Source organism: Pseudomonas sp. MYb541 (assembly GCF_037479595.1).
Classification (GTDB): Bacteria; Pseudomonadota; Gammaproteobacteria; order Pseudomonadales; family Pseudomonadaceae; genus Aquipseudomonas; species Aquipseudomonas canadensis.
In genome coordinates this window covers 57,079-114,623 of the sequence record NZ_JBBGYS010000013.1, presented here as the reverse complement: position 1 = coordinate 114,623, position 57,545 = coordinate 57,079, and the positions used below count along the sequence as shown (strand labels likewise).

General features: G+C 59.4%; 50 protein-coding genes and 3 pseudogenes (2 of these 53 only partly in view). 18 read left to right on the top strand and 35 right to left on the bottom strand.

Features of this window, described 5'->3' with window-relative positions; genetic code table 11:
* From tauD to WH299_RS10565, 7 genes are all read right to left on the bottom strand, one after another.
* Positions 1-70 carry the beginning of a taurine dioxygenase gene (gene tauD / locus WH299_RS10595; protein WP_323623259.1) on the bottom strand. The gene continues 767 nt to the left of window position 1, outside the view, so the window shows 70 of its 837 coding nt (coding positions 1-70); the start codon lies at positions 68-70; the stop codon falls past the left edge of the window.
* An 11-nt stretch (positions 71-81) separates the two neighbouring features.
* The gene (gene tauC / locus WH299_RS10590) at positions 82-918 is read right to left on the bottom strand and encodes a taurine ABC transporter permease TauC (protein WP_126569754.1); all 837 of its coding nucleotides are present in this window, start codon (positions 916-918) and stop codon (positions 82-84) included.
* Positions 915-1,694, bottom strand: coding sequence for a taurine ABC transporter ATP-binding subunit (gene tauB, locus WH299_RS10585; RefSeq protein ID WP_017254560.1), 780 nt, complete (start codon positions 1,692-1,694; stop codon positions 915-917). The genes tauC and tauB overlap by 4 nt, the downstream gene beginning before the upstream one ends.
* Before the next feature lie 16 nt (positions 1,695-1,710).
* A complete protein-coding gene (gene tauA, locus WH299_RS10580) occupies positions 1,711-2,688 on the bottom strand; it encodes a taurine ABC transporter substrate-binding protein (protein ID WP_339550236.1) in 978 nt (325 codons plus the stop codon).
* A gap of 243 nt (positions 2,689-2,931) precedes the next feature.
* Positions 2,932-4,515, bottom strand: coding sequence for a glutamate--cysteine ligase (gene gshA, locus WH299_RS10575; protein ID WP_339496625.1), 1,584 nt, complete (start codon positions 4,513-4,515; stop codon positions 2,932-2,934).
* 214 nt (positions 4,516-4,729) lie between these two features.
* On the bottom strand, positions 4,730-5,113 hold the full coding sequence (locus tag WH299_RS10570) for a PaaI family thioesterase (RefSeq protein ID WP_016979039.1): 384 nt from the start codon (positions 5,111-5,113) through the stop codon (positions 4,730-4,732).
* Entirely contained in the window at positions 5,113-7,437 is a 2,325-nt protein-coding gene (locus WH299_RS10565) for a Tex family protein (RefSeq protein WP_323623255.1), read from the bottom strand. The genes WH299_RS10570 and WH299_RS10565 overlap by 1 nt, the downstream gene beginning before the upstream one ends.
* A gap of 356 nt (positions 7,438-7,793) precedes the next feature.
* Between WH299_RS10565 and ompR the strand changes: the two genes are divergently transcribed.
* Both ompR and WH299_RS10555 read left to right on the top strand, forming a co-directional pair.
* Complete coding sequence (gene ompR, locus WH299_RS10560) at positions 7,794-8,534, top strand: osmolarity response regulator transcription factor OmpR (RefSeq protein ID WP_016979041.1); 741 nt, start codon at positions 7,794-7,796, stop codon at positions 8,532-8,534.
* A gap of 117 nt (positions 8,535-8,651) precedes the next feature.
* A complete protein-coding gene (locus WH299_RS10555) occupies positions 8,652-9,965 on the top strand; it encodes an ATP-binding protein (RefSeq protein ID WP_339496624.1) in 1,314 nt (437 codons plus the stop codon).
* 48 nt (positions 9,966-10,013) lie between these two features.
* On the opposite strand, the gene rimK is transcribed toward WH299_RS10555, so the two are convergent.
* The 3 genes from rimK to rimA are packed head-to-tail and all read right to left on the bottom strand — an operon-like array spanning position 10,014 to position 12,191.
* On the bottom strand, positions 10,014-10,919 hold the full coding sequence (rimK, locus tag WH299_RS10550) for a 30S ribosomal protein S6--L-glutamate ligase (RefSeq protein ID WP_010214091.1): 906 nt from the start codon (positions 10,917-10,919) through the stop codon (positions 10,014-10,016).
* Complete coding sequence (gene rimB, locus WH299_RS10545) at positions 10,916-11,398, bottom strand: retropepsin-like aspartic endopeptidase RimB (RefSeq protein WP_016979043.1); 483 nt, start codon at positions 11,396-11,398, stop codon at positions 10,916-10,918. Before rimB ends, rimK begins: the two co-directional genes overlap by 4 nt.
* Before the next feature lie 13 nt (positions 11,399-11,411).
* Complete coding sequence (gene rimA, locus WH299_RS10540; RefSeq protein ID WP_339550235.1) at positions 11,412-12,191, bottom strand: S6 modification regulatory phosphodiesterase RimA; 780 nt, start codon at positions 12,189-12,191, stop codon at positions 11,412-11,414.
* A gap of 116 nt (positions 12,192-12,307) precedes the next feature.
* Between rimA and WH299_RS10535 the strand changes: the two genes are divergently transcribed.
* Positions 12,308-12,715 (top strand): RNA-binding S4 domain-containing protein, encoded by a 408-nt coding sequence (locus tag WH299_RS10535; protein WP_339550234.1) that lies wholly within the window; start codon positions 12,308-12,310, stop codon positions 12,713-12,715.
* 116 nt (positions 12,716-12,831) lie between these two features.
* Here WH299_RS10535 and WH299_RS10530 read toward each other — a convergent pair whose 3' ends face one another.
* Complete coding sequence (locus WH299_RS10530) at positions 12,832-13,635, bottom strand: phosphatase PAP2 family protein (RefSeq protein ID WP_122730324.1); 804 nt, start codon at positions 13,633-13,635, stop codon at positions 12,832-12,834.
* A gap of 104 nt (positions 13,636-13,739) precedes the next feature.
* Here WH299_RS10530 and hslO point away from each other — a divergent pair, with 104 nt between their 5' ends.
* Both hslO and WH299_RS10520 read left to right on the top strand, forming a co-directional pair.
* Positions 13,740-14,642 (top strand): Hsp33 family molecular chaperone HslO, encoded by a 903-nt coding sequence (gene hslO, locus WH299_RS10525; protein ID WP_016979046.1) that lies wholly within the window; start codon positions 13,740-13,742, stop codon positions 14,640-14,642.
* Between the two features lie 179 nt (positions 14,643-14,821).
* The gene (locus tag WH299_RS10520; protein WP_016979047.1) at positions 14,822-16,363 is read left to right on the top strand and encodes a phosphoenolpyruvate carboxykinase; all 1,542 of its coding nucleotides are present in this window, start codon (positions 14,822-14,824) and stop codon (positions 16,361-16,363) included.
* Between the two features lie 57 nt (positions 16,364-16,420).
* On the opposite strand, the gene WH299_RS10515 is transcribed toward WH299_RS10520, so the two are convergent.
* The 4 genes from WH299_RS10515 to WH299_RS10500 all read right to left on the bottom strand — a co-directional run bounded on the left by WH299_RS10515 (position 16,421) and on the right by WH299_RS10500 (position 19,050).
* Positions 16,421-17,284 (bottom strand): DMT family transporter, encoded by an 864-nt coding sequence (locus tag WH299_RS10515; protein ID WP_339550232.1) that lies wholly within the window; start codon positions 17,282-17,284, stop codon positions 16,421-16,423.
* Positions 17,285-17,381: 97 nt separating this feature from the next.
* The gene (locus WH299_RS10510; protein WP_122730733.1) at positions 17,382-17,738 is read right to left on the bottom strand and encodes a DUF1493 family protein; all 357 of its coding nucleotides are present in this window, start codon (positions 17,736-17,738) and stop codon (positions 17,382-17,384) included.
* A 542-nt stretch (positions 17,739-18,280) separates the two neighbouring features.
* On the bottom strand, positions 18,281-18,880 hold the full coding sequence (locus WH299_RS10505; protein WP_339550231.1) for a putative adenosine monophosphate-protein transferase Fic: 600 nt from the start codon (positions 18,878-18,880) through the stop codon (positions 18,281-18,283).
* Positions 18,880-19,050: a YhfG family protein gene (locus WH299_RS10500; RefSeq protein WP_016979054.1), complete on the bottom strand. Its 171-nt coding sequence runs from the start codon at positions 19,048-19,050 to the stop codon at positions 18,880-18,882. Before WH299_RS10500 ends, WH299_RS10505 begins: the two co-directional genes overlap by 1 nt.
* A 175-nt stretch (positions 19,051-19,225) precedes the next feature.
* Here WH299_RS10500 and WH299_RS10495 point away from each other — a divergent pair, with 175 nt between their 5' ends.
* Entirely contained in the window at positions 19,226-20,401 is a 1,176-nt protein-coding gene (locus WH299_RS10495) for a tetratricopeptide repeat protein (RefSeq protein WP_028615311.1), read from the top strand.
* A gap of 63 nt (positions 20,402-20,464) precedes the next feature.
* Here WH299_RS10495 and WH299_RS10490 read toward each other — a convergent pair whose 3' ends face one another.
* Positions 20,465-21,475 carry a S8 family peptidase gene (locus tag WH299_RS10490; RefSeq protein ID WP_445262704.1) on the bottom strand — a complete coding sequence of 337 codons (1,011 nt, stop codon included), beginning with the start codon at positions 21,473-21,475 and terminating at the stop codon, positions 20,465-20,467.
* Between the two features lie 203 nt (positions 21,476-21,678).
* Between WH299_RS10490 and WH299_RS10485 the strand changes: the two genes are divergently transcribed.
* Complete coding sequence (locus tag WH299_RS10485; RefSeq protein WP_339550229.1) at positions 21,679-23,616, top strand: RecQ family ATP-dependent DNA helicase; 1,938 nt, start codon at positions 21,679-21,681, stop codon at positions 23,614-23,616.
* Between the two features lie 22 nt (positions 23,617-23,638).
* Positions 23,639-24,070, top strand: coding sequence for an acyl-CoA thioesterase (locus WH299_RS10480; RefSeq protein ID WP_028615313.1), 432 nt, complete (start codon positions 23,639-23,641; stop codon positions 24,068-24,070).
* Between the two features lie 25 nt (positions 24,071-24,095).
* Here the strand turns inward: WH299_RS10480 and WH299_RS10475 are convergent, their stop codons facing one another.
* The 4 genes from WH299_RS10475 to WH299_RS10460 form a co-directional block, all read right to left on the bottom strand.
* On the bottom strand, positions 24,096-24,575 hold the full coding sequence (locus WH299_RS10475) for a glycine zipper domain-containing protein (protein WP_028615314.1): 480 nt from the start codon (positions 24,573-24,575) through the stop codon (positions 24,096-24,098).
* Positions 24,576-24,777: 202 nt separating this feature from the next.
* On the bottom strand, positions 24,778-27,126 hold the full coding sequence (locus tag WH299_RS10470; RefSeq protein ID WP_028615315.1) for an FdhF/YdeP family oxidoreductase: 2,349 nt from the start codon (positions 27,124-27,126) through the stop codon (positions 24,778-24,780).
* On the bottom strand, positions 27,123-27,962 hold the full coding sequence (gene fdhD, locus WH299_RS10465) for a formate dehydrogenase accessory sulfurtransferase FdhD (protein ID WP_339550228.1): 840 nt from the start codon (positions 27,960-27,962) through the stop codon (positions 27,123-27,125). The genes WH299_RS10470 and fdhD overlap by 4 nt, the downstream gene beginning before the upstream one ends.
* 97 nt (positions 27,963-28,059) lie before the next feature.
* Entirely contained in the window at positions 28,060-28,947 is an 888-nt protein-coding gene (locus WH299_RS10460) for a LysR family transcriptional regulator (protein WP_323623247.1), read from the bottom strand.
* Positions 28,948-29,079: 132 nt separating this feature from the next.
* On the opposite strand from WH299_RS10460, the gene lysM reads away from it, so the two are divergent.
* Positions 29,080-29,520 carry a peptidoglycan-binding protein LysM gene (gene lysM / locus WH299_RS10455; protein ID WP_122730335.1) on the top strand — a complete coding sequence of 147 codons (441 nt, stop codon included), beginning with the start codon at positions 29,080-29,082 and terminating at the stop codon, positions 29,518-29,520.
* A 108-nt stretch (positions 29,521-29,628) separates the two neighbouring features.
* Here lysM and yrfG read toward each other — a convergent pair whose 3' ends face one another.
* A complete protein-coding gene (gene yrfG, locus WH299_RS10450; RefSeq protein ID WP_126569735.1) occupies positions 29,629-30,291 on the bottom strand; it encodes a GMP/IMP nucleotidase in 663 nt (220 codons plus the stop codon).
* An 87-nt stretch (positions 30,292-30,378) separates the two neighbouring features.
* Here yrfG and nudE point away from each other — a divergent pair, with 87 nt between their 5' ends.
* Entirely contained in the window at positions 30,379-30,945 is a 567-nt protein-coding gene (gene nudE / locus WH299_RS10445; protein WP_016979064.1) for an ADP compounds hydrolase NudE, read from the top strand.
* Complete coding sequence (gene cysQ / locus WH299_RS10440; protein ID WP_339550227.1) at positions 30,942-31,778, top strand: 3'(2'),5'-bisphosphate nucleotidase CysQ; 837 nt, start codon at positions 30,942-30,944, stop codon at positions 31,776-31,778. The genes nudE and cysQ overlap by 4 nt, the downstream gene beginning before the upstream one ends.
* 126 nt (positions 31,779-31,904) lie before the next feature.
* Here cysQ and WH299_RS10435 read toward each other — a convergent pair whose 3' ends face one another.
* The 7 genes from WH299_RS10435 to rfbB are packed head-to-tail and all read right to left on the bottom strand — an operon-like array spanning position 31,905 to position 38,967.
* Positions 31,905-32,360: a YiiD C-terminal domain-containing protein gene (locus tag WH299_RS10435; RefSeq protein ID WP_122730341.1), complete on the bottom strand. Its 456-nt coding sequence runs from the start codon at positions 32,358-32,360 to the stop codon at positions 31,905-31,907.
* Positions 32,361-32,386: 26 nt separating this feature from the next.
* Positions 32,387-33,763, bottom strand: coding sequence for a sigma-54-dependent transcriptional regulator (locus WH299_RS10430; RefSeq protein ID WP_126569729.1), 1,377 nt, complete (start codon positions 33,761-33,763; stop codon positions 32,387-32,389).
* Positions 33,760-35,568, bottom strand: coding sequence for a sensor histidine kinase (locus WH299_RS10425; protein ID WP_033898706.1), 1,809 nt, complete (start codon positions 35,566-35,568; stop codon positions 33,760-33,762). Before WH299_RS10425 ends, WH299_RS10430 begins: the two co-directional genes overlap by 4 nt.
* Before the next feature lie 36 nt (positions 35,569-35,604).
* On the bottom strand, positions 35,605-36,474 hold the full coding sequence (gene rfbD / locus WH299_RS10420) for a dTDP-4-dehydrorhamnose reductase (RefSeq protein ID WP_339550225.1): 870 nt from the start codon (positions 36,472-36,474) through the stop codon (positions 35,605-35,607).
* Complete coding sequence (gene rfbC / locus WH299_RS10415; protein ID WP_122730345.1) at positions 36,471-37,016, bottom strand: dTDP-4-dehydrorhamnose 3,5-epimerase; 546 nt, start codon at positions 37,014-37,016, stop codon at positions 36,471-36,473. The genes rfbD and rfbC overlap by 4 nt, the downstream gene beginning before the upstream one ends.
* Positions 37,013-37,888: a glucose-1-phosphate thymidylyltransferase RfbA gene (gene rfbA, locus WH299_RS10410; protein WP_339550224.1), complete on the bottom strand. Its 876-nt coding sequence runs from the start codon at positions 37,886-37,888 to the stop codon at positions 37,013-37,015. The genes rfbC and rfbA overlap by 4 nt, the downstream gene beginning before the upstream one ends.
* Complete coding sequence (rfbB, locus tag WH299_RS10405; RefSeq protein ID WP_339550222.1) at positions 37,885-38,967, bottom strand: dTDP-glucose 4,6-dehydratase; 1,083 nt, start codon at positions 38,965-38,967, stop codon at positions 37,885-37,887. Before rfbB ends, rfbA begins: the two co-directional genes overlap by 4 nt.
* Positions 38,968-39,118: 151 nt before the next feature.
* Between rfbB and WH299_RS10400 the strand changes: the two genes are divergently transcribed.
* The 3 genes from WH299_RS10400 (at position 39,119) to WH299_RS10390 (ending at position 43,698) form a co-directional block, all read left to right on the top strand.
* On the top strand, positions 39,119-42,019 hold the full coding sequence (locus WH299_RS10400; RefSeq protein WP_339550221.1) for an aminotransferase: 2,901 nt from the start codon (positions 39,119-39,121) through the stop codon (positions 42,017-42,019).
* A 122-nt stretch (positions 42,020-42,141) separates the two neighbouring features.
* The gene (gene aguA, locus WH299_RS10395) at positions 42,142-43,248 is read left to right on the top strand and encodes an agmatine deiminase (protein ID WP_339550220.1); all 1,107 of its coding nucleotides are present in this window, start codon (positions 42,142-42,144) and stop codon (positions 43,246-43,248) included.
* A gap of 234 nt (positions 43,249-43,482) precedes the next feature.
* On the top strand, positions 43,483-43,698 hold the full coding sequence (locus WH299_RS10390; RefSeq protein ID WP_123475301.1) for a hypothetical protein: 216 nt from the start codon (positions 43,483-43,485) through the stop codon (positions 43,696-43,698).
* A 126-nt stretch (positions 43,699-43,824) separates the two neighbouring features.
* On the opposite strand, the gene WH299_RS10385 is transcribed toward WH299_RS10390, so the two are convergent.
* Positions 43,825-45,912 carry a TonB-dependent receptor gene (locus WH299_RS10385; protein ID WP_339550217.1) on the bottom strand — a complete coding sequence of 696 codons (2,088 nt, stop codon included), beginning with the start codon at positions 45,910-45,912 and terminating at the stop codon, positions 43,825-43,827.
* Positions 45,913-46,324: 412 nt separating this feature from the next.
* On the opposite strand from WH299_RS10385, the gene WH299_RS10380 reads away from it, so the two are divergent.
* From WH299_RS10380 to WH299_RS10370, 3 genes are all read left to right on the top strand, one after another.
* On the top strand, positions 46,325-47,641 hold the full coding sequence (locus WH299_RS10380; protein ID WP_010214034.1) for an OprD family porin: 1,317 nt from the start codon (positions 46,325-46,327) through the stop codon (positions 47,639-47,641).
* A gap of 204 nt (positions 47,642-47,845) precedes the next feature.
* Positions 47,846-48,049, top strand: a complete 204-nt coding sequence (locus tag WH299_RS10375; RefSeq protein ID WP_016979078.1) for a tautomerase family protein — start codon at positions 47,846-47,848, stop codon at positions 48,047-48,049.
* 20 nt (positions 48,050-48,069) lie between these two features.
* Entirely contained in the window at positions 48,070-48,771 is a 702-nt protein-coding gene (locus WH299_RS10370) for an SDR family NAD(P)-dependent oxidoreductase (protein ID WP_339550216.1), read from the top strand.
* Between the two features lie 15 nt (positions 48,772-48,786).
* Here the strand turns inward: WH299_RS10370 and WH299_RS10365 are convergent.
* Positions 48,787-48,933, bottom strand: a pseudogene (locus WH299_RS10365) (helix-turn-helix domain-containing protein); the annotation flags it as partial.
* Positions 48,934-50,011: 1,078 nt separating this feature from the next.
* Between WH299_RS10365 and WH299_RS10360 the strand changes: the two are divergent.
* Entirely contained in the window at positions 50,012-52,057 is a 2,046-nt protein-coding gene (locus WH299_RS10360; RefSeq protein WP_339550215.1) for a nuclease-related domain-containing DEAD/DEAH box helicase, read from the top strand.
* Positions 52,058-52,252: 195 nt separating this feature from the next.
* Here WH299_RS10360 and WH299_RS10355 read toward each other — a convergent pair whose 3' ends face one another.
* The 5 genes and pseudogenes from WH299_RS10355 to WH299_RS10335 form a co-directional block, all read right to left on the bottom strand.
* Positions 52,253-53,032, bottom strand: a complete 780-nt coding sequence (locus tag WH299_RS10355; protein WP_339484054.1) for a hypothetical protein — start codon at positions 53,030-53,032, stop codon at positions 52,253-52,255.
* 590 nt (positions 53,033-53,622) lie between these two features.
* A complete protein-coding gene (locus WH299_RS10350; protein ID WP_339484055.1) occupies positions 53,623-54,438 on the bottom strand; it encodes a hypothetical protein in 816 nt (271 codons plus the stop codon).
* Positions 54,439-54,698: 260 nt separating this feature from the next.
* Positions 54,699-54,974 carry a hypothetical protein gene (locus WH299_RS10345; protein ID WP_339550214.1) on the bottom strand — a complete coding sequence of 92 codons (276 nt, stop codon included), beginning with the start codon at positions 54,972-54,974 and terminating at the stop codon, positions 54,699-54,701.
* Positions 54,971-55,950 (bottom strand): annotated as a pseudogene (locus WH299_RS10340) (integrase domain-containing protein). The gene WH299_RS10345 and the pseudogene WH299_RS10340 overlap by 4 nt, the downstream one beginning before the upstream one ends.
* A 904-nt stretch (positions 55,951-56,854) precedes the next feature.
* Positions 56,855-57,545 (bottom strand): annotated as a pseudogene (locus WH299_RS10335) (tyrosine-type recombinase/integrase); it runs 639 nt beyond the window's last position.

Genomic DNA, 57,545 nt, shown 5'->3' with positions numbered 1-57,545 from the left:
GAGTGATATCGACGCCACTGATCAGGGCGCCCAATGCGGTGCTGATGGGGGTAACGGTCAGGCTGCTCATGCGGTTCTCACTCAATGTGCCTGGCCATGCCAGGGCACCCATTTACGCTGCAGGGCACGCAGGCCCATTTCCATGGCAAAGGCGATCAGGGCGATGACGAGGATGCCCAGCACCACCACGTCAGTGACCAGGAACTGCGCCGCCGACTGCACCATGAACCCCAGGCCGCTGGTGGCCGCGATCAGCTCGGCGGCGACCAATGTCGACCAGCCCACGCCCAGGCCGATGCGCACGCCGGTGAGGATGTCGGGCAGGGCGCTCGGCAGGATCACATGCCGGATCAGCTGTGCGCGGGTAGCGCCCAACGACTGCGCCGCGCGCAGCTTGGCCGGGTCGACCGTGCGCACGCCAGTCGCGGTGGCGATGGCAATCGGCGCAAAAATCGCCAGGTAAATCAGCAGCACCTTGGACAGCTCGCCAATGCCGCACCAGATCACGATCAGCGGCAAGTAAGCCAGGGGAGGAATCGGGCGGTAGAACTCGATCAGCGGGTCGAGAATGCCACGGGCGATACGGTTGGAGCCGATGGCGATCCCTACCGGCACGGCGGTCAGCACCGCAAAACCCAGGCCCAGGCCGATACGGCTGAGGCTCGCGCCCAGGTGTTGCCACAGGGTGGAATCCATGTAGCCCGTGGTCGCCAGCAGCCAGCCTTTTTGCAGTACGGCGGACGGCGGTGGCAGGAACAGCGGTTCAATCAAACCGGTGGCGGTCACGGCCCACCAAATGACCAGCAAGGCGACCAGGGTCAGCAGGCTGATCCAGCGGGTGCTCAAGCTGCGTCGCAACGGGACAACTGCGTGCGCCACCGGCTTGGTGGCCGTGACGGGAAATTCGTAGCTGCTCATGCGGACACCTGCCGTTGGGAGAACACTTTGCCCAGCACGTGTTCGCGGGTTTCGATAAAGCGCGGGTCGGACTTGATCGCCCGCGCCGACTCACCGGCGGCGTAGCGTTGGCCGAAGTCCAGGCTCAGGCGTTCGACGATCTGGCCAGGGTTGGGCGCCAGCAGGATCAGGTCAGTGGCCAGGAAGACCGCTTCTTCGATGTCGTGGGTAATCAGGAACACCGGCTTGGCCGTGCGCCGCCAGACTTGCAGCAGCAGCTCCTGCATCTGTTCGCGGGTGAAGGCATCGAGGGCGCCGAAGGGTTCATCCATCAGCAACACGCGAGGGTCGGCCGCCAGCGCGCGGGCCAGGCCTACGCGTTGCTTCTGCCCACCGGAAAGTTGCCAGATACGGCGGCTGTCGAAACCGGCCAGGTCCACCAGCGCGAGCATTTCCCGAGCGCGCACTTCGCGTTGCGCCTTGGGCACACCGGCCAGCTCCAGGCCGAAGCCCACGTTGGCCAGCACATCCTGCCAGGGCAGCAAGGCGTCGTCCTGGAACACCACGCCGCGCTCGGCGCTCGGACCTTTGACCGGCACGCCGTCGAGGGTAATGCGCCCGGCGGACGGTTCGACAAAGCCGGCAATCAGGTTCAACAGCGAAGTCTTGCCACTGCCGGACGGGCCGAGGGCCACCAGCAATTGCTGGGGCCCCAGGTCGATTGAAATGTCTGACAGTACCGGTTCTGTGGCGCCTGGGTACTGTGCGCTGATGCGCTCCAGTTGTAGCAAGGCCATCGCAATGAACTCCTGATCAGTTAGTAATGAACTTGGCGCTGACGTAAGGGGTGTAGTCCGGCAGCACGGCGTCGACCTTGCCTTGCTCCTTGAGGAACGCGGCGGTATCGGTCACGGCCTTGGTGGTCGGCGCGCCCAGCAGGGTCACCTGGTCAGCGGCCAGCGGGTAGACGTTGCCTTGCAGCAGCAGGGGGATGTCGCTGGCCTTGGCGCCGGAGAGCTTCACCAGCTTGTCGACGTTGCCTTTGTCAGCGAGCCAGGCTTGTGGGTCTTTGCGGTAGGCGGCGTAGGCATCCAGCGTCACTTTGGCGAACGCCGTGACGATTTCCGGGTGCTTCTCGGCAAAATCCTTACGCACGATCCAGGCATCGAAGGTTGGCGCGCCGAACTTGGCCAGTTCGCCGGAGGTGATCAGCACCTTGCCGTTTTCCTTGGCCACGCCCAGGGCGGGGTCCCATACGTAGGTGGCGTCGATATCACCGCGCTTCCAGGCGGCGATGATGGCGGGTGGTGCGAGGTTGAGGATGGTTACTTTGGACGGGTCGATGTTCCAGTGTTTCAACGCGGCCAACAGGCTGTAATGGCCGGTGGACACGAATGGCACGGCGATTTTTTTGCCGATCAGGTCCTGCGGGCCGTTAATCCCCGCGCCGTTGCGCGCCACCAGCGCTTCGGCACCGCCGATCTGAGTGGCGACGAGGAAGGTTTCCACCGGCACTTTGCGGGTGATCGCGGCGGTCAGCGGGCTCGAACCGAGGTAGCCGATCTGCACATCGCCGGACGCGATGGCGGCGATGATGTCGGCGCCATTGTCGAATTTGCGCCAGTTGATCTTGGCGTTGGTGGCTTTTTCATAGGCGCCGTCGGCCTGGGCGACTTTGGCCGGGTCCACGGTGGTCTGGTAAGCGATGGTCACATCCGCCGCCTGGGCAAACAGGCTGGCACCGGCCAGGGACAATGCGGCCAAGAGGCGCAGAGGGGTAAGCAGTTTCAAGGGGAAGCTCCTCAATCAGGCGGCCGAGGGTCGGCGTGTGAGGAGACTAAATGATCTAAGAATCCGAAAATAAATAACATTTTCGAATTAGCTTATGAGAAGAAAAGTGGAATTCGTTCCTCAGGCTGAGGAGAGCAACTGTGGGAGCTGGCTTGCCTGCGATGCAGGCAACTCGGTATTCCAGATAGACCGAGTTGATGCTATCGCAGGCAAGCCAGCTCTCACAGGGGACCGCGTAAGGCTTTAGTTGCTGATGGCGAGGATGCTGGCCTGGTACGACCCGACAAACACATCAAAATCGCCCACTTCGTTCTGTTCCAACTCAGCTTGCTGCGCCAGCGAGGTCCGTGCCAGCTCCTCAAAGCGCGCCTGCTCTTCAGCCGGCAACGGCTCCTTACGGAAATGCTCGGCGTGCAACTGGCTCTGGTGCAGGGAGAATTGCGCAAAACTTTCCTTACGCTCGGCCATCGCCGCCAACACCTGGGCTGACGGGGTCAGGGACGAATCCTTGACCTTCGCCAGCTGAGCGTCCAGCGCCTGGCTGTGCTCGGTGATGCCGTGGCTCTCATCCAGCAAGGCGGCCAGTGGCGCAATCTGCTCCAGCAGTTCGGCAGCCCATTCCTTCATGTCCACAGGCTGGCCCTGACGCTGCAATTGCAGGCCGGGACGACGACCTTCCTTGACCACGCTGAGGAAGTTGGAGGTGGCGTTACCGCACTCGTTGTCGGCGAACAGCGGGCTGTCGTTCAACGCGCAGTACAGCAGGAAGGCGTCGAGGAAACGCGACTCCGGCAGGTCGATACCCATCGGCAGGAACGGGTTGATGTCCAGGCAGCGCACTTCGATGTACTGGATGCCACGGGCCATCAGCGCCTGGATCGGCCGTTCGCCGGTGTAAGTCACACGCTTGGGGCGGATGTTGGAGTAGTACTCGTTTTCGATCTGCAGGATGTTGGTGTTGAGCTGCACCCACTCACCGTCCTGATGCGTGCCGATTTCGACGTACGGCGCGTAGGGCGTTGCCACCGCTTCGCGCAGGCTGTCGGTGTAGCTGGCCAGGTCGTTGTAGCACGGCGTGAGGCCGGCCTGGGCGTTGCTCTGATAACCCAGGTCGCTCATGCGCAGGCTGGTGGCGTAAGGCAGGTACAGCGTGTCGGCGTCGAGCACTTCCAGTTGGTGCGAACGACCGCGCAGGAAACCGGCGTCCAGCGCTGGGGAGGCACCAAACAGGTACATCAACAGCCAGCTGTAGCGACGGAAATTACGGATCAACGCGATATAGGCGGTGGACTGGTAATCGCGGTCGGTGCCGACAAACCCTTCCGTCTCTTTGAGCAACGGCCACAGCGCTTCCGGCAACGAGAAGTTGTAGTGGATGCCAGCGATGCACTGCATGGTCTTGCCGTAACGCAGGGCCAGACCCTTGCGATACACGTACTTGAGCTGTCCGATATTGGACGTGCCGTAGTAGGCAATCGGAATATCTTCCTCGGCCGGCAACGGGCACGGCATCGAGGGGCTCCACAGGTATTCGCTGCCCAGCTTGGTGTAGGCAAAGCGATGGATCTTGTCCAGGCTGCTCAGGGTATCGGCTGGGTTGGGCAGGGCCGGAGTGATGAACTCCAGCAGCGATTCCGAGTAGTCGGTGGTGATCTGTTCGTGGGTCAACGCGGCGCCCAGGGCTTCAGGGTGCGGCGTTTGCGCCAGTCGACCCTCACCGGTGACACGCAGGCATTCGCGCTCGATGCCGTGCAAGCACTGCTCTAGCAGGGAGAGGTGTTCGCGCTTGCCGAGCAGGGCCAGGCGGCGGTTGAGAAGTTCGCTCAAGTTGGATTCCTTCACGCGTCAGTCGCCCCAATATGGGGGTGGGCAGGACGGTCTACAAGGGTGAAGTTAAAACTGGCGTGATCGCCTGGTTTAGAGTCGATTTAACCCGCTCTGAAAATGCCGACTTCACTCCATGAATTTGGCTACAGCGCAGCGAGAAAATTCCGACGCCGTGATTGCAGCGCCGAAATTAACTCAAATCGGGGGTGGGGAGCTATAGGACAGCGAAGGTGCCCTGCGCTTTTGCGACAAGTCTTTCGTCTTGATACACGTCTGCCTCGACCACCAACGTGCGGCGACCGGCATGAATCACCCGGCTGGTGCACAGCACGTCACCGTCAGACACGGCGCGGATATAGTTGATCTTGCACTCGATGGTCGCGCTCTGCTGGTCGAAACCATGGGAGCTGGAACACGCCAGCCCCATCGTAATGTCCACCAGGCTGAAAATCGCCCCGCCATGGAGCTTACCCGCGCGATTGCGCAGTTGCGGCTCCAGGGTCAGGGCCACCTCGGCAACGCCCTCTTCAAGGCGTTGCAGGCGGCAGCCGATCAGTTCGCTGAACGCGCTCTGGGTCAAACCGGCCGGGATTTCCATCAGCGTTTCTTCAACTGTTTGGCGTTGGCGAACAGCGAGGCCATGGCGTTGTTGCTTGGCGCTGCGGTGGCGGTTTCCTTGCGCGGTGCGTTGTTCTGCGACTGGCGCGGCGCCGAGCCCGGACGCGCGCCACGGGCACCGTCGATTTTCTCGCCGGGGGTGTCGCTCATGCGCATCGACAGGCCAACGCGTTTGCGCGGGATGTCGACTTCCATGACCTTGACCTTGACCACGTCACCGGCTTTCACCGCTTCACGCGGGTCCTTGATGAATTTCTCCGAAAGCGCGGAGATATGCACCAAACCGTCCTGATGCACGCCGATGTCCACAAAGGCGCCGAAGTTGGTCACGTTGGTGACCACGCCTTCGAGGATCATACCCAGCTCCAGATCCTTGAGGTCTTCGACGCCGTCCTGGAACTCGGCAGTCTTGAACTCGGGACGCGGGTCGCGGCCCGGTTTTTCCAACTCTTGCAGAATGTCGGTGATGGTCGGAACACCGAAGGTTTCGTCGGTGTACTTCTTTGGATCCAGGCGCTTGAGGAACGCGGCGTCGCCGATCAGCGAGCGGATATCGCGGTCGGTCTCGGCGGCGATGCGTTGCACCAACGGGTAGGCTTCCGGGTGGACTGCGGAGGAGTCCAGAGGATTGTCGCCGTTCATTACGCGTAGGAAGCCGGCGGCTTGTTCGAAGGTTTTCTCGCCCAGGCGTGCGACCTTTTTCAGCGCTGCACGGGTTTTGAACGCGCCGTTTTCGTCACGGTGGGTCACGATATTCTGTGCCAGGGTGGCGTTGAGGCCGGAAATACGTGCCAGCAATGCAACAGAGGCGGTATTCACGTCCACGCCCACGGCGTTTACGCAGTCTTCAACCACCGCGTCCAGGCCGCGCGCCAGTTTCAGCTGCGACACATCGTGCTGGTACTGGCCGACGCCGATGGATTTAGGGTCGATCTTCACCAGTTCGGCCAGTGGATCCTGCAGGCGACGGGCGATGGACACCGCGCCACGGATCGACACGTCGAGGTCCGGGAATTCCTTGGAAGCCAGTTCCGACGCCGAGTACACCGAAGCGCCGGCCTCGGAGACCATGACCTTAGTCATCTTCATGGCGGGATACTTTTTGATCAGTTCGGCGGCCAGCTTGTCGGTTTCACGGCTGGCGGTGCCGTTGCCGATGGCGATCAGGTCCACCGCGTGCTTGGCGCACAGGGCGGCCAGGATCGCGAGGGTCTGGTCCCATTTGTTGTGCGGCACATGCGGATACACCGTGGCGTGGTCCAACAGCTTGCCGGTGGAGTCGACCACGGCCACCTTGCAGCCAGTGCGCAGGCCCGGGTCAAGGCCCAGAGTGGCGCGCGGGCCGGCCGGGGCGGCCAGCAGCAGGTCGTGCAGGTTGTGGGCGAACACGTTGATCGCCTCGGTCTCGGCGCCGTCGCGCAGCTCGCCGAGCAGGTCGGTTTCCAGGTGGGTGTAGAGCTTGACCTTCCAGGTCCAGCGCACCACCTCACCAAGCCACTTGTCCGCAGGACGGTTCTGATTCTGGATGCCGAATTGTTGACCGATCATGCCTTCGCAGGGGTGCATGGTGCCCGGCAACTCGTCGCCGACCTTCAGCGCAGAGCTGAGAATGCCTTCGTTGCGACCACGGAAAATGGCGAGCGCACGGTGGGACGGCATGCTTTTCAGCGGTTCGTCGTGTTCGAAGTAATCGCGGAACTTGGCGCCTTCCTCCTCTTTGCCGGCGATGACGCGGGCACTGAGAATCGCTTCCTGCTTCAGGTAAGTACGCAGTTTTTCCAGCAGGCTGGCGTCTTCGGCGAAGCGCTCCATGAGGATGTACTTGGCGCCTTCGAGGGCGGCCTTGACGTCGGCAACGCCTTTTTCGGCATCGATGAAGCGGGCGGCTTCGGTGTCCGGAGTCAGCGATGGGTCGTTGAAGAGGGCGTCGGCCAGCTCGCCCAGGCCGGCTTCCAGGGCGATCTGGCCCTTGGTGCGGCGCTTCTGCTTGTACGGCAGGTAGAGGTCTTCGAGGCGGGTCTTGGTGTCGGCGAGCTTGATGTCGCGCTCAAGCTGTGGGGTCAGCTTGCCCTGTTCCTCGATGCTGGCGAGGATGCTGATGCGCCGTTCGTCGAGTTCTCGCAGGTAGCGCAGACGCTCTTCCAGGTGACGCAACTGGGTGTCGTCGAGGCTGCCGGTCACTTCTTTACGGTAACGGGCGATGAAAGGCACTGTGGAGCCTTCATCCAGTAGAGCGACGGCCGCTTCGACCTGTTGTGGGCGTACACCGAGTTCCTCGGCGATGCGGCTGTTGATGCTGTCCATAAAACCACCTGAAATTCTGAAAAGCAGCTCGCAGGCCCGGAAAACAAGGCCCTGGGAGGCTGGTTGAGCGGCCCGACTGGCGCCGCTGCCTGGGTCAAGAGGCAGCCTATTGACCCTCGAAATCGAAAAAATCACACAAGCGGGTAAAAAAAGCCTCGGCATCAAACGGTAACGATCGGACGTTGCCCTGCACGACGGCGCCGCATTATAACCAGCGTTCTGCCCTAGGGGGGGATTGCGCCAACGGTTGTACGGCGCGGGTTCGCTGGCAGTAGAGGAAAAATCTGCTAACAATGCACACGGTGCGTATAACGGCAGCTAGGCCATAATGCGCGCCGAGATAAGAGGAGCATCTAATGAGCAGCACTGCACAAACTGCTGAAGGCGAAAAAATTCTCATCGTTGATGACGATCCGGGGCTGAGTAGCCTGCTGGAGCGTTTTTTCAACTCCAAGGGCTACCGTGCCCGCGCGGTGCCGAACACCGAGCAGATGGACCGCCTGTTGGGGCGTGAGGTGTTCAACCTGGTCGTACTCGACCTGATGCTGCCCGGCGAAGACGGCCTGACCGCCTGCAAACGCCTGCGCGGCGCAAACAACCAGATTCCAATCATCATGCTCACCGCCAAGGGCGATGAGCTGAGCCGCATCAAGGGCCTTGAACTGGGCGCCGATGACTACCTGGCCAAGCCGTTCAACCCTGACGAACTGATGGCTCGGGTCAAAGCCGTACTGCGTCGCCAGGCACCGCCGGTTCCAGGTGCCCCAGGTAGCGAAGACGAGAGTGTCACCTTTGGCGACTACGAACTGTCGCTGGCGACCCGTGAGCTCAAGCGTGGCGATGAAGTACACATGCTCACTACCGGTGAATTCGCCGTGCTCAAGGCTCTGGTGATGAACGCTCGCCAGCCGCTGACCCGCGACAAGCTGATGAACCTGGCCCGTGGCCGGGAATGGGATGCGCTGGAGCGCTCCATCGACGTGCAGATCTCCCGTCTGCGTCGGATGATCGAGCCGGACCCGTCCAAGCCGCGGTATATCCAGACGGTGTGGGGCGTGGGTTATGTGTTTGTGCCGGACGGCAATAAAACCAGTTGATCGGTGATTTGCAGGGGCGGGCATCCTGGCGTTTGACTCCATAAGAGTCGGCGGGGTGTCCGGCGTCTGCAATTCTGCGAGCGCCGCTCGTTTCTGCAAGGTATCTAGCAGTCTTCTATGAAAACCCCGCTGTGGTTCCCCCAAAGTTTCTTCTCCCGCACCCTTTGGCTGGTGCTGATCGTCGTTCTGTTTTCCAAGGCACTCACGCTGGTTTATCTGTTGATGAACGAGGACGTGCTGGTGGACCGGCAATACAGCCACGGTGTCGCCCTGACGCTGCGCGCCTATTGGGCGGCAGACCCAGAGAACCGCGAGAAGATCGCCAAGGCCGCGACCCTGGTGCGCGTCGCCGGTGCAGGTGTGCCGGAGGGCGAGCAGCATTGGCCCTACAGTGAGATCTACCAGCGCCAGATGCAGGCCGAACTGGGTGAAGACACTGAGGTGCGGCTGCGCATGCACGTGTCGCCTGCGTTGTGGGTGCGTGCGCCAAGCCTGGGCGAGGATTGGCTGAAAGTGCCGCTGTACCCGCATCCGCTGCGGGGGCAGAAGATCTGGAACGTGTTGGGCTGGTTCCTGGCGATCGGTTTGCTTTCAACGGCGTCGGCGTGGATTTTCGTGCGCCAGCTTAATCAGCCTCTAAAACGCCTTGTGTTTGCCGCCCGTCAATTGGGCCAGGGGCGCAGCGTTCGCCTGCCGGTCAGCGACACGCCCAGTGAGATGACCGAGGTGTACGGCGCGTTCAACCAGATGGCTGAAGACGTCGAACAGGCCGGCCGCGAGCGCGAGCTGATGCTGGCGGGGGTGTCCCACGACTTGCGTACCCCGTTGACGCGACTGCGTTTGTCGCTGGAGTTGATGGGCAACCGTACCGACCTCACTGACGACATGGTCCGCGACATCGAAGACATGGACGCGATTCTCGACCAGTTCCTGGCGTTTATCCGCGATGGCCGCGATGAAGTGGTGGAAGAAGTCGACCTGACCGACCTGGTGCGAGAGGTGGTGGCGCCCTATAACCAGAACGGTGAACAGGTGCGCATGCGCCTGGAGCCGATCCAGCCGTTTGCGTTGCGTCGGGTATCGATGAAGCGCCTGTTGAACAACCTGATCGGCAACGCCCTGCACCACGCCGGTTCCGATGTGGAAGTGGCGGCGTATGTGTCTGGCGACAGCGCTGCGCCGTATGTGGTGCTGAGCGTGATGGACCGTGGCGCGGGCATCGACCCGGATGAGCTGGAAGGCATCTTCAACCCCTTTACCCGTGGCGACCGTGCCCGAGGTGGCAAGGGGACAGGCCTGGGGTTGGCGATTGTGCGGCGTATAGCCTCGATGCATGGGGGCAACGTTGAGCTACGCAACCGCGAAGAAGGTGGCCTGGAGGCGCGCGTGCGTTTGCCGCTTGGGCTGATGTTGCCCCGCGACGCGGTCTGACCTTGTGTAGGAGCCGGCAAGCCGGCTCCTTCAGGTATTACGGTGGTGTCAGCCCTTGCCCTTGGTCCTGGTCATATTCGGCCCACCATTCTTCTCCAGATGCTGAATGATGATCCCCGCCACGTCCTTGCCCGTGGTGGTTTCAATGCCTTCCAAGCCCGGTGACGAATTCACCTCCATCACCAGCGGCCCGTGATTGGAGCGCAGGATATCCACACCCGCCACACTCAACCCCATCACCTTGGCGGCCCGCAGTGCGGTCATGCGTTCTTCCGGGGTGATCTTGATCAGGCTGGCGCTGCCGCCACGGTGCAGGTTGGAGCGGAACTCCCCTGGCTTCGCCTGGCGCTTCATCGCTGCAATCACCTTGTCGCCCACCACGAAGCAGCGGATATCCGCGCCGCCGGCTTCCTTGATGTATTCCTGCACCATGATGTTCTGCTTGAGGCCCATGAACGCCTCGATCACGGATTCGGCCGCTGTCGCGGTTTCACACAGCACCACGCCGATACCTTGGGTGCCTTCCAGCACCTTGATCACCAGCGGTGCGCCGTTGACCATGTCGATCAGGTCGGGGATGTCGTCGGGAGAGTGGGCAAAGCCCGTCACTGGCAGGCCGATACCCCGGCGCGACAGCAACTGCAGCGAGCGCAACTTGTCCCGTGAACGGGCAATGGCGACCGACTCATTGAGGGGGAACACCCCCATCATTTCAAACTGGCGCAACACTGCGCAGCCATAGAACGTCACCGAAGCGCCGATGCGTGGGATCACCGCATCAAACCCCTCCAGCGGCTTGCCCCGGTAGTGGATCTGCGGCTTGTGGCTGGCAATGTTCATATAGGCCCGCAACGTGTCGATCACCACCATTTCGTGGCCACGTTCGGTGCCGGCCTCAACCAGGCGGCGGGTGGAATACAGACGCGGGTTTCGCGACAGCACAGCAATCTTCATGCAGCACCTGGGACAGAAAGAGTAGAGACCGGAAACACCGGCTTGTCTTGAACGTACTTGATGCCGGGGTTGACCACCAGTTGGCCGTCAATCAAGGCTTTGGAACCCAGCAACAGCCGGTAACGCATGGCTTTGCGGCAGGCCAGGGTGAACTCCACCCGCCATACCCGATCACCCAGCGCCAGGGTGGTGCTGATGACATAGCGCACCTGCGCATGCCCGTTGGAGCTCTTGATGGTTTTCATCGTCACCAGGGGCGCTTCGCAGCGGCGGTGACGCAGTTGCACAACGCTGCCCAGGTGCGCGGTAAAACGCACCCACTTCTCACCGTCGCGCTCAAACGGCTCGATATCGGTAGCGTGCAGGCTTGAGGTGCTGGCACCGGTGTCGATCTTTGCGCGCAGGCCTGCCACTCCCAAGTCGGGAAGTGCCACCCACTCACGCAGACCCACAACGGTCAAATGGTCAAATGTCTTCAATATGGGTAACCGATCAATTCGCCCAGGCCTGAGGGGAAACCTCGGCCAGGGCCTTGAATGCAGGCTTGGCGAACCAATAGCCCTGCATCAGAAAAATTCCGCAGTCGGACAGGAAGTCACGCTCGCCGGCACTTTCGATGCCTTCGGCGATGACAGTAACCCCCAACTGCTCACAGATTGTGACAATCCCCTGAACGATGACCTGACGAACACGATCCTGATCGACATCGCGAATCAGCGCCATGTCGAGTTTGATCAAGTCAGGTTGGAAATCGGCCAGCAGGTTCAGCCCCGAATAGCCCGCGCCGAAATCGTCGATGGCGGTCTTGAAGCCGAATTCGCGGTATTCACGCAGAATATTCGTCAAATGGCGATAGTTATCTACGTGCTCGCTTTCGAGGGTCTCGAAAATCAGCTGGTTCAACGGAAAATTATGCGCGCGAGCCGCCTCCAGGGTGCTACGGATGCACAGTTCCGGACGGTACACGGCGTTGGGCATGAAGTTGATCGAAAGGTGGGTTTGCATGCCAAGGGCCGCTGCCCCGGCAATTGCCTGGGTTCGACAGCGTTGGTCGAAGCGGTAGCGGTTGCTTTCGTTGACCTGGTCGAGCACCGACAGAGCCCCTTCGCCGTAGGGGCCACGCACCAGGGCCTCGTGGGCAAAGATCGAATGATCCCGCAGGTCTACGATAGGCTGGTAAGCGAATGCAAAATCGAACCCGAGGGGCTCGCTTTGCTGGCAACCCACGCAGCGCTGGTTGGGCGAGGTGAGTGAAAGGGGGAATTCGGTCACAGCATATCCTCGCGAAAACAGGGTGCTACCTGGCGTATCTTAGGTGAGCCTTGGGGTTTATGCGTCGAAGGGTTTCAACGGTAAAGTTGCGACATTTTTCAGAGCGAGGAATTCAAGTGGCTCAAAAGCAGGAAGAGGAAGAAAAGGTCCGTCTGGACAAGTGGCTATGGGCGGCGCGTTTCTATAAAACCCGTGCCCTGGCGAAGGCCGCTATCGAGAGCGGCAAGGTGCATCATCGTGGCGAACGCTGCAAGCCGGGCAAGGAACCGCGTGTCGGCGACGAGTTCCAGATTCGTGTTGGATTTGATGAAAAGACGGTCGTGGTTCAGGCGCTTTCCATCGTGCGCCGTGGTGCGCCTGAAGCACAGGCGTTGTACACAGAGACCGAGGCCAGTATCGCCAAGCGCGAAAACGCGGCGGCCATGCGCAAGGCGGGCGCCACCGGTATGACCACCGATGGCAAGCCGAGCAAGAAACAGCGCCGCGATCTGTTCAAGTTTCGCGACAGCGGCAATGACGACTAGCCTGAGTCGAATGGGCCTTTATGGTGAGCGGGCTTGCCCCGCGCTGGAGTGCGCAGCGCTCCCGCTTTTTTGAGGCCGCTCCGCAGCCTAGCGCGAGCAAGCTCGCTCACCACAAATTATTGCGCAGTTCTAACGACGCTCATTCGCCCGACGATTGGTAGGCGTGCAGCCAGCCCGAACACCGGCGCCGTGAGCCGCAGCAACCCAGCCGACACCTTCGCTGCGAACGGCGTGTAATACCCCCACCCCAGCGCCAACAGCGCCAACAACACACCGCCGATGTAGTCGTCCTGCCCCCAATGCGCACCGGCCACCAGGCGCGGCATCATGAACAGCAGCGCCAGGCCCCAGATCACGAGCAACTGGCCGATGCGCTTGGCGAACACCGTCATGAACATCCCCCAGATCAACAGCACCGATGCGTGATCCCCTGGAAAACTCTGGCTCGAGCGATCCTTCAATTCCCAGGTCTTCTCCAGCCCCGGGAAGTAGTCGCTCATCTGGATCGCTCCGCTGATCACCATCGATGGGCTGCTGTGTTGCCAGCCCATGTGCGCCGCGAATTTGGAAAACAGCATGCGGATAAACAGCAACAGCAGCAGAATGCCGACAAAACCGAACAGTGCCTGGCGCACCTGCACGGCCTTGAACACCCAGTCGCCGCGAATCAACAGCGCCAGCAGGATGACCCCGACCACCGCATCGAACGGCCGCAGACTGGCTACCGCCCATACGTGCAGCCAGGTCGAGTTGCTGGCCAGCGGGTCATTGAGCAGATGAAACAGCCACTCGTCGAAAAGCACACACAGCATCTGGCCCGTGGGCCACAGCCAGAAACACAGCAGCCCGATAGCCAGTAGATTGCAGAAGGCCCATCGCCCGAGGTTCCACTTGGCTTGGAACAAACCCGGATTGTTCATAAACTGTCCCTCACGGCTCTAGAAAACCGCACCAAAACGGTGCTAAAGCGTTTAATTCTATAAACCTTGTAATCAATTTGTCATCAATTCAGATACCCAGACCTATGACTGATCTACCGGATACCGACTTCACCCAACGCTTCATCTTTGACGAGAGCGACGCCCGCGGCGAGCTGGTCTCGTTGGAGCGCAGCTATGCCGAAGTCCTTGCCAAGCACCCCTATCCGGAGCCGGTCGCGCAACTGCTCGGGGAGCTGATGGCGGCGGCGGCGCTCCTGGTGGGCACCATGAAATTCGACGGGTTGTTGATCCTGCAGGCACGCTCCGAAGGGCCGGTGCCGATGCTGATGATCGAATGCTCCAGCGAGCGCGAAATCCGTGGTTTGGCCCGTTATGAAGCCGACCAGATTGCCCCGGACGCCACGTTGTCCGACCTGATGGCCAACGGCGTGCTGGCGATCACCGTCGATCCGACTGAGGGCCAGCGCTACCAAGGTATCGTCGACCTGGACGGCGAAACCCTGTCGGACTGCTTCACCAACTATTTTGTGATGTCCCAGCAGGTCGGCACCAAGTTCTGGCTCAACGCCGACGGCAAACGCGCACGCGGGATGCTGTTGCAGCAATTGCCACCAGATCGCATCAAGGACGAAGACGAGCGCACCGACAGCTGGCGCAAGCTGACGGCGCTGGCCGGCACCCTCACCGCTGAAGAGCAACTGGGCCTGGACAACGAAACCATCCTGCATCGCCTGTACCACGAAGAAGCCGTGCGACTGTTTGACGCACAAGGCCTGCACTTCAATTGCAGCTGCTCGCGCGAGCGTTCGGCCAATGCCTTGGTCAGCCTCGGCCTGGAAGATGCGCAAAACCTGGTGGTGGAGCACGGCGGCCATATCGAGATCGACTGCCAGTTCTGCAACGAGCGCTACCTGTTCGACGCGGCTGATGTTGCCCAATTGTTCGCCGGCGCAGGTATCGACACCCCTTCCGACACCCGCCACTAAAACGTTTAAGCACAGGTAAATCACCTGACAAACGCCGGATTAGCGCAGTTCTGACGGGAGGGCCCTACTCTTTTTGGGCTTTTCTGGCATAATCCGGCCCACTTTTTTCGCGGTAGTAGTGCGCAACTTTCTACTACAAAACGTTTGGAGCACTCGGCCATAGGCCGACGGGGAACCTCATGACGCAAGCCAACAACGCCGTATACACCGATCTGAGTGTTGACGATCTGGTTAAAGAAGCCCTGCAGCGTGGTGAAGGCGTGCTCGCCGATACTGGCGCGCTGGTCGTCGAAACCGGTCACCGTACTGGCCGTTCGCCGGTCGACCGTTTCATCGTTGAAGAGCCTTCCACCCAGGCTTCCATCGCCTGGGGCCCGATCAACCGCAAGTTCCCTGCCGACAAGTTCGATGCCCTGTGGGCTCGCGTCGAGGCATTCAACAACGCGCAAGAGCATTTCGTTTCCCACGTCCACGTAGGGGCGGCTGAAGACCACTACCTGGCCGTGAAAATGACCACCCAGACTGCCTGGCAGAACCTGTTCGGTCGTTGCCTGTTCATCAACCCGGCCCAGTACAACCCGGCCGGTCGTGAAGAATGGCAAGTGCTCAACGTGGCCAACTTCGAGTGCGTGCCAGAACGTGATGGCACCAACTCCGACGGTTGCGTGATCCTCAACTTCGCCCAGAAGAAAGTGCTGATCGCCGGCATGCGTTACGCCGGTGAGATGAAGAAAGCCATGTTCTCGGTGCAGAACTTCCTGCTGCCGGCTTCCGACGTGCTGCCGATGCACTGCGCTGCCAACATCGGCGAAGCAGGCGACGTGACCCTGTTCTTCGGTCTGTCGGGCACCGGTAAAACCACCCTGTCCGCCGACGAAAGCCGTTACCTGATCGGTGACGACGAACACGGCTGGGGTGAAGGCGTGGTGTTCAACATCGAAGGCGGTTGCTATGCCAAGTGCATCGACCTGTCCGAGAAGAACGAGCCGGTCATCTGGAAAGCCATCAAGCACGGCGCCGTGCTGGAAAACGTGGTGATCGACGAGGCCAAGCACGCCGACTACACCAACGTCAGCCTGACCCAGAACAGCCGCGCCGCCTACCCGCTGGAGCACGTTGCCAAGCGTTCCGAGAAGAACCTGGGCGGCGAGCCAAACGCGGTGATCTTCCTGACCTGCGACCTGACCGGCGTACTGCCGCCTGTGTCGATCCTCAGCGAAGAACAAGCGGCCTACCACTTCCTGTCCGGTTACACCGCACTGGTGGGCTCGACCGAAATGGGTTCAGGGGGCGGCATCAAGTCGACCTTCTCCACCTGCTTCGGCGCACCGTTCTTCCCGCGCCCGGCTGGCGAATACGCTGAGCTGCTGATCAAGCGCATCCGCGGCTTCGGCTCCAAGGTCTACCTGGTCAACACCGGCTGGACCGGCGGCGGCTACGGCGTCGGCAACCGCTTCAACATCCCGACCACTCGCGGCGTGATCGCAGCGATCCAGAGCGGCGCGTTGATCGGTGCAGAAACCGAACACCTCGACACGATCAACCTCGACGTGCCACTGGCCGTACCGGGCGTTGAAACCGGCCTGTTGAACCCACGTAACACCTGGGCTGACAAGGCTGCCTACGACGAAGCGGCGAAGGCACTGGCGGGTCTGTTCATCGAGAACTTCAAGAAGTTTGAAGTGAGCGATGCGATCAAGGCTGCGGGTCCTAAGTTGTAAGATTCGAGCGTTGTGAAAAAGCCGCCTCTTGCAGGCGGCTTTTTTGTGCGCGAACGCTTAGTCGGCGATGTGCAGAACCACCGCGCCGACCAGTACCAGCACGACGCCCACTACCTGCACCACCGACAACCGCTCCTTGAAAAACACAAACCCCAAAATCGCCGCAATACCGCCTGACAACGTACTGATCACCGTCACCACCGACACCGACCCCGCCATCGCCCCCCAGGAAAACGCCGAGAACCCACCCAGGTTCATCAAGCTCGCACCGGTCAGCGCCGCGCAGTTTTTCAGCGGTGGGATTTTCAGGCCGTCCTTGATTTTCAGCACCATCACCACCAATACGCACAGCCCCACCAGGTAACCGAGCCAGAGCATGGTGATCGGGCCCAGCGCGGGCAGTGTGTAGCGGCCTTGCAGCCAGAAACTGGTGCCATACAGCAAGGCGGCGAGCATGGCGTAGGCGATGGACCGGCGTGGATTGTTGTGGGGGACGCCGTTGTCCTTATGGATGCTGGAGAGGATCACGCCGATCACGCACACGGCGATGCAGCCCAGCTGCGTCAGGCTGATGTGCTCGCCGCTGGCCCAGGACAGCAGTGTGGTCACCACGCCGTAGGACGTCACCAGCGGCGCGACGATGGCGGCTTTGCCAAGGGCGAAGGCCTTGGACAGCGCAAGGGCGCCGGAGACGGTGAGCAGGGCGGCGGCGACGCCCAGGAGCCAGACGCTCAGCGGGGCGTCGAGGGATTTGAACAGCAAGCTTGGGAGGATGACCAACAGCAGGGTCATGATCAGGAAGCCGAGGGCTTGGCCAAAATACACCGCGCGTTTAACGCCCACGGCTCGGGCGTTGAGGCCCACGAGAAAATCCGTACCACCCCAGAGCAGGGCGGCCAGCAGGCCCATCATTACGTCCATGTAAGGTCCTTCTCGAAGGTTCAATTTCCTGTAGGAGCCCGGCTCGCCGGCGATGAGGCCCTCAGGACCGCCATCGCCGGCAATCCGGCTCCTACAGTTAGCTCAGGTTTTCCAGTGTCTGCGTGTCCCAGTTGTGGGTCTTGATGGCCAGGTAGAGCATGCCCAGGGTCAGCGGCACTTTTTCGCCGCGGCCCTTGGCGCGGCGTTTGAGAAACACATCGAACGTCGGCGGATTGAAGTAACGATAAGTGTCGAAGTCGCCCAGGTCGAGCGCAAATTCCTGCTCCAGTGCTTCCATCAGTTGCTTGGCCTCACTGCCGTCGCAGCCGAGGTCGAAGTTGATAGAGGTTTGCAGGCGGATCGTCTTGTGTCTTGGCAGGCCGATTTCCTCGTGCAGCAGTTGCAGGAGTTGCTGCATGACGGGGTCTTCGGGGAAGTTGGGGGCGAGGTTCATGGTGGGGGCACGCAGGAGTGGGTGATTGGCTTTTACTTTGCAATAGATATTCTGGGTGCTCAACAACCCGATGCCTGTCACAAAGACAACTATCGGCAAACTTTCAAGCTGTGCCCCTCTGATCCATGAGGTGGCATAGAACAGAAGTACTGGGCCGGTTACCAAGAGGCAGAGTCCAACCCATCTTCTGAGTACTGGCAACTTTATTATCCTGTCGATTATGGTGGCCAGTGCGAGGAGGAGGAGCAGATAGATCCACTGGGTGTATTCGCTCATCGTCTTGGCCACTCCGGAGCTGTAGATCCATGGCCGATATGTTGAGTCCTTTCGATGTTCAAAGGTGTTTGCCGGGATCTGTTGAAAGGGTGCTAGTTTCGGTCAGAGAAAGGTGGGTTTTGTAGAGGGGCGGGCAGGAGTTTCAAGTAGTTTCGGAAGGGGATGTCGAGGCGTATGGAGGTTTCTTACAGGGCTTTCCGGGATTTGCGGCTTCCAGTGACTTAACAGCAAAACAGGTGAGTGGTGTGGGTCGAGCTGGCGTGTGATCAGTTGCCGACAGGCCGACTCACACACCGCGCAAAAATCGCCTCCAGCCCCCGGTAATCACACGCCACTGCATCAATATTTGCCGGTATCCACGCCGCGTGTTTCACCAGCCACCAATTCACCGAAAACCCGGCGTTGACAATGATCTGCTCGAACAAGATCCGTTGCGCCCGGCCGTTGCCTTCGCGGAAGGGGTGGATGACGTTGAGGTCGCCGTAGGCCTCGGCAATCTGCGTGATCAGCTCAGCCTGACTCACACCGACATACCAGTTGGACGCTTGCATACGCCGGATGATCTTTGCCGCTTCCGGCGGGATGCGTTCCGGGGTGCAGAACAGGGTGTCGCCTTTCTGGATATTGACGCTGCGCAATTCGCCAGCCCAGTCGTAGAGGTCGCTGAACAGGGTGCGGTGGATGTGTTGCAAGCAGTCGAGGTCGTAGGGTGGCGGGAAGAGGGGGAGGTTGCCTACGGCGATTTCAGATAATTCCCGCTCGGCCTGGTGCAAGCGGGCTTCGTCGTGCAAATCGAGGCGGTTGCGCAGCACGCTGCTACCGGGATAGCAGTACGGATCCTGGCCCACCCCGTATTTGTCGAGCATCAGCGTGGGGTGTTGCGGTACTTGGCGAGGACGGCTTCGCGGGTCGGCAGAGGTTTGTCGACGTCGGCGGGCTGGGTGTCGAACCCTTCCAGGCGCAGGCTGGCCAGGTAATTGGAACGGCGGATCTTGTGGTAGTGATCCTGTTTTTGCTCAAACGTCGGTTCGCTCATGGCAGCGTACTCCTGGGTAGCAAGGCTTGATTGTAGCGCAATGCTTCAGTGGGTAGGCGTGATAAAAACCACGTCACATTTTGTACAAAAATTCCGCCAGCGGCCGGATTTCAGCGTATGTTTCACCGCAAAATCTTGTAGGGCGATTCCGTCCACTACTTAAAGGGAGTTAAGCATGGGTTTGCTGCGTGTCGCCTCGGCGATGTCTTTGTGTGCGGTGGCGTTTTCGGTCCAGGCCGAGCAATTGCCGATTGAAGTGCTCAGTGCGGTGGTCAAGGACCAGAAAATCGCCGACGCCGAAGTGCTGCTGCAGCGCAACGGCGCACAAAACGTGGTGGGCCGCACCAACGCCCAGGGCCAGGTCACGCTGACCAGCGAAGCTGCCGACGACGCCACCAGCCTGTTGATTATCAAGAAACCCGGCTACTCCAACCTGGTGGTGAAGTGCCCGTGCAAAGGCATGACCTACGCCATCAGCCCCGTCATGGAAAACCTCGACGGGCTGCGCGTGGTGCTGACCTGGGGCAAGACTCCGGAAGACCTCGACTCCCACATGATCTTCCCTGGCAACAACATCTACTTCGAGAACAAGACCGGCACCGACGCCGAACTGGATGTGGACGACGTCGACAGTTACGGCCCGGAAACCATCACTCTGCAGAAAAAGCACTACGGCGAAAGCTACGTGTATGCCGTGCATGACTTCACCAACGGCGGCAATCCAAGCTCGCGCCAACTGTCCAACAGCGAAGCCAAGGTGTTCGTGTACATGGGCCAATCCCTGGTACGCACCTACTACGTGCCGAAAAACCGCAGCGGTAACCTGTGGACCGTGTTCCGCATGACTGGCAGCGGCGACTTCCAGGACATCAACACCTTCAGCGGCGTGACTGTGAATGCCGCGAATGTGCTGAACGAAGTCAAACCGCTGCTGGATGACAGCGTGGCCGTGACCGCTGTTGCGGTCAGCTCTTCCGCACAAACCGATGCGAAACGTCTGAACGTCCAAGGTGAAGCGGCCTACCAGGCGGGTAACCTCGACCAGGCCATCGACCTGTTCCGTCAGGCGATCGAGTTGGACAATGGTTTCGGCAAGGCCTACGGCAACCTGGGCTTGGCGTATCAGAAGGCTGGCAACACGGCCGAGTCGATCTGGGCCAATCGCAAGGCCATCGCCCTGGCAACCGGTGCGAATGCTGCGACGGTGCGTGCTGGCGCCTATTACAACATTGCGCGGATCTATGAAGCGGCGGGGCAGTTTGCCGATGCGTTGCGTCACTACCAGTTGGCCAAGGAGCAAAAGGCCAACCCGGTGTACGACACGGCGATTGAGCGGGTGCAGAACCGCTGATCGATAGCCAACACGTTTACCGACAACGCGCCCCAGTGGCGCGTTGTTTGTTTGGGGGGATAGCTACAGTCGCGAGGCTGCGTCGAGGTCCATCAATCCCCGTCCATAGGCTTCGCTGTTGGCATAGATTCCGGTTCGATTCGCCGTACTGAGCAGGCGCTCACGCACTTGTTGCGGTGTCATTTCGGGAAAGCGACTCTGCAATGCCGCCAAGGCGCCACTGACCAACGCAGCGGCCGGCGATGTGCCGGCGGTGGGTCCGTAGCTGCCATCCTTGTTGGTGGTCAACAACCCAGCACCACCATCGCCTCCTGGCACCGCGATGCACCAGCGTGCCGCGAGGCCGCAATAATTGGATTTGAGATTGATGGCCGTGCCGTCGTTCTTGAGGGCCATGACGGCTATCCAGCCTTTCTCCAGTTCCGGCACAAGCGCGGGCAGGCCGGGTTCTGCGAGCGGCTCACGCTTGACCTCGTTACCCGTTGAGAAAACGAATACGGCCCCTTCCGCCACCCGTTTTTTTGCCACGCCCAACGAGTCACCCATCAGGCGCTCGTAGATGGGAACCTCGTTGGTGTTGGCTTCAATGGGGTTCGCCCATGAGTTACTGAAAATGCGTGCCCCTTTGGTATAGGCGAGCTCCCAGGCCTGGGCGATTTCACTGTCGAAGTAGAACGGCTCCTTGTCATCACCAAAGCGCATGGGGATCAACTGGGCGTTGAAGGCGATGCCGTGGATGCCCTGGTCATTCTTGTTGGCGGCGAGAATACCGGCCATCTGGGTGCCGTGGCCCTTTATGTCGAGGGTGCCTGGCTGTTGTGTCACAAAGTCATAGCCCGGATCGGCCACGCGCCCATGAAACTCAGGTAGTGCCTGGTTGAGCCCTGAGTCGATCAGCGCGACTTTAACGCCCTGGCCGGTGCCGCCCCGCGCGTAGAGGGAGGACGCTTTCACAATGGGCAGGGCTTTTTGCTCGAAGTATTCGGGCGTTTCAAAACGCTGTGTGTCCAGTTCGGTAGGCATTGGGGCGGGGGCGGCGACACAGCCAAGCAGCAACAGCGGCAGCGTGAACATGGCGAGGTGTTGCGGTGAAAACAGTGCGCTTCGAGACATCCACGACTCCTTGTCGGGGGTAGGTGATCTGGCGTGTTACTGTCTGCGTTTTTGCGCGGGCTTGCTGGTTTTCTCTGTATCAGTTTGTAGCGTTTATCCCCGACCTTTTCTTGATCCCTGATCTATGTTTTTGATTCCTTCAGCGGTCAACGGAGTGACAGCCTATGCACGACACCCTCCAGCAGGTTTTTGGTTATCCACAGTTTCGTCTGGGCCAGGAAGAGACAGTCAGTACCGTACTGGCCGGCCGTTCGGCAGCGGCTATTTTCCCAACGGGTTCGGGCAAGTCCCTGTGCTACCAATTGTCGGCGGTGTTGCTGCCGCACCTGACGCTGGTGGTGTCGCCGCTGTTGGCGCTGATGCAGGACCAGTTGGGTTTCCTGCAGCGCCACGGCATTTCGGCGGGCAGTATCGATTCGGCCCAGAGCCGCGAGGACGCCAATGAGGTGATGGCCCGCGCGCGTTCGGGCGAGTTGAAGATCCTGATGATTTCCGTTGAGCGCCTGAAGAACGAGCGCTTTCGTAACTTCCTGCAAGGCGTGCGGATCTCGCTGTTGGTGGTGGACGAGGCGCACTGTATTTCCGAGTGGGGCCACAACTTCCGTCCGGACTATTTGAAGCTGCCGGACTACCAGCGTCAGTTCAATATCCCACAAGCGCTGCTGTTGACGGCTACAGCGACGCCCAAGGTGATTGCCGACATGCAGGCCAAGTTCGCCATTGCGCCGGACGATGTGGTCACCACGGGCTTCTACCGGCCCAATCTCAACCTGTTGGTGGAGCCGGTCAGCGGCGCGGACAAGCGTCGTCGGTTGGTGCAGTGGATGAGCGAGCGTGCCGATCAGCCGAGTATCGTCTACGTCACCCTGCAGAAAACCGCCGAGCAGATTGCCGATCATTTGAACCGCAACGGCATCCAGGCCGAGGCGTATCACGCCGGTTTGCCTCACGATAAACGCGACGGTATCCAGCAGCGTTTCATGGGCGGGCGCTCCAATTGCATCGTCGCGACCATCGCGTTTGGCATGGGCATCGACAAAAGTGATATCCGCAATGTGGTGCACTTCGACCTGCCCAAGTCCATCGAGAACTACAGCCAGGAAATCGGCCGCGCGGGGCGTGATGGGCAACCGTCCGATTGCTTGGTGTTGGCCAACCGCGACAGCCTCAATGTGCTGGAAAACTTCGTGTACGGCGATACGCCGGAGCAGGAGGGCATTCGGCGGGTGCTTGAAGAGTTGCAGGTCGCGCGAGGCGATGGGCAGTGGGAGTTTTTGCTCAGGTCCTTGTCGGACCACAGCAACATCCGCGAGCTGCCGTTGAAGACGCTACTGGTGCAGTTGGAGCTCAAGGGCGTGATTGCGCCGCGCTATGCGTTTTATGCAGAGTACCGTTTCAAGTACCTGATCGAACCTGAGGCTTTGCTCGCGCGCTTCTCTGGTGAGCGGCAGCAGTTCGTCGCGGCGATCATCCAGGTGTGCAAGCGGGCCAAGACCTGGGCGACGGTGGATTTTGACGCGCTTTATCAACAGCACAATGCCGAACGCAGCAGGGTGGTCAAGGCGCTGGATTACTTCCAGGAGCAAGGCCTAATCGAGCTTGAGAGCAAGCAGATGACGGAGGTCTATAGCTTGCTTGATACCGCGTTTGACCCTGATGTATTGAGCAAAGAGTTATACACAGGCTTCAAGCAGCATGAGGTGGGCGAAGTCGCACGGATTCACGCCATGCTCGATCTGTTCGCCACCGAACACTGCCTGGGTCAACGCCTGGCGCAGTATTTCGGCGATGAGAACGCGCCCCAGCGCTGTGGGCACTGCTCGGTGTGCCACGGCAACGTGGCGCACCTTCCACCGCCGCCAGGTTTGCCGCCGCTTGTGGATAAAAACTTCATGGGGCTTTGCGGTGATTTTATCCACAGGCATCATGAACACACCGGCCACTTGCCGGGAGCGGAACGCCTGACGCGTTTCCTCGGCGGCATCAGTGTGCCGTTATTCACCAAGTTGAAGGCGCGGGGCATTCCGGGCTTTGCTGCGTTGGAAGATTATCCGTACGCCGAGGTACGCGAGTGGGCCCAGGCCCATTTGAATGACCTGTAACTCACTTTAACGAGATGACCCGATGCCTGACTCAGTGCCTCAACGCAGCGATTACCCGCACTTCCAACCGATCATCACGCGCTGGCACGACAATGATGTGTATGGCCATGTGAACAACGTGACCTACTACAGCTTTTTCGACACGGCGGTGAATACCTACCTGATCGAGCAAGGTGGGCTGGATATTCATGACGGTGAAGTGGTGGGGTTTGTGGTGAGTTCGGCGTGTGATTATTTTGCGTCGATCGCCTTTCCCGAGCGCATCGAAATCGGCCTGCGGGTGGGCAAGCTGGGCAACAGTTCAGTGCAGTACGAATTGGCGGTGTTCAAGGCAGGCGAAGAAGAAGCGTGTGCGGCGGGGCGCTTTGTGCATGTGTTTGTGGATCGGGGTTCGAACCAGCCGATGACGATTCCGGGGATGTTGCGCGAGGCGTTGCAGCGGTTGGTGGTGTAGGCGCGAACGCCTACACCCTCAGGCCTTAGCGGTGACGGTAGTGATGCTTGTTCTTGCGATGGCCATAGGCATGCCCGCGGCCAGGGTGATCATCGCGGTCATAACGACGGTTATCACGCCCACGGGAGCGACGATCATCGTCATCGCTCTTGTTGCCCATGTAGTTGCCCAGCGCGCCACCTGCACCGCCGCCGGCCGCTGAGCCGATCAGAGCACCGGTGCTGCCGCCGACACTGCGGCCCACTACGTTGCCGCCGGCCGCGCCCAAGGCGCCACCAATGGCCGCTTCGCCACGGCTGCGTTTGTCCGCACCCACCGCACTGCCGCCTGCGCCGCCCAGGGCTGCGCCGATGGTCGAGCCGGTGTTGCCGCCGATCGACTGGCCGACTACCGAACCTAAAACCCCGCCCAATGCGCCGCCCACACCGGCTTCGGTGGTGCCACCGGCCATGGCTGCGCCACTGACCAGGCCAAGGGACAACAAGAGAATCGAGGAGAACTTCATTAGGGGAAACCTCAAGAGGATGACGGCGCGATCCTGAGGCTGTATCGGGAGGGTGACAACAGAAATCCGACCAGTAACACGAGTTGTACACAATTCGCTAAGTTACTGTTTTTGCTGGGGAACTTAAGTCGTTTTTGTGAGTCTTTAACTACTTCGGAAAGGCCGCTTTTATGCAAAAGCGGCCTTTTTTGTGCCCGAAGGTTTATGCAGAGCGCGCCATGATCAGGCCATTGTCACTTGCCGCTTCCAACCGAATTGCCACGAACTTCGACGTCGGCGTATGGCTGCCATCCCCGGTGCTTTCCAGCGGCACCAGCGGGTTCACTTCCGGGTAATAGGCCGCAGCCTGCCCGGCCGGAATATCAAACGCCAGCAGGGTAAAGCCCTTCACGCGGCGCTCGCGGCCGTCTTCCCACAGCGACACGATGTCGGCTTTCTGCCCCGGCTTGAAGCCCAGGCGGATGATGTCGGCCTCGTTGACGAACAGCACGTCACGCTGGCCCTTGACCCCACGGTAGCGGTCATCCAGGCCATAGATGGTGGTGTTGTACTGATCGTGGGAACGCATCGATTGCATGATCAGGTCCGGCACCTTGCCCGTCGCGTGGGTGCGCTCGTGGATCAGGTCCTTGGGCAGGATGTTCGGACGGAAGTTGGCGCGCCCCGACGGGGTGTTCCAGCGGCGTGCGCCGGCGGAGTTGCCCAGGTAGAAACCACCCGGATTCTTGATCTTCTCATTGAAGTCCTTGAAACCCGGGATGGTATCGGCAATCAGGTCGCGGATGCGGCCGTAATCGGCCACCAGCCAGTTCCAATCCACAGGCTTACTGCCCAGGGTGGCGGCAGCGATACCGGCCAGAATCGCAGGCTCTGACTTCATCAGCTTCGACAGCGGCTGCAACTGGCCGTTGGAGCCGTGGACCATGCTGAACGAGTCTTCCACCGTCACCGCTTGCGGGCCGTCGGCCTGGATGTCGATGTCGGTACGGCCCAGGCACGGCAGGATCAGCGCGTCTTTGCCGTGCATCAGGTGGCTGCGGTTGAGCTTGGTGCTGATCTGCACGGTCAGGTCGCAATTGCGCAGGGCTTCGAAGGTGCGCGGGCTGTCCGGCGTGGCTTGGGCGAAGTTGCCACCCAGGCCGATAAACACTTTGGAGCGGCCTTCAAGCATGGCGTGAATCGCTTCGACCACGTTGTGGCCGTTGACGCGCGGCACCTGGAACTGGAAGCGACGTTCCAGGGAGTCGAGGAACGCCACGGGCGGACGTTCGTTGATGCCCATGGTGCGGTCGCCCTGCACGTTGCTGTGGCCACGCACTGGGCACAAGCCGGCGCCTGGGCGGCCGATGTTGCCGCGCAGCAGCATCAGGTTGGCGATTTCCTGGATGGTCGGCACCGAATGGCGGTGCTGGGTGATGCCCATCGCCCAGCACATGATCACGTTCTTGCCTTTGGCGTACATGCGCGCCGCTTGCTCGATCTCGACCAGGGTGAGGCCGGACTGTTCGACGATTTCATCCCAGGAGGTGTCGTCGATCTTGCCCAGGTACTCCAGCACGTTGGCCGTGTGTTCGTTGAGGAAGTCGTGGTCGAACACGGCTTCTTTGCCTTCGGCCTGGGCCTGGCGCTCCCACAGCAGCAGGAACTTGGCCATGCCGCGCAGGATGGCCATGTCGCCACCCAATGCAGGGCGGAAGTAGGCGGTGTTGGTCGGTTTGTCACCGTTGGTGAGCATTTCCAGTGGATGTTGCGGATGCTGGAAGCGTTCCAGGCCGCGCTCTTTCAGCGGGTTGATGCACACCACCTGAGCGCCGCGTTTGACCGCCTCGCGCAGCGGTTCGAGCATGCGTGGGTGGTTGGTGCCGGGGTTCTGGCCCCAGACGAAGATCGCATCGGCATGCTCAAAGTCATCAAAGGTCACGGTGCCTTTGCCGACGCCCACGCTTTGCGCCAGGGCAACGCCGCTGGCTTCGTGACACATGTTCGAACAGTCGGGAAAGTTGTTGGTGCCGTAGGCGCGCACGAACAGCTGATACAGGTACGCCGCTTCGTTGCTGGCGCGGCCCGAGGTGTAGAACTCGGCCATGTCCGGGCTCGGCAGGGCGTTGAGGTGCTTGCCGACCAGGTCGAAGGCCGCTTCCCAACTGATGGGCTGGTAGCGGTCGGTTTCGGCGTCATAGCGCATCGGCTCGGTCAGGCGGCCCTGGTATTCCAGCCAGTAGTCACTTTGCTCCAGCAGGGCAGTCACGCTGTGTTTGGCGAAGAACGCCGCGTCGACGCGGCGCTTGGTGGCTTCCCAGTTCACCGCCTTGGCGCCGTTTTCGCAGAACTTGACCATGCCGCTTTCCGGGGAATCACCCCAGGCGCAGCCAGGGCAATCGAAGCCGCCGTTCTGGTTGGTCTTGAGCATCATGCGCAGGTTTTTCAGCGCGTTGTCGCTGGTCAGCCAGGCCTGCGCCACGCTGATCAGTGCGCCCCAGCCGCCGGCCGGGCCCTTGTAGGGCTTGTAGCGCGGGGTTGGGGTTTGGTCGGCTTGGTGGTGCTGGCTCATGGCTGATTCTCCATCGCAGGACTGTAGACCCGCGGCGCACTTTTCTGCGGCAGGTGGATGAGATTGAGGTTATGCCGGCGGGCCCATTGCAGGGCCAGGCCGGTGGGTGAAGACAGGCTGATCAGGGTCTGGATGCCCGCGCGCAGGACTTTCTGGATCAACTCCAGGCTGCAACGGCTGGTGACAATCGCCAGGCCGCCTTCGGTCGGAATCTTTTGGCGGATCAAGGCGCCGATCAATTTATCCAGGGCGTTGTGCCGGCCGATGTCTTCCCGGCCGAGCAACAACTCGCCCTGGCCGTTCATGAACACCGCTGCATGCACGGCGCCGCTGTATTGGCCCAGGGGTTGAAAGGCGCTGATGCGTTGGCGCAGGCCATCCAGCCATTCGGCGGGCGGCAAGGGTGCGCCGGGCAATACCTGGAGGTCTGGGAGGGCCTGTTCAACGGCTTCCACGCCACACAAGCCACAGCCGCTGGTGCCGGCCAACTGGCGGCGCTGCTGCTTGAGGTTCCAGAAGGCGCGGCTGGAGATTTGCACCTGAGCGTATTGGGTCGAGCCCGAACCGCTGAGTTTCAGGTCATAAATATCGCTTACGTCGGCGATAATGCCGCTACCGATACTGAAACCGACTATAAAGTCTTCCAGGTCCGTTGGCGTCACGAGCATCACCGCTTGGCTGATGTCGTTGTAGGCAATCGCCAACGCCACTTCTTCTGCCAAGGCGGTGGTGGCGGATTCCGTGTGTTCGAGATTGCAATACTGGTAGCTCTGGCTGGCGGCGGGCGCTGGCGTTTCGAGAGCGGGCGCCGCGCAGACTGGGCGCTTGGCGTTCATGGGGCAGTACCACCGGCGGATTGATCAGTGTTTAGACTAGGCGCGACAAAGCGTCGCGTCTAATTGCCAGTACTGATCTACCGATAGATGACGTCGATCAAGGTTGGTTTTGCGATTTCTGATACAGCGCGAAACACGCCTCGGCCAGTGCGGAGCGCGGGGCGCTGCGCCGCATGATCAGCCCCAGGCGCGCGAGGGTGTGGGCGTCTTCGATCGGCTGCAGCCGCAGGTGCTCGGTGAGTGCGTCCAGGCCGCCATCTAGTGGCATGACCGCGCAACACAATCCACCGTGCACGGCTTGTAACAATTGATGGACGGCGTCGGTCTGCAGCAGCGGTTGCGGGTTGAGCCCACGGCTGTGGAAGTTGTGGTCGATGGACTGGCGAAAGTGCATGCCGCTGGTGAGCATGCCCAGCGGCAACTCGATCAGCGCCTCCCAGCTCAACGGCGTATCACCGAAGCTGAAGAAGCGCTGGTCGTAGAGCAGGCCCATACGGGTTTCGCCCAAGGCCAGAGAGTCGAAGCGCTCATTGTCCAGGCGTTCGAGGTAGGACACGCCCAGGTCCAGCCGGTTACTCGCCAGTTGTTCAAGAATCTGCTCCGAGCTGAGGGCCGACAGCTCGAAGCGCAGGCTTGGGTGTTCCTTATGCAGTTGCTGCATCAATGCCAAAGGATCAAAGCTCGACAGCGGCACCACGCCCAGGCGCAACGTACCCACCAGGTTGCCGCGACAGGCTGCCGCCTCGGCCTGCAAGCCGTCATAGGCGGCCAGCACTGTGCGTGCCCATGCCAATACGCGCTCGCCCGGTGCGGTAAAGCTTTCAAAGCGCTGGCCGCGATTGACCAACGGTAGGTCAAGCTCTTCTTCAAGGTTACGCAAGCGCATCGACAGCGTCGGTTGGGTGATGTGGCAACGCGCCGCCGCCTGGCCGAAGTGACGGGTTTCGTCGAGGGCGATGAGGAATTTCAGCTGTTTGATGTCCATCTTCGCTCCAGGGCTTATTCCAATGGCGGGGGGATTCTAGCGCGTTTGGGTCTTTGGTCGGGCTGGAACCCAAATCTGTAGGACTGGTCTAGTCTTGGGCATCTGGAAATCAAATCCCAAGGAGAGCGCACTATGAGTATTTTTAGCTTTGTAAAGGAAGCGGGCGAGAAGTTGATTGACCTGCTGACTCCGGGTAACGCCAACGCGAGTGAGGACCTGAAAAAACATATTGAGAAAGTCGGCCTGGGCAACCCCGACGTTCACGCCACCGTCGAGGGCGACAAGGTCACGCTTACCGGGACAGTTGCCAGTCAGGAAGAGAAAGAAAAAGTCCTTCTTGCGGTAGGTAATATCGTCGGTGTGGCCAGTGTTGATGACCAGATCACCGTACCCGGCCCGGCCGTGGCTGCCGCCCGTTTCGTCGAGGTGAAAAAGGGCGACACCCTGAGCGCGATCTCCCTGGCGGTGTATGGCAATGCCAACCAGTACAACAAAATCTTCGAGGCCAACAAGCCGCTGTTGTCGCACCCGGACAAGATTTACCCAGGGCAGATCTTGCGTATTCCTGAGTAAAACGCAGGACGAAATGTGGGAGGGGGCTTGCCCCCGATGGCGGTGTGTCAGTCACTGAATGTGTCTCTGATCCACCGTTATCGGGGGCAAGCCCCCTCCCACATGGGTTTAGAGTCCGGCAATAAGATCTCGATAGTCTTCGACTGCTGCGAACTCCGCCGTGTCCTTTGGCCCCTTCTGGCTGTCCGGTTCCTTCACCGCCAGCAAATGCCCCACGCCAAAGTCCCGGGCGCTACGAAGGATCGGCAGTGTGTCGTCAATAAACAGGCTGCGGGCCGGGTCGAAGTGGATGTCGGCTTGCAGGGCATCCCAGAACTGCGGGTTTTCCTTGGCGAAACCGTAATCATGGGAGCTGATCAATCGTTCGAAATACGGCGCCAGTTCAATGCGTTCCAACTTCAATGACAACGAATCACGATGAGCGTTAGTGATCAGGATCACACGTTTGCCGGCCTGTTTGATCGCCGCCAGAAAGGTGTCAGCGTCCGGGCGCAGGGCGATCAGGTGGGCGGTTTCCAGCTTGAGTTCGCGTACCGGGATCTTCAGTTCCGCACTCCAGAAATCCAGGCAGTACCATTGCAACTGTCCGGCGTTACGCTCGAACAGGGGCTGCAACTCCATCTCCGCCATGGCCCGGCTCACCCCGTGCAGTTCGGCGTAGCGTTGAGGCAAGTGCTCCATCCAGAAGTGGTTGTCGAAATGCAGGTCGAGCAAGGTGCCGTCCATGTCCAGCAGGACAGTGTCGATGGCGTGCCAGGGCAAAGAGGGCATGGGGCGTTCTCATGTAAGTAAAGATATCCGACACAGACAATCGGAAAAGCCACGGTATAGTAACCCGATCACGCCAAGGAGCCGCTCATGCGCCAGAAACCCACCGTCCTCGCCCGCGAAATAGTCGCCAGTAGCCGTTTGTTCCGCGTGGAGGAAGTGCAACTGCGCTTTTCCAATGGCGTTGAACGGACCTACGAGCGTCTGGTGGGCCGCGGTGCCGGTTACGGCGCGGTGATGATCGTGGCGATGATCGACGCGGACCATGCGTTGCTGGTGGAAGAATACTGCGGTGGCACCGACGAATATGAATTGTCCTTGCCCAAGGGCTTGATCGAGCCCGGCGAAGACGTATTGGCCGCCGCCAACCGCGAGCTCAAGGAAGAGGCTGGCTATGGCGCGCGGCAGTTGGAACACCTCACCGAACTGTCGCTGTCGCCTGGCTACATGAGCCAGAAAATCCAGGTGGTATTGGCCACCGATCTCTATGAAGAACGCCTGGAAGGCGATGAACCTGAGCCGATGCGTGTGGACCGGGTCAACCTGCGTGAGCTGTCGATGCTTGCGCAAAACGAGCAATTCAGCGAAGGCCGCGCCCTGGCCGCGCTGTACCTGGTACGAGACCTGTTGACCCAGCGTGGAGCGTTTACCGCATGAGCGAACTGTTTTTAGGCCACCCGTTTATTGCCCCTGTGATTGAACTGGCTCGTCAGGCCGGTGAAGTGATTTTGCCGTTCTGGCGTGCCGACGTGGCCGTGACCTCCAAAGCCGACGATTCGCCCGTGACGGCAGCAGATCTGGCCGCTCATCACCTGATCCTGGCGGGTCTGACCGCGCTGGACCCAAGTATTCCGGTGCTGTCCGAGGAAGACGCCGACATCGACCAGAGCGTGCGCGCTGGCTGGCAGCGCTGGTGGCTGGTGGACCCATTGGACGGCACCAAGGAATTTATCGCCGGCAGCGAAGAATTCACCGTGAACATCGCCCTGATCGAACAGGGCCGCGTGGTGTTCGGCGTAGTGTCGATGCCCACCAGCGGTCGTTGCTATTTCGGTGGCGCCGGCCTGGGCGCCTGGCGTTCGGATGTGAATGAGGCACCCAAGCAGATCCAGGTGCGCCAGGCACCGGCAGCGGGCGAGTCGTTTACGGTAGTGGCCAGCCGTCGGCATTCCAGCCCCGAGCAGGAGCGTCTGTTGGACGGTTTGAGCAAAGGCCTGGGCGCATTGAAGCTGGCGAATATCGGCAGCTCGTTGAAGTTCTGCCTCCTGGCCGAAGGCAGTGCGGATTGCTACCCGCGACTGGCGCCGACGTCACAGTGGGACACCGCCGCCGCCCAGGGCGTGCTGGAAGGGGCGGGAGGCGAGGTGTTGGAGTTGAGCGGTGAACCGTTTAGCTATCCGGCGCGGGCATCGTTGTTGAACCCGTTCTTCCTGGCGTTGCCGGCCAAGGCTGCATGGCGTGAGCGGTTGCTGACCCTGGCTCGCTCTTAAGGCCACAGCAGATCAAACTGTGGGAGCGGGCTTGCTCGCGAAGGCGGAGTGTCAGTCACTGAATGTATCTGACACACCGCCTTCGCGAGCAAGCCCGCTCCCACATTTGGTTTTGTGCAGTGGCGGCTACCGGTGCAGGACGTATTGACCGGTGAAAGCCACTGCTCTTTCCTCACTCCCCTCATTTACAATCCAGGTCTCCAGCGTCAGCCGCGCGCGGCCATAACGCTTGTACGTCGCCACAAACCGCTTCCACACCTTCTCCTCCGGCGCCGCGCAAATAGCGATCGCATCCCGCGTGACCGGTAGCGGATAACTGATCTGCCCTTCCTGAATCACGATATGCCCGTCTTCAATCCCTTCTTCGCGCAACTGCAAGTGCAGCCAGCCCCATCCCGCCAGCACTGCGCCGCAGTACAGGCTGCCGCCGAACATGGTGCTCTTGTGGTTGATGTTGGCCTGCAAGGGCAAATGCAGTTCCAGCCGCCCCTGTTGCCAGTCGAGCACCTTGAGGCCCATTTCCCGGGTGAGGGGGATGTCGTGGTGCAGGATGGATTCCAGGTAACGGCTGTCGCGGCTCATGGGGGCCTCTTGGCGGGTGGGGGCTGTCATTCATCGTCGCTGCTTTGGTTGGCGAAGTTCAGGCCATGCTTGCGCAGCTTGTCGTGCAGGGTCTTGCGCGGTACACCCAGGGCTTCGGCGAGGCTGCGCATGGAGCTGTGGGGACGGGTCAGTTCGGCGGCGATCAGGCTTTTTTCGAACTGCTCGACTTGCTCGCTCAGGCCTCCGGGCGTAGAGGTCAGTACGCCAGTTGATGGATTGTCCGGCGTGTTATCCAGCGCCAGCTCCAGGCCCAGCGCGAAACGTTCTGCCGCATTCTGTAGCTCACGCACATTGCCCGGCCAGCTATGGCGCAACAGCAGTGCGCGCTGGCCCGGTTGCAGTTCGTGCAGCGGCAAACCGTGACGGCTGCTGGCTTCATCGGCGAAGTGCTGGAACAGCATCAACGCATCTTCCCCACGCTCGCGCAGCGGCGGAATACGCAGCGGCGCGACGTTGAGGCGGTAATACAGGTCGGCACGGAAGCGGCCCTGGTCGGCGGACTGGCGCAGGTCTTCCTTGGTGGCGGCGATGATGCGGATATCCAGCGGGATCAGCTGATTGCCGCCCAGGCGTTCCACCACCCGCTCCTGCAACAGGCGCAACAGCTTGACCTGCACATCCAGGCTCATGCTTTCGATTTCATCCAGGAACAAGGTGCCGCCGTTGGCGAATTCGAACTTGCCGATACGGCGTTTCTGCGCGCCGGTGAAGGCGCCGGGCTCGTGGCCGAACAGTTCGCTCTCCACTACCGACTCGGCCAATGCCCCGGCGTTGATCGCTACAAACGGGCCACTGCGACGGCTCGACAAATCATGCAGCGCGCGCGCTACCACCTCTTTGCCGGCACCGGTTTCGCCGAGGATCAGCACATCGGCCTTGGTCGCGGCCAGTGCGCCGATCTGCTCGCGCAGGCGCAGCATTTGCGGCGAGTGGCCGACCAGGCGCGTGCTCAGTTGCTGACGGTCGCTGAGGGCCAGGCGCAGGCTGCGGTTGTCCAGCACCAGGCGGCGCAGGGCCAGGGCGCGGCGCACACTGTCGAGCAGGGCGTCACTGGCGAACGGTTTTTCCAGGAAGTCATAGGCCCCGGCGCGCATGGCCTGTACCGCCAGTGGTACGTCGCCGTGGCCGGTGATCAGCAGCACAGGCAGGTCCGGGTCCTGGCCGTGCAGTTCGGCGAGGAGCTCCAGGCCGTCCATACCGGGCATGCGGATGTCGCTGACCACCACGCCCGGCCAGTCCCGCGACAGGCGCGCAGTGAGGCCAGTGGCTTCACCCAGGGTCAGGACTTTCAGCCCGGCCAGGTCCAGGGTCTGGCACAGGGCCTGACGCAGGTGTGGATCGTCGTCGATCAACACCACCTGAATCTGGTTATCGATACTCATACACTGCGGTCCTCGGACGGTTGCAGACTGACGCCCGGCGCACCGGCACGCAATTTCAAGGTTAACAGCGCGCCGCCTTCCTTGTGGTTGGCGAACAGCAGTTCGCCGCCAAAGGCACGCATCAGGGTGTCACAGATCGCCAGCCCCAACCCCAGGCCCTGAGTGCGGGTCTTGGTGGTGTAGAACGGCTCGCTGGCGCGGCCGAGGGCTTCCATGCAAAAACCCGGGCCGTTGTCGCGAATGTACAGGTTGACGCCCTGTTCGGTGGTTTCGGCACTCAGCCAGAGTTTACGCGGCGGGCCTTTTTCAGTGAGGGCGTCGAGGGCGTTGGCCAGCAGGTTGCCCAGCACCTGGCGCAGGCGGGTTTCACCGGCCTGTACCCACAAGGTCGCTTCGGGCAAATCGCGAATCAGCTCCACCTCCATCGACCGCCGCCGCTTGGCGAGCAACGCCAGTGCATCGTCCAGCGCCGGTTGCAGGGCCACGCTCTCGGGCGCATGGCGGTCGCGGCGGGCAAAGGCGCGCAGGTGGGCTATGATCGAGGCCATGCGACCGGTCAGTTCGCTGATCAGCTTGAGGTTGCCCCGTGCATCGGTGGTGCGCTCATGGTCGAGCAGGATTTCAGCGTTCTCTGCATAGCTGCGAATCGCCGCCAGAGGCTGGTTGAGTTCATGACTGATGCTCGCCGACATGGTGCCCAGTGCCGACAACTTGCCTGCCTGCACCAGGTCATCCTGGGCGCGTACCAACTCCTGCTGGGCGTGTTCACGTTCCAGCACTTCCTGCTTCAGGCGCCGGTTGAGGCCTTCCAGATCACTGGTCCGCTCGACCACACGCGCTTCCAGCTCGCGACGGGCCTTGGCTTCGAACGCAATGCGTTCCAGGTAATGGCGGCGACGTTGCATCATCAGACCGAGCAGCAACATCAACACCAACAGCGTGGCGCCGCCGACTGCAACCACCGTGCGCACGGGGCGGTTGATCAGTGAGCGCGGTGCGAGGATCTCCACGTTCCAACCGGTCTCGGCGATGGCCGTGGATTGGCGCAGCCAGGCGGTGTTGCTCAGGCTCAGCGGCTGCGGGTCGCGAGTCGGGTAGGGCTGGATGGCGATGATGGCCTGGCGCTCTTCAGCGGTCAGTGGCCGGGTGGCGCGGAATCGCCATTGCGGGCGCGAGGTCAGGATCACCACGCCATTGTGGTCGGTGACCAGCAGTTGTTCCGGCGTGTTACCCCACAGGCTTTCGGTGTGGTCCAGGTCGACCTTGACTACCAGCACGCCGATGATCGTATCGCCATCGCGCACGGCGGCGGCGAAGAAGTAACCGCGCTTGGCCGAGGTGGTGCCCAACCCGAAAAACCGCCCCAGGCGCCCGTCCATGGCTTCGCTGAAATAAGGCCGAAACGAGAAGTTGCGCCCGACGAAGCTGTCTTGCTTGTCCCAGTTGGACGCGGCCAGGGTCTTGCCGGTGGTGTCCATCAGGTACATCACCTCCACCCCGGCCTGGGCGGCGACGTCCTTGAGCAGCAGGTTGGCGTTGACCAGGTTGGTGCTCACCCCAGGCGCATCCAGCGCGGTGCGCAAGGCCGGCAAGTCGCCGAGGATCTGCGGCAGCACTTCATAACGGTGCAGGGTCCCGAGCAGGTTGGCCACGTACAGGTCGAGGGTCTGGCGGTTCTGGCCGGCCAGTTCGCTGCGGTAATAACGCTCGGCCAGGTGCTCCAGCGGCCACAGCAGCGGTGCCAGGCACAACGCCAACAAGGCGAGGCTGCGCCAGCGGGGTCTACGTGGGAGGGGTGGAGTCATGGGAGTCGTGCGCCTGTGGGTACAGGCGCATTATGCCTAGTGCTGCTGTGCAAGACACTCGCGCAATGCGTCTTGCCAGTGTGGCTGGCTGACGTGCCATTGCTGCAGCAGGCGGCTGCAGTCCAGGCGCGAGTTCAGCGGACGCTGGGCGGGTGTCGGATAAGCGCTGGAAGGGATGGGCTCCAGTTCGGCGCAGGCTTTGTCCTGTTCGCGCAGGTGCTTGCCAATGGCCTGGGCAAAACCGAACCATGAGGTTTCCCCTCCGGCGGTCAGGTGATAAATGCCCCATTCCCCCGGTTCGCCTGCTTGCCAGCGCTCGATCAACGCACGCGTGCTGTTGGCAATGCTGCCGGCCCACGTTGGCGCGCCGATCTGGTCGGCGACGATGCGCATCTGCGGTTTCTCTTGCAGCAGGCGCTGCATGGTCAGCAGGAAGTTCTTGCCGTGGTTGGAGTAGACCCAACTGGTGCGCAGAATGAGATGCTCGCCACCGACGGCCGTAATCGCCTGCTCGCCCGCCAATTTGCTTTGGCCGTAGACGCCCAGCGGGTTGGGCGTGTCGGTTTCGGTGTAAGGCGCAGGTTTGCTGCCGTCGAACACGTAGTCGGTGGAATAGTGGATCAGCGGGATGCCCAGCGCCTTGGCTTCCTCAGCGAGAATGCCCGGGGCGATGGCGTTAATGGCAAACGCAGCGTCCGGTTCGCTTTCGGCCAGATCGACGGCAGTGTGGGCTGCTGCGTTGATGATCAAGCCTGGGCGATGGGCTCGCACTTGCTGGCGGATCTGGTCTGCGTCAGCCAGGTCAAGCTGGTCGCGTCCCAGGACGATAAGCTCGCCCAGGTCTTGGAGGCGCAGTTGCAGTTCGCGGGAGACTTGGCCATGTTGGCCGGTGATCAAGATCTTCATGGGAACAGGTCGGCTTCCAGCAAGGGTTTACCCGCCTGGTCCTTGGCGGACAACTGTGGCGCCTCGCTCAGCTCCCAGTCGATGGCCAATGTCGGGTCATTCCACAGGATGCAGCGTTCGGCACTGGGCTGGTAGTAGTCCGTGGTTTTGTACAGGAATTCGGCGTGTTCACTCAGTACCACGAATCCATGGGCGAAACCTTCCGGTACCCAGAGTTGGCGGTGGTTCTGGGCCGATAAGCGCACACCTACCCACTGGCCGAAATTCGGCGAGCTTCGGCGGATATCGACGGCTACGTCCAACACTTCACCGGCGGTGACACGCACCAGTTTGCCCTGGGTGTGTTCGAGTTGGTAATGCAGGCCGCGCAGCACGCCTTTTTGCGAGCGCGAGTGATTGTCCTGCACGAAGTGACGCTTGAGACCCGTTGCCTCTTCAAAAGCCCGGGCGTTGAAGCTTTCGTAGAAGAAGCCACGCTCATCACCGAACACTTTAGGTTCGATGATCAGCACGCCGGGCAGTGAGGTTTCAATGACGTTCACTGGTTTTCTCCGGCCAGCGAGTACAGGTATTGACCATAACCGGTCTTGCCGAAGTACTTGGCACGTTCCAGCAGGTGGTCGCGGTCGATCCAGCCGTTTTCATAGGCGATTTCTTCGAGGCAGGCGACTTTCAGGCCTTGGCGGTGCTCGATGGTCTGCACGTACTGCGAGGCTTCCAGCAAGCTGTCATGGGTGCCTGTGTCGAGCCAGGCAAACCCACGGCCAAAACGCTCTACATGCAGGTCACCGCGCTTGAGGTAGGCGTTGTTGACGTCGGTAATCTCAAGCTCCCCTCGAGGCGAAGGCTTGACCGCCTTGGCGATCTTGATCACGTCGTTGTCGTAGAAATACAGGCCGGTCACCGCGTAGCTGGATTTTGGCTTCGCCGGCTTTTCTTCGATGGAGAGGGCACGGCCCGCGCTGTCGAAATCGATCACGCCAAAGCGCTCAGGGTCCTTGACCCAGTAACCGAAAACGGTAGCGCCAGATGGCCGTTTGGCCGCCCCAAGCAGTTGTTCACCGAAATGCTGACCATGGAAGATATTGTCGCCCAGGATCAGGCACACAGGGTCATCGCCAATGAATTCCTCGCCGATGATGAACGCCTGGGCCAGGCCATCCGGGGTGGGCTGCTCGGCGTAGCTGAAACGCACGCCAAACTGGCTGCCATCGCCGAGCAGGTTGCGGTATTGCGGCAGGTCCACGGGTGTGGAAATCACCAGGATTTCCTTGATACCCGCCAGCATCAACACCGAGATCGGGTAGTAGATCATCGGCTTGTCATACACCGGCAACAGTTGTTTGGACACACCCAGGGTAATGGGGTGCAAACGGGTGCCGGAACCGCCGGCCAATACGATTCCCTTCATCATGCGATCAAATCCTTAAAGTCGGTGTTGCCTAAACGTTCGCCCTGATAGCTGCCATCCTGGACCCTACGGCACCATTCCAGGTTATCGAGGTACCACTGCACGGTTTTGCGCAAACCGGTTTCGAAGGTTTCTTCAGGAACCCAGCCTAGCTCACGTTCAATCTTGCTGGCGTCGATCGCATAACGCTGATCGTGGCCGGGGCGGTCTTTGACGAACGTGATCAGGTCGGCGAATTTTTCGACGCCGCTGGGGCGTTGGGGGGCCAACTCTTCCAGCAATTGGCAGATGCCACGCACGACATCGATGTTTTTTTGCTCATTGTGGCCGCCGATATTATAGGTTTCGCCGACGACACCCTCGGTTACCACTTTCAGCAGCGCGCGGGCATGGTCCTCGACGAACAGCCAGTCACGTACTTGTAAGCCATCACCGTAGACCGGCAATGGCTTGCCCGCGAGTGCGTTGAGGATCACCAGGGGGATGAGCTTCTCGGGAAAATGGAACGGCCCATAGTTGTTCGAACAGTTCGTAAGCAGCACCGGCAGGCCATAGGTGCGTTGCCATGCGCGTACCAGGTGGTCGGACGCGGCCTTGCTCGCAGAGTACGGCGAGCTGGGCGCATAGGGCGTGGTTTCGGTGAACAGGTCATCCACACCGTGCAGGTCACCGTACACTTCGTCAGTGGAAATGTGATGAAAACGGAAGCTGCCTTTGGCGGGCTCGGCCAATTTCTGCCAGTAGGCGCGAGCGGTTTCCAGCAGGCTGTAGGTGCCGACGATATTGGTTTGAATGAAATCCGAGGGGCCATCAATCGAGCGGTCCACATGGGACTCTGCCGCCAGGTGCATGATCGCCTGGGGCTCGAAGCGCTCCAGTACGGCGCTGACAGTGGCCTGATCGATGATATCGGCTTGGACAAACTCATAACGGCTGTTGGACGCGATGCTGGTCAGCGACTCCAGATTGCCCGCATAGGTGAGTTTGTCCAGGTTGAGGACTTCGTGCTCAGTGTGTTGAATCAGGTGTCGGATCAGGGCAGAGCCAATAAAACCGGCACCACCGGTGATGAGAATGCGCATGTCGGAGGGCCTTTTCCTTATACGGACATTAAGCGAATGGAGCATAGCTTGAGTTGTGTGGCGAGGTGGTGCAAGCGCGGTATGCGTAGGGGTTGCGTTATCCACCAGAACAATGGCGATATAGACGCCTAAAAAAATCGAGGTCGTCACAATGCCGCTCGCCACTCTGGTCCATCGCGCCAGCCTACCCTGCCCGCAAGTGGGCTCCGATCAGGCGGCTCAACTGCTCAAGCAACATTACGACCTCACTGGCACCTTGCAATCATTGGGCAGCCAGCAAGACCTCAACTACAAAGTCGACAGCCCCCGCGGCCGGTTTGTTCTGAAAATCTGCCGGGGCGACTACGACGCTGTTGAGCTGCACGCCCAGCACGCGGCGCTCAACAGCCTGCAGGCTGTGCGCGTACCCAAGGTCATCAAGTCTTTGACGGGGGAAGAGTTGTTGACCCTGACCCTCGACGGCCAAGCCCTGCACGTGCGGGTACTGGATTACATCGATGGCCAGCCGTTGACCCATCAGCCTCACTTGGGGCGTGGGGTGATCGCAGGGTTTGGTGACCTGTGTGGGCGGATGAGCCAGGCGCTGGCGCGGTTTGAGCATCCGGGCCTTGCGCGCACGCTGCAGTGGGACCCGCGCCATGCCCAGGCATTGATCAAGCATCTGCTGGCGACGCTGGAAAACCTCCCGCATCGCGCGGCACTGGAGCAAGTGGCTGAGCAGGTCGAGGAGCGTATCCGCCCCCTGGCCGATCACTTGCCGTGGCAGGCGGTGCATATGGACATCACCGACGACAACGTGGTGTGGCAGCGCGATGCGCAACGGCACTGGCAGGTTCAGGGCGTGATCGACTTCGGCGACCTGGTGCATACCTGGCGCATTGCCGACCTGTCGGTGACCTGCGCCGCGCTGCTGCACCATGCCGAGGGCGATCCCTTTGCGATCTTGCCGGCGATTCAAGCGTGTCACGCGGTGATGCCGTTGCAGCACGAAGAATTGCGGGCGCTGTGGCCGTTGATCGTCGCCCGTGCGGCGGTGCTGGTATTGAGCAGCGAGCAGCAGCAACGCCTGGATCCGGATAACAGTTACCTGCTGAAAAACGCTGAACATGAGTGGGAAATCTTCCATGTAGCGACGTCAGTGCCGTTTGAATTAATGGAGGCGGCCATTCTGGGGTGCGTCGGGCAGGCGCCCGCACCCATCGCCAGCCAGGGCTTTGCGCCGTTGCTGCCAGGGTTGGTTGGGCGTGAGTTTGCGTTGATCGACCTGGGCGTGCTCAGCCCACATTTCGAGGCCGGTAACTGGGAACAACCCGGCGTCGATCAACGCTTGTTGCAGGAAGCGGCGGCGGTGCATGGCCTGGCGGCGAGTCGTTATGGGCAATACCGTTTGTCGCGTACCCAGCCCGACAGCGCGAATGAGCCAGAGACGTTCCCGTTGCATGTCGAACTGCACGTGCCGTCGGGTACATCGGTTGAAGCGCCGTTTGCGGGTGTTGTGCGACGGGGCGCCAACGGTGAGGTTCAGGTGCACAGCAGCGAGGCAAGCGTTTGGCTATGGGGCGTTAAAGTACAGTTGCAGCCAGGTGCCGCAGTGCTCAAGGGCCAGGTGATCGGTGAGGTCGAAGGCCCACTCACCGTGCAACTATGCCGTGCTGACGTACCCGCACCGTTGTTCTGCACGCCGTCACGGGCACAGGCATGGCAGTCGCTGTGTCCGTCGCCGGCCGCGCTGTTGGGCCTGGCCTGCGACGCCGAACCCGAGTTGGACCCCGAGGCCCTGCTGGCCCGCCGCGACGCCAGTTTCGCCCGTTCGCAAAAGCACTATTACGTTGACCCGCCGCGTATCGAGCGTGGCTGGCGCAACCACTTGATAGACATGCAGGGCCGTTCCTACCTGGACATGCTCAATAACGTCGCTGTGCTGGGCCATGGCCATCCGCGCATGGCGGCGGTGGCCGCGCGGCAGTGGTCGCTGCTCAATACCAACTCGCGCTTCCACTACGCGGCGATTGCCGAATTTTCCGAACGTTTGCTGTCGCTGGCGCCTGAAGGCATGGACCGGGTATTCCTGGTCAACAGCGGCACCGAGGCCAATGACTTGGCGATCCGCCTGGCCTGGGCCTTCAGCGGCGGGCGCGACATGCTCAGCGTGCTGGAGGCCTATCACGGCTGGTCGGTGGCGGCGGATGCGGTGTCTACGTCGATTGCCGACAACCCTCAGGCATTAAGCAGTCGCCCGGACTGGGTACACCCGGTGACCGCGCCCAATACCTATCGCGGCGAGTTCCGTGGGCAGGACAGTGCGCCGGACTACGTACGAAGCGTGGAACACAACTTGGCGAAAATCGCCGCGAGCCAACGCCAACTGGCGGGTTTCATCTGCGAGCCGGTGTATGGGAATGCCGGGGGTATTTCGTTGCCGCCGGGCTATTTGCAGCAGGTGTATGGACTCGTTCGTGCCCAGGGCGGCGTGTGTATCGCCGATGAAGTGCAGGTGGGTTACGGCCGCATGGGGCATTTCTTCTGGGGCTTTGAAGAGCAGGGCGTGGTACCCGACATCATCACCATGGCCAAGGGCATGGGCAATGGCCAGCCGCTGGGCGCGGTGATTACCCGCCGGGAAATCGCCGAAGCGCTGGAGGCCGAGGGTTACTTTTTCTCGTCGTCGGGAGGCAGTCCGGTCAGTTGCCGCATTGGCATGGCCGTGCTGGACGTGATGGAGGAGGAAAAACTGTGGGAAAACGCCCAGGTGGTTGGCGGGCATTTCAAGGCAAGGTTGGAGGAACTGATCGATCGTCATCCGTTAGTGGGGGCTGTTCATGGCTCGGGTTTTTATCTCGGGCTGGAGTTGGTGCGCGACCGCCAGACTCTGGAGCCTGCCACCGAAGAAACTACCTTGCTGTGCGATCGCCTGCGCGAGCTGGGTATTTTCATGCAGCCCACCGGTGACTATCTGAACATCCTCAAGATCAAGCCGCCGATGGTCACCTCCCGGCGTAGCGTGGATTTTTTCGTCGACATGCTGTCGAAGGTGCTCGATGAGCATTTGTAATTTGCCGATTGTTATCGGTTAATTGTTGTAATATTTTCCCGTTATTATCCTGTGTCGCTATTAAAGCCGATTTTTATCCATTATAAAGTCGGCCTTCACCCCCATTCGGAGTCCTGATCGCCATGACCACCCTGCACAGCACCCCCCGCGCCGATGGCTTTCATATGCCTGCCGAATGGGCGCCACAGACCCAGACCTGGATGATCTGGCCGGAGCGCCCGGATAACTGGCGCCTGGGTGGCAAACCCGCGCAAGCCGCTCATGTGGCGGTGGCCAAGGCCATTGCGCGTTTTGAGCCAGTCACCGTGGCGGTTTCCGCTGGCCAGTACGAAAACGCGCGCGCGCGCCTGGATGTGCCGAATATCCGCGTGGTGGAGATGTCCAGCGATGACGCCTGGGTACGCGATACCGGCCCGACCTTCGTGATCAACAACAGCGGCGAAGTGCGCGGCGTGAACTGGGACTTCAACGCCTGGGGTGGTTTTGACGGCGGTCTGTATTCGCCATGGAATCGCGACTCCCAGGTCGGCGGCAAAATTCTCGAAATCGAACGCGCCTCGCGCTATCGCACCGAAGGTTTTGTGCTGGAAGGCGGCTCGATCCATGTCGACGGCGAAGGCACCCTGATCACCACCGAGGAATGCCTGCTCAACCGCAATCGCAACCCGCACCTCGACCGTGCCGAGATCGAAGCGGTGCTGAGCGCCAACCTGGCTGTGGATAAGATCATCTGGTTGCCGGACGGCCTGTTCAACGACGAAACCGACGGCCATGTGGATAACTTCTGCTGCTACGTGCGCCCAGGCGAAGTGCTGCTGGCCTGGACCGACGACCCGCAAGACCCGAACTATGCGCGCTGCCACGTTGCCATGGAGGTGCTGCAAAGCAGCACCGACGCCCAGGGTCGCTCGTTCACAGTGCATAAAATGCCGATCCCAGGCCCGCTGTATGCGACCGAAGAAGAATGCGCCGGCGTTGACCCGGTTGACGGTACCCAGGAACGCAATCCGACCGTGCGGTTGGCGGGTTCCTACGTCAACTTCCTGATCGTCAACGGTGGCATCATCGCGCCAAGCTTCGACGACCCGCTGGATAGCCAGGCCAAATCCATCCTGCAGGAGCTGTTCCCGCAGCATGAAGTGGTGATGGTGCCGGGCCGCGAACTGTTACTGGGCGGCGGCAACATCCACTGCCTGACCCAACAACAGCCGGCCCCGCACAAAAATTGAGTGCAGTTGTAACAGCGCTATGAGGATGAACCGGCGTTGATCGGTTCAGTCCTCCACAACAAGCCCGCGACCCAGACAGGTCGCGGGCTTTTTTGTGTCCAAACGCCTATGGGCACGAGACATTGGCATAGCTCTTGTATCGCCGTTGTCACAGTGGCCCAAGGCGATGACTGCGCAGTTCTGTCATAAACCTTGAGTAAGTTAGCCGCTCACGCAGTAGGAGAGAGCGCTGAAATGAATGCCGATATCAACCTGATGTACACGCGCACGTTTCACCCTTCGCGGGTCAACGGCGACGCGATCCATGCGCTGGCGCTCTGGTTGAAGGAAAACGGCTCGCGACAGATCAGGCAACAGCCTGACTTGCGCTGCGTGATAAGTGAACGTTACCCGGCGGGATTGTTCAGTGAGGATGAAGTGCATGTGCTGTGCGACGTGTTGAAGAACTGAAGAATACTGAGATCAAAAGTGTGGGAGCGGGCTTGCTCGCGAATACGGTACATCAGACACACATGTGTCGACTGGCACACCGTATTCGCGAGCAAGCCCGCTCCCACATTTGAATACTGTGCAGTTCTAGAAGCTGTAGGTACCTGTCACCACCAGACTACGCGGTTCTCCCGGCTGAATCTGCGCCACACTGGTCGCCGACGCGTAGTAGGTTTTATCCGCGATGTTGTTCAGCGCCGCCCTCACGTCCCATTCCTTCTGACGAAACCCGGCCAACGCATCCCAACGACCATAACCCGGCAATACGACGGTGTTGAGGCTGTCGGCGTAACGGTCGCCCACCAGCGTCAGGCCGGTTTCTGCGTACCAGCCCATCTCTGGCTTCCAGGTGATGAACACACTGGCATTGCGCTTGGCTACATCGCTGACGCGTTTGCCTTCGAAGCCGTTGTTGTCCTTCTCGACCTTGGCATCCTGCAGGCCGACACCGCCGCGCACATACCAATTGCCGACGATCTTGCCGGTGGCGGTCAGCTCCACGCCACGTGAGCGCTGCAAGCCGCTGAGCAGGGTGATGGTACGGTCCAGCGGGTCACTGGTGCGACGGTTGTAGAGTTCCAGCTCGTACACCGCCAGGGTGGTGCTCAGGCGGTCGTCGAGCCAGTCGCTCTTGACCCCGATTTCTTTCTGTTTGGTCAGCTCTGGGCTCAGGTCGTTGACGCTGCCGGCAGCGTTGGGGGTGATACCGATCAAGCCACCGCCCGCAGGCGAAAATGTCTTGCTCCACGATGCGTAGAACGAGTGATGTTCCAGCGGCGTCCAGACCAGGCCAAAGCGCGGGCTGGTGCTGTGGCTTTTGACGTCCTGTTGGGTGTTGAGCAATTTGTTCTTGGTGTCGACTTCAAAGCGGTCGTACCGCAGGCCGGCCAGGACTTGCCATTGATCATTCAGGCGCAGTTGATCCTGCACATAAAGGGCACGGCTTTCGACTTCGGTGTGGTTGTTACTCGACACGCTCATACGGCCAGTGTGGCTGAGGTTACGGTTGGGTTGGTTGAGGTCCAGGCTCGGTACGGCCTGACCGCCTTTACTGATGGCAGTGGCGGTGTACAGCTTGGGATCGCGGCGCTGGCTGCCCAGTTCGAGGCCGGTAAGCAGGCGGTGCTCCAGGCCGTAGGTGCTGAAGCCACCTTCCAGCTCGACGTTGTTGAAGATGTTGAGGGTGTTCAGGTCTTGCTGCCAGCGTTGGCGTGTGACGCTTTTGTTCGCCGGCACGTAGGCGGTTTGGTAGGTATTGTCGAAATCACTGTCGAGCTTGAACACACCGAGTGTCTGGCGCAGTTGCCAGTTGTCATTGAGCTCATAGGCCAGCTTGGAGCGCAGCGACTGGGATTTGTCGTCGATGTAGTCGCGGTTATCAAAATAGGTGGTGCTGCGGCTCACATCGGCTGGTCGGCCGTTAACCCCCGGAATGCCACGGTCCGGCGTGCGGTTGTAGCGGCTGTATTCGTATTGCACCAGCCAGTTAAGGTCCGGCGTGAGCTGCCAACTCATGGACGGTGCGAAGAGCTGGCGATTGCCGCTGACGCCGTCGCGAAAGCTGTTGTTGTCCTGGTTGCCCATGTTCAGGCGCAGGCTGATGTTATCGGTGGGGTCGGTGCTGAGGTCGGCATACAAGCTACGCAGATCGTTGCTGCCGCCCTGCGCCTCGATACTCGATTTATGCCCGGCCACAGGCAGTTTGCTCACGCGGTTGACGATCCCTCCCTGACCGCCTCGCCCGTAAAGTACGGCTGCCGGCCCCTTGAGCACTTCGATGCGCTCGATGTTGTGCAAGTCGCGCACATATTGGCTGTCGTCGCGAATGCCATCCAGATAGAAGTCATTGCTCGCGTCGAAACCGCGGATGCGCAAGCTGTCGAAGCGGGTGTCGGCGCCGCTGCTGACGTTAGGGATGCCGCTCAATGCCTGGCCCAGGTCGTTGGTGCCGTAGGAGCGCAGGCTTTCGGTTTTCACGGAGTCGATCGCCTGGGGCACATACCGCACAGGTGTGGCGGTGCGGGTGGCGGTGCTGGTTTCCTTGATGCGCGGGTCGTCTTCGTCAGCTTCGGCGCTGATCGACGTTTCGGGCAAGGTCGTGGCCGCACAGGCAAAACCGGCAGACAGCAGAACGGAAAGCCCAAGGGTGATGGGCGTTAGGCGAGGGGCAGGCATGAAGGAATGTATCCGAATTGTTAGGGAGGAAAACTGCACGTTAATGGTAATGCTTTGCATTTGCGCGCGTTATCCATTGCCAAACGTATCGGCTTTGAAATGTGTTACGAGATGTGTTTTTTGCCGTTTTGCGTGCGGTTTTTTGTCGCTTACAGGACTGCTGTAGGCGCTTCCTTAGAATTATTTCGCCTAAATACAGACGATTCGCGAAATTGACACATAGTTCCGGGCGCGACTAGGATTGCGCCCAACGCCTGTGGCTAACCGCCATGACTCATCCAATAAAAAAGGCCCGCGGCCTGTTAAGTCGTCCGCGGGCCTTCTTTTTTCCGGAATCAGTCGACACCAGAAAAAGCGACACGGAGCCTGGTGTCACAGCGCGTACTCAACCAGGAATAAGGAATACAAGAAAATGTTGAAGCAACGGATGAGTCTGATCGCTCTGGGGATTTTGAGCGCATCGACAGCAATGGCAAACGACCAGGATCAGTCCAAGGGTTTTATCGAAGACAGCCACCTGAACATTGCCGCACGTAACGCCTACATCAGCCGTGACTACAAGAATGGCAAGCAAGACAAAGCCGAGTGGGGCCAAGGCTTCATCGGCAAGCTCGAGTCCGGTTTCACCCAAGGCACCGTCGGTGTGGGTGTGGACGTGATCGGCCAATACGCTATTCGACTGGACGGCGGTAAAGGCCGTGCCGGCGCTGGCGGTATCGACTTCTTCAAACAGGGCAATGGCACCACCAACCCTGATGGCTCGAACAACCCTGGCTCGGCACCACACGACCTGGCCAAGGGCGGCGCTGCCGTGAAGTTCCGCGTTTCCAACACCGTGCTCAAGTACGGTGATCAGTTCCCGGCCGTGCCTGTGCTGCAGTACGACAACTCCCGTCTGTTGTCGGAAACCTACACCGGTACCTCGATCGTTTCCAAAGAGATCGCCGGTCTGCAACTGGACGCGGGTCACTTCACCAAAGAAGCCCGCAAGAGCATGGAAGGCACCGACAGCGGTCGCCTGAAAAGCATCGACTACATCGGTGGTAGCTACAAATTCACCGAGAGCCTTTCGGCCGCGCTGTACGCCTCCGACATGCAGGACGTGCTGAAGAAGCAATACGTCAACGTCAACTACGTGCTGGCCCTGCCAGAGAAGCAGTCGCTGACCTTTGACTTCAACGGCTACAAAACCAAGCTGGACCGCAGCTTCGCCCTGGAAAACCAGAAAGACGCTGACGCCCGTGACAACAAGATCTGGAGCCTGGGCGCTACGTGGGCCGTCGGCCCGCACAGCTTCACCGTCGCTCACCAGCGCAGCACCGGCGACACCGGTTACCTCTACGGCGGCTACCGCAACGCTGGCGGCATCGGCGACGGTGGTAACACCATCTTGCTGGCCAACTCCTACTGGTCCGACTTCAACGGCAAGGACGAGCGTTCGTGGCAGCTTGGCTACGGCATCGACTTCGCCACCTTCGGCGTACCAGGCCTGACCTACAACGTTGCCTACGTTCGCGGTACCAACATCGACGACGGTACCAACCGCGGCGACGGCACCGAGCGTGAAATCTGGAACCAGTTCAAGTACGTGGTCCAGAGCGGTCCAGCCAAAGACTTGAGCCTGCGTGCTCGCGCCTCCTGGCTGCGTGTCTCCAACAACGCTGACCAGTACAACGTAGGCGGTAACGAAATCCGTCTGTTCGCCGACTACCCGATCAACGTTTTCTAATTGATCCAACGTCGCGCCTGATTTCGGGCGATAAAAAACCCCGACTGGTTCGGGGTTTTTTTATGCCTGGCATTCCAGCGCTGTCTTGTTACACCGCAGTACGAATGAAGTACCCGGCCCCGCCTTTATCCCCTTCCGGCGCAAGCCTAAATTGGCCCCACTGCCCGCCCATCACCCCGATGGCCGGCCACTGGAGTCATTGCCATGCCCTTTGTCAGCCTGCGCATCACCCGTGACGGCGTTACCCCGGAGCAAAAAGCCCAGGTCATCGCCGAGTTCACCGAAACCCTCGAACGCGTCCTGCACAAACGCCCGGACCTGACCCACATCGTCATCGAAGAAGTCGATACCGATAACTGGGGCTACGCCGGCATCACCACCACCGAATACCGCAAATCCCAAGCCTGAATCCCTACCGGAGAACTCTCATGAAAAAAGTCGTCATCATCACCGGCGCGTCGCAAGGTATCGGCGCCGCCGTGGTCCAGGCCTACCGCGCTTTGGATTACCGGGTCGTCGCCACTTCGCGCTCGATCCAACCGTCCACCGACCCGGACATCCTTACCGTCGCCGGCGACATCGCTGACCCGGCCACCGCCCAGCGCGTCATCCGCGAAACCCTGGCCACCTTCGGGCGCATCGACAGCCTGATCAACAACGCCGGTATTTTTATCGCCAAGCCCTTCACGGCCTACACCCAGGAGGACTACGCCAATGTGCTCGCGGTGAACCTCAACGGCTTCTTCTACATCACCCAACTCGCCATTGCCGAGATGGAAAAGAACAACGCTGGCCATATCGTCAACGTCACCACCAGCCTGGCGGACCACGCCATCGACGGCGTGCCATCGGTACTCGCCAACCTCACCAAAGGTGGGCTGAATTCAGCGACCAAGTCCCTGGCGATCGAGTACGCCAAGCGTGGCATCCGGGTGAACGCGGTGAGCCCAGGGATTATCAAGACGCCGATGCACAGCGAAGAAACCCACGGGGCGCTCGGGCAATTGCATCCGGTCGGGCATATGGGGGAGGTGAGTGACATCGCCCAGGCGATCGTCTATCTGGAGCGCGCTGGGTTTGTCACCGGCGAGATTCTGCATGTCGACGGTGGGCAAAGCGCGGGTCATTGATAAACACGTCCCGGCCTACCCCGGCCGGGCGTTGTCCTCCCGTGGCGAGCGACCAAAAAAGGCTTTGTAGGCGCGGCTGAACGCCGCCTCGGACTCATAGCCAATCGCAAAGCCAATTTCGCCGATACGAGCGTCCTGTCTGGACAGCATGGTTTTCGCTAGGACACCTCAAAAACACCCAAGCCCTCACGTGTTTGCCACGGCTTGGGTGTTTCTGGATGAGGGGGCGGTGAAGGTGACTCGTACAGCACAAGGGTTTTTAGGTGCGTGATGTCGAGGCGTCCCTAAAATGAAATTGGACGAATCTTGGACTGAAGGGGGGTTAGTGGTTTCAGAAAGAGTGATGTTCCAAACCCCAGAAACCACAAAGCCCCGCATTGCGGGGCTTCGAGATATGGTGCGGCACCAGACGAACGGTATGTCTCGGCGAGGCCAGGTTTTCCGGGCGTCTGGATTTCGCTGGAAAATTCGGCGTACCCCAACTAGTAACTATAAATAAATCAGCTAGTTATGGCGTTATGTGGAATCGAATTCGGGAATTTTTAGATGTCAGCACATTGTCGGTCTGTAAGTAATTCAGAGCCGCATACGAATGGTAAACCTCCTGAATTCGAACGTTGTCGATCATCCCTTCCGTAGAGAATAGGCAGGAATCCGCCAAAAGCTGCCGTGGCGACAGGCAGCAGACGGCCATACGGACTCTCACGAATAGACGTGCTTAACTCACAGCGGTAGTCAGGTGCTCACCTTCGGGAGGCCGCGGCGGCCGTCCTTCTTCGGCGGTTGCGGCGCAGTGCGCGCACTAGGCGCTGGCACTTCAGTCTTTCGGATCGGACGTCTTGCCCGACCATGTGCTGTGCTCTCTGTTCACCCAACAATGTGTTCAAGCGGAAACCACTTCGCGGCTCCCAGCAATGAGCCAGGAAACACAATCACCGTATCGTCGCGGTGCTCCCCGAATCGAATGGCCGCCTGGCAGTAGAGGCCGTTATTTGTGCACAGCAAAGGAGTTGCTTTCACACAATGCGCACGGCACAAACAACTTTCCGAACCAAAGCCGACACGCAGTGCACTCCGCCGGTTATGCTCGGCGTTGGCATCATTTCCTTTGTTCGGTCGGGCAATCTCAATTGGCTCATATCGTTCGCTTCGCTCACTCGGAACGTCCGTAAGCTGCGCTTCCGGTCACCCTCAGCCAAACGTTAGGGCTACTCGAAAACCTTGGCGATTCAGGTCTCTTATGGCGATACTCATACCGAATTTGGAAACTGCGAAAGCGGCGAAGCAAAAGCCAACCGAAGGGGAAGTGTTTCTTCTGGAGTTCTTGGCAACAAATTTAGACGATCAGGTTGAAGTCTATTTTCAGCCCTGCTTCAACGGGGATCGGCCAGACATAGTGCTCATGTCCCCGAAAGCGGGGGTGATCATCATAGAGGTTAAGGACTGGAACCTAGATCTCTACAGCATCGACACCGACAATAAATGGTCCGTCAGCACCGCTTCGCGGTCACAGCAAGTTAAATCTCCTTTCGCTCAGGTCTACGCCTACAAGAAAAATTTTTTTGACATTCACATCAATGGGCTACTAGAAAAGAGCTTGAAGAATAAAAGCTTCTTCAAAATGATCAAGACCTACGTGTACTTTCATTACGGTAGCAAGGAAGCAATACAGCGACTATATCAACCTAACCTTGATCGACTGTACGACCAGTCGCGTGAAAATGAGAACGGATTCAAGTCAAAGAAACGAGACTTTGATGCATACGAGAAAACTCGAGGATGGATCGAGCGAGGCAAACATAGATTTGAACGGGACATGTCCTTGTCTCTTCACAAAGATCGCCTCCCAAAAATCAGCTTTCCCATAACAGCGAAGGAAAGCACCTTCGATGAATCCGTGTACGCCGAATTCAAGCGGCTGCTGAACCCACCCTATCATTATGCTTCGGAAGGCAAGCCGGTCAACTACTCCGACAAGCAAAGCAAGCTGATCCAGAGTGCAGCTAAGGCACGAACAAAAGTTTGTGGACTTGCAGGTTCGGGAAAAACCGTCGTGCTCGCCGGCAGAGCCGTCAATGCTCATAAGCGCCACGGTGGCAGCGTCCTGGTATTGACCTTCAATATTACTCTGGGCAGCTACATCCACGACAAGATCAGTGCCATTAGAGAAGATTTTTCCTGGTCTTATTTTGATATCGCCAATTACCATAGATTTATAACCAAATCGCTCAACAACTCTGGAATTGAGATCGAGATCCTAAAAGACCTTCAGTACGAAGGAAAAAATCCTGCAATTGCAAAGCGAATTGCTATAGAACGTGACCGTTATCTTGAAGCGAAATATTATAGTAACCCGAAGGTTTTCGAAGGTGTGGAAATCGAGGCCAAGTACGACACTATCTTGATTGATGAAATCCAAGACTACAAACCAGAGTGGATAAAAATCATTCGGTCCTACTTCCTTGAGAATGATGGAGAAATGGTTCTTTTCGGCGACGAGAAGCAGAATATCTACAAGCGTGCACTGGACGAAGAGCGGCGTTCGAGAGTCGTTGAAGGTTTTGGGAAATGGGTTAAATTGACTAAAAGCTATCGCTATACGACTGAGTCTCCCATTATCTCTTTAGTGGAATCGTTCCAGAAGAGCTTTCTTTTTCAAAACTACGAACTAGATACCGATGAATCTTTCCAGTTGAGTCTCACCAGCGTGGGAGTTCAAGCCTTCGGTATTTTTGTAAAAGAAAGTCTTGGGCAACTGGCTGGGGCGATCATTGAGATAGCAAAAGACAACAAGATTCACCCGAACGATATCTCTATAATTTCCTCCCAAGAGACCGTTCTTAGAAATCTTGATTACGTCCTAAGGACTTCAGAATCCCATAAGGAAAGGACTCTGTGCTCTTTCCCTTCGCGCGAAGTATCCGAGCATCCTAAATACTCTCAAAGCTACGATAAGATTGGCGGGGCCAAGAAGATCGGGTTCAACCTCAATAGCGGCGTGATGAAGCTCAGTTCCACACATAGCTTCAAGGGGTTTGAGTCTCCGCTAATTTTTTTACTGATCAATAACAATGATAGCCCGGAAATGGTATTCACTGGACTCACCCGTGCGAAAGAGAACTTGATGGTTTTTTTGGAAGGAGACAGCCCTTATTTGGATTTCTTCAAAAAACACCTCAACAAGCTTGAAATCAAGAAAACCATCAGCCCCATTCCTCCAAGCACAATAAACTCAGACCCGATTACGAATGATATATATGCGACTCGGGTTGAACCAATTTTGTAGCCTACAAGCCCTATCGTTCAAGCCGACGCCGTTTCTCGGTGCAACTCAATTCAGGCGTTAGTGTCCGCTTTGGGTCGATTTCCGTCAGTTGTGACAGGCAGAGATCGGCCAAAATTGGTCACTCGAAATTAGAGAGGATCGGCAAAGAATAGGCGCGCGCAACCCTGCGACTTGGTGGCAGCGTCAATTGCCCAGTTACGCTTCATCGCCGATATAGTAGGTGTAAGCATCCAACAATTCTGGACAGTGTGTTCGCAAAAATGTGGAAACTCCGACCTGCTCTTTTCCTTTGGCAGAGGAGATGCGCCGCACTCGATCAAGATCGTCGGACAGGCCTAGTGCAGATAGCCACATGGCTATCTCCTCCGCACTCTTCGGCTCAGGGACAGCGTCATCAAGCTTCTTCACGCAACGGATGGCCATAGCGGTTAGCGATGACACATCCTTCAAGGTCGGTGTATCTTTCTCGAAGTCTTCAAGCGTTCGCGTCGGATCAAGGTTTTTGAAGTTCTCGCCAATCTTATCCGCAGCGTTAACGAACAGCATCCGCTGAGCATCCGTGAGGCGTGCATTCGACTTTCGGTGAATAATCCGGTTTCGCCAATGCCCGACCAGAAGCGCGCCTACGAGGATGAAGTCTTCTTCTAGGCCCAGAAGTCGCCAAACGGCCATCAAGCGATCCGATTTGCTCTTTGATTCCCAATCTGCGGGCCTGTTCACGCCTGGGAAAGTTGTGAGGCGATCCAAATAGCCATTCAGCTCTTCGGAGAGAAACACCAATGTGGAACGAAGTGCAAAAGCCCGCGCCTGCCGACCCGAAGTCCGAGGGCTGTGCGGTGACCATGTGATGTCCATCGTTGCGGGCTTTACTGCCATACCCGTTTCGACTGCGCTTAGGCCCACCACAATCGAGTTCAAGTGATGAACGATATGACCGGTGGCATTTAGGAACGGTTGCAGGGCGGGTGTTGGCATAATTTTTTGTGTAGCTAGGATTTGAACCCAGTCTCCGGCTTTGAGCGAACTTTCTTTAATCGGCCGGCGTTTCGACCACTAACTCCCACACGGCAATAGTGTACCAACGCGATCTAACGGGATGCAAATTACGAAGTCATAGACTGTATCTGGCGTTTGTGATCGAAATCGAAGGACGCAATGAACCGTATCTGCTTTCGTAGACGCCCTGATCGGCTGCTTTGGGTCCAGGCTGAGTGAAAACGCATGCCCCGTTTTGAAGTCTGCGTTGCTACGTAAAATCTGGCAGCGTTTGGCTGGTCAGCCAGACCTAAAATTTGCGTAGGAATGCGATTTCCGTTGCGGTTCTGAGTGTCAAACTCACTCCAAAACGTTTTCACACAGCCTGGGTCGGAAGCGACCACCGATTGAATCCACAACCCAAAGCAGTCGTTGATTCATTCGCACTGAACGGAAGCTAAACTGGCTAGATCTCGGAGCGGAAAGCTACATAGAAGTCCGCCAAAGCTTGACGAGCATGGCGCGTCTTAATGTAACCAAGGAGGCCGCTCAGCCGCCAAACTTTCGGGTAGCTGAGTCTCTTGGTCGACCTATTGAAACGAGCGCTTCCCTGAAGCGTACTGCCTGAGAAGATCAATGCATTCAAGGTAATCTAGGTACGCAGTAACGACTTTCGATGCGGAAGCGTTAATTCGATCCAGCTCATGCTGTGGGGTAAGGCTAAACACTGTTTGCGCTCCAATAATGGTGCGGTGGTAACCATCGTTGTACCAATTGGTCGAGTCGCTCACCTCACTGTGAATCATGCTAAGGGAGCCAATAGCTCGTTGCTGAATGGACGAAGTGGTTTGGTCAAGGGAGTGAAACTTGTTAGTAGGTCGCCAGTTCCATCCAGAACATTGCGAAACCAGGCCTCCAATCGCGACTATCACCTCATTTTTGATCTGCATTTTGGTTTCTATGCCGCGATGAATGGTGATGGAGATTCGGTTCGTTTCTTTGAGGAAGGCCTCGAGTTTAGAGCAAACCTCCTCATAGCCGATGTTTGCGCGCATGTGGCGTCCGGTGAGGGCTTCGCGGGCTCTATCTTCAGCCTGCTTTTGCCAACCGCGGATTGTTTCAACTGGATAACTTTCGGGGTCTCTGTCGATCAATGTCGCATGGTGAGCACATAGCCAAGCTCCGTTCTCATACGCCTTTCGCTGTTCAGGCGTCATTTCCGTATTAAAACGAGGGCCTTTAGGGGATGCGGCGGAGGCATGAGCTGCATGCCCGACGTTGATCGATTTCTCCCCTAACTCCGTTGGGCCGTGTGTGGCGCGGGGACATCCTGGATAAACACAGTGTAGGTGGGCGTTTCTCGCCAAGTCACTTTTGGTCAGGTCGCTGAAGTTGTCTCTGGCCATCGATGTGAGTCCTTTTCAAGAGAGATTGCATTGCGCCACCCATGATGTTTTGTCGGCCAATGCAAAACAAGACTGTGTAACCCTGCGAGGACGAGACGGCCGAATGCGAGGTAAGCACTGGAGCGCCTGCCGGCAACCATAACGCCAGGAAGCACGGCATTTACTCGGTCACGAAGGCAGAAGCAGTTAGAAATGTGTGGCCACCTAGCTTTGCAGGAGCACGTCAGAACGTTCGCTACTGGCCGTTTTCTGATCTTCGTTTAGCGGTTGAACTGCCAGGGTTTTCCTAAGCGATGAGTGAGTAATTGCATGGTCAGCAAATAGTAATAGCGCGTCGATTCAGTGTGCTGGTTTAGGTTGTGATTCAAAAACCACGCAAGGTGCTTTCTCTGCCAAGTCCATGGATTGTCGCGTTGCCAGCGCTCAGCGATCGCTGTTTGGATAGCCTTCGCCTGACGCAGGTGGCGTTGGCGGGTGGTGTGCGATCCGGTCAGGACGCCCGTCAGGAACAGCTCCATATCGAATGGCTTGCTCATGCTGGGCCACCGATGTACGCCGATACCACGTCGATACGGCCGTGTCCGAGCTCATAGCTGATTTGTAAGCGTGCCTCTCGATCAAGGCGTGGATTGAGGCGCCTGCACCTGCCACCGTTGATGGGCGCGAGATGATGGGTGATTTGCTCATAGCGTTCGCACGCATAGCTGCCCGCAATTCGTGGAAGCCTTTGAGATTGTGCGTATGGAGGATATCTCGGGCGGGGCGGACGATCCCCTGCAAGAAATCGAGGTAGCTTTCGTTCGGTGCCAGCAGGTTGCGGCCACCATTGGGCGAAACCTGTTCGGCAAACCTCAGAGCTTCACGAATATGATCATCTACCGTAATCCAACGAGGCGCGGAGGCACCTGAGCGGCCCCCTTTGGCGCCGTCCTGGATGTTGATCTTGCCGAATTGCTTGGCTTCACGTTTTAGACGGGGAAGGTCGGCCAAAATCGCCTCGCGCAAGCGCATACCGGTGGCTCGCGCTAACTGAGCGATGGCCGCGGCGCGCGGCTGCTGGTTTTCGCAAAGCACCTCTACGATCCGCTTCACCTGTTCGCGGTCTTGGCCTTGCGGCACTGAACGACGAACAGTGGTGCGGCGCATTCCCAGCGCCTTACTCGGGCTCGGCACTTTCACAAACTGATCACCGCGAAGCGCGGCCATGGTCCGATTCACACTGGACAACCGGTTTTGCGCAGTGGCGACGGCCAGCTCACCTTGTTCAACTTGTTGGCGCAGATGTCCGGCGTAGTCCAGCAAGGTCTGCCGATCAATCTGCCGCGCATCGTTAAACCCCGGCCCTTCCTCCGACCGACACCAGCGTACAAACGCCTGCCAGCGATCACTGTGCGCCTTGACCGTGCCGTAATGCCCGCCGCCAAATAGGTCGCGCAACGCCTGCGGTCCGGCATAACTCAGCTGCCGGCCATAGCCAAAATTGCGCCCATCACGTCTACCTACTAGCGCCATGATCAAACTCCTCTCGAAGCCAAAACCTTTGAAACTTTCCCCACGTCATCCCGCCACGAATGTTGAGTGTTATCAGGGATCAAGGTCCCTGCGACCTGTGAGGGTTGCCCACTAGCGCGGGACTGGCGGCTCCTTACGACCAGGAGCTTGGGCATCTCATGATCTGGCCCCCTGGACACCGTTACCGGTGGGCGGGTGGAGGCTGCATTGGTTGACGAGACCAGCGCCGCGAGATCCTGAGTCGGGTGAAGGCAGTAATGCGATGACCGAGGCATGCCTGGCTGTCAGTCAGGTGCAGTCCATTCCGTGGGCTGCGGCACCATCATCTGCGTCGCTGTTGCTGATGACTTCGGTGTTTGTCACGCCGATTGTCACAGAGGGAATTGCCGCAAAGCCTTATACGAGGTGGGCTGCAGCAGCGGTAGGAGCGCCCGTCTCTTTCCAGAAGAAAGAGACGGGCGCAGGTTGGCGCAGTGAAATGGCCAAGCGGATAGGTTGCTGCAGGGCAGCTGGGTAGAGGGATGTATTTGCCACAATGGCAATGATCTGAAGTAGGCATCCATCACTTGGTGAGTGACCGTGCGAGCCGCCGGACGCTAATCGCACTTTGGGTGAACCACCACGGTGTGGCGTAGCCTTAAAGGTCCTGGCTACCTGGGTTGCTGTCAACGACAGCGCTTTGCCCGATCTTTTCTACGCCTGTGGATAATTCGGGTCAAGATCTGCATTTTCGGGCGTTCTGCGGCTGTGGATGAAATTATCCACCGGTGGAAATCCATGGTTTTCCACAGACAATTCGCGTGGGCTTTAGATTTTTTAAGTGAGGTCCATCCAAGCAGGGCGGCTTTGCAGCCCCGCTTGGATGGACCCGCGTGGAAGGGCGGACTGCGGTGATCTCATTGGCTTACCCACGTTTGGATGCACCACGGCTATTTTGTAGGGCGGTAATGTTGTCACCAACCGGGTGAGCGAATTCGTGGGGCGTCACATGCCCATGGCGGTTGGCGTCGATGTAGTTGCTCCACCACGCCATGATCAGCCTGCGCTGCTCCAGAAATTCAGCTTTGTGGATATACGCGGCGCGCACGCGCTTGCGTTCCTTGTGACTCATTTGTCTTTCGATGGCAGCGTCGGATCCATAATCCGGACTCTAGTAGGGCGCTACAGGCCATGGTCCTGAAGCCGTGGCCGCACACGTCCTTGCTGGTGTCATAGCCGACGTTGCGGAGCATGGTGTTCACCGTGTTCTCGGACAAGGGCTTCCAGTACTTGTGGTCTCCTGGTAGCACCAACTCTGAAAAGCGACTGAGGCTGCGCAGGCGCTCCAGTATTTCGATGACCTGCGGCGATAGCGGAACCATTTGAATGTCGCCGTTCATTTTGGTCCCGCGTGTGGAGTTGCGTACCCCTTCAATCGGTGCGCGCGTATCGGGGATTTCCCACATGGCGCGTTGAAGGTCGAACTCACTCCATCGAGCGAAGCGCAGTTCGCTGGAGCGGACGAATACATGCAACGTCAACAGCACGGCAAGGCGCGTCAGCTCGCGGCCGTTGTAGTTGTCGATACGGTGTAGCAGTTCGGGTAGGCGGTTGAG

Coding starts and splice junctions, on each gene's coding strand:
- WH299_RS10495 (WP_028615311.1), top strand. CDS start 19,226: ATGGGTTTGCTGCGTGTCGCCTCGGCGATGTCTTTGTGTGCGGTGGCG.
- WH299_RS10400 (WP_339550221.1), top strand. CDS start 39,119: ATGCCGCTCGCCACTCTGGTCCATCGCGCCAGCCTACCCTGCCCGCAA.
- WH299_RS10345 (WP_339550214.1), bottom strand. CDS start 54,974: ATGAGCAAGCCATTCGATATGGAGCTGTTCCTGACGGGCGTCCTGACC.
- rimK (WP_010214091.1), bottom strand. CDS start 10,919: ATGAAGATTGCTGTGCTGTCGCGAAACCCGCGTCTGTATTCCACCCGC.
- WH299_RS10370 (WP_339550216.1), top strand. CDS start 48,070: ATGAAAAAAGTCGTCATCATCACCGGCGCGTCGCAAGGTATCGGCGCC.
- nudE (WP_016979064.1), top strand. CDS start 30,379: ATGCGCCAGAAACCCACCGTCCTCGCCCGCGAAATAGTCGCCAGTAGC.
- WH299_RS10425 (WP_033898706.1), bottom strand. CDS start 35,568: ATGACTCCACCCCTCCCACGTAGACCCCGCTGGCGCAGCCTCGCCTTG.
- WH299_RS10460 (WP_323623247.1), bottom strand. CDS start 28,947: ATGGACATCAAACAGCTGAAATTCCTCATCGCCCTCGACGAAACCCGT.
- WH299_RS10380 (WP_010214034.1), top strand. CDS start 46,325: ATGTTGAAGCAACGGATGAGTCTGATCGCTCTGGGGATTTTGAGCGCA.
- WH299_RS10475 (WP_028615314.1), bottom strand. CDS start 24,575: ATGAAGTTCTCCTCGATTCTCTTGTTGTCCCTTGGCCTGGTCAGTGGC.
- WH299_RS10350 (WP_339484055.1), bottom strand. CDS start 54,438: ATGGCCAGAGACAACTTCAGCGACCTGACCAAAAGTGACTTGGCGAGA.
- WH299_RS10500 (WP_016979054.1), bottom strand. CDS start 19,050: ATGAGCGAACCGACGTTTGAGCAAAAACAGGATCACTACCACAAGATC.
- WH299_RS10360 (WP_339550215.1), top strand. CDS start 50,012: ATGGCGATACTCATACCGAATTTGGAAACTGCGAAAGCGGCGAAGCAA.
- WH299_RS10485 (WP_339550229.1), top strand. CDS start 21,679: ATGCACGACACCCTCCAGCAGGTTTTTGGTTATCCACAGTTTCGTCTG.
- WH299_RS10390 (WP_123475301.1), top strand. CDS start 43,483: ATGAATGCCGATATCAACCTGATGTACACGCGCACGTTTCACCCTTCG.
- WH299_RS10470 (WP_028615315.1), bottom strand. CDS start 27,126: ATGAGCCAGCACCACCAAGCCGACCAAACCCCAACCCCGCGCTACAAG.
- rfbD (WP_339550225.1), bottom strand. CDS start 36,474: ATGAAGATCTTGATCACCGGCCAACATGGCCAAGTCTCCCGCGAACTG.
- WH299_RS10520 (WP_016979047.1), top strand. CDS start 14,822: ATGACGCAAGCCAACAACGCCGTATACACCGATCTGAGTGTTGACGAT.
- fdhD (WP_339550228.1), bottom strand. CDS start 27,962: ATGAACGCCAAGCGCCCAGTCTGCGCGGCGCCCGCTCTCGAAACGCCA.
- WH299_RS10490 (WP_445262704.1), bottom strand. CDS start 21,475: ATGTTCACGCTGCCGCTGTTGCTGCTTGGCTGTGTCGCCGCCCCCGCC.
- WH299_RS10480 (WP_028615313.1), top strand. CDS start 23,639: ATGCCTGACTCAGTGCCTCAACGCAGCGATTACCCGCACTTCCAACCG.
- ompR (WP_016979041.1), top strand. CDS start 7,794: ATGAGCAGCACTGCACAAACTGCTGAAGGCGAAAAAATTCTCATCGTT.
- rfbB (WP_339550222.1), bottom strand. CDS start 38,967: ATGCGCATTCTCATCACCGGTGGTGCCGGTTTTATTGGCTCTGCCCTG.
- WH299_RS10375 (WP_016979078.1), top strand. CDS start 47,846: ATGCCCTTTGTCAGCCTGCGCATCACCCGTGACGGCGTTACCCCGGAG.
- WH299_RS10430 (WP_126569729.1), bottom strand. CDS start 33,763: ATGAGTATCGATAACCAGATTCAGGTGGTGTTGATCGACGACGATCCA.
- hslO (WP_016979046.1), top strand. CDS start 13,740: ATGACTGATCTACCGGATACCGACTTCACCCAACGCTTCATCTTTGAC.
- tauC (WP_126569754.1), bottom strand. CDS start 918: ATGAGCAGCTACGAATTTCCCGTCACGGCCACCAAGCCGGTGGCGCAC.
- WH299_RS10355 (WP_339484054.1), bottom strand. CDS start 53,032: ATGCCAACACCCGCCCTGCAACCGTTCCTAAATGCCACCGGTCATATC.
- WH299_RS10385 (WP_339550217.1), bottom strand. CDS start 45,912: ATGCCTGCCCCTCGCCTAACGCCCATCACCCTTGGGCTTTCCGTTCTG.
- WH299_RS10435 (WP_122730341.1), bottom strand. CDS start 32,360: ATGAGCCGCGACAGCCGTTACCTGGAATCCATCCTGCACCACGACATC.
- WH299_RS10570 (WP_016979039.1), bottom strand. CDS start 5,113: ATGGAAATCCCGGCCGGTTTGACCCAGAGCGCGTTCAGCGAACTGATC.
- WH299_RS10565 (WP_323623255.1), bottom strand. CDS start 7,437: ATGGACAGCATCAACAGCCGCATCGCCGAGGAACTCGGTGTACGCCCA.
- yrfG (WP_126569735.1), bottom strand. CDS start 30,291: ATGCCCTCTTTGCCCTGGCACGCCATCGACACTGTCCTGCTGGACATG.
- WH299_RS10510 (WP_122730733.1), bottom strand. CDS start 17,738: ATGAACCTCGCCCCCAACTTCCCCGAAGACCCCGTCATGCAGCAACTC.
- WH299_RS10555 (WP_339496624.1), top strand. CDS start 8,652: ATGAAAACCCCGCTGTGGTTCCCCCAAAGTTTCTTCTCCCGCACCCTT.
- rfbA (WP_339550224.1), bottom strand. CDS start 37,888: ATGATGAAGGGAATCGTATTGGCCGGCGGTTCCGGCACCCGTTTGCAC.
- tauB (WP_017254560.1), bottom strand. CDS start 1,694: ATGGCCTTGCTACAACTGGAGCGCATCAGCGCACAGTACCCAGGCGCC.
- cysQ (WP_339550227.1), top strand. CDS start 30,942: ATGAGCGAACTGTTTTTAGGCCACCCGTTTATTGCCCCTGTGATTGAA.
- WH299_RS10505 (WP_339550231.1), bottom strand. CDS start 18,880: ATGCTCGACAAATACGGGGTGGGCCAGGATCCGTACTGCTATCCCGGT.
- lysM (WP_122730335.1), top strand. CDS start 29,080: ATGAGTATTTTTAGCTTTGTAAAGGAAGCGGGCGAGAAGTTGATTGAC.
- aguA (WP_339550220.1), top strand. CDS start 42,142: ATGACCACCCTGCACAGCACCCCCCGCGCCGATGGCTTTCATATGCCT.
- WH299_RS10515 (WP_339550232.1), bottom strand. CDS start 17,284: ATGGACGTAATGATGGGCCTGCTGGCCGCCCTGCTCTGGGGTGGTACG.
- WH299_RS10530 (WP_122730324.1), bottom strand. CDS start 13,635: ATGAACAATCCGGGTTTGTTCCAAGCCAAGTGGAACCTCGGGCGATGG.